Genomic DNA, 56,838 nt, shown 5'->3' with positions numbered 1-56,838 from the left:
GCCTTATTCATGATGAGACGCTCGAGCACGCCAGCAGCCGCCGGATGCTTGACGTCCAGCGTCAAGCTCTCCTTCGAACGATTGGTCCAAACGAAATGCGACGCCAGGCCGCGCACGCGTTCGTCGTATCCGCGAGCGAAGTCGCCCACGCCCGGCCTTTCGATCTTGATGACACGGGCGCCCAGATCGGCTAGCTGACGGGTCGCGAACGGCGCCGCGATAGCATGTTCAAACGTAACGACGGTGATGTCTTTAAGTGGTTGCATCGTGAGAATCCGGGAGGCAAATCAGCGCAAGACGGCAGTGGCGTCCATGGTCAGCCATCCTTCATGGTCCGACGCCCAAAGATGAATGGTCTTGCCGTCAGCCTGAGGCTGCCCATTGACGTGGAAGGGGTGCAGGTCGAATGTCGGACGCACTGCGCGAAAGCGGAAGCTCACCACGTCAGCTTGCGGCAGCTCGCGCCGAAGCAGGTCCAGCAGCAGCGTCGCGATAAGCGGTCCGTGTACGATGAGGCCTGGGTATCCTTCTACTTCCGTCACATAGCGGCGGTCATAGTGAATGCGGTGGCCATTGAATGTCAGCGCCGAATAGCGGAACAGCAGTACATCGTCCGGCACGATTTGGCGCCGCCAGGCCGCTTCAGAAGGCGCCGCCTGGGGCGTGGCGGCAACATCACCCGGTTGCTGTGCCTCGCGATAGACGATGTCATGAAACTCCACGAGCGAGGGCTCAAGGAGCCCTTCGACGCACACCTCATGACGGACCTTGACGAAGACCAATTTGCCGGTCCTGCCCTCCTTGGTCGAGACGTCATCGATGGTCGAGGTGCGCACAACGCGGTCGCCCACCCGAAGCGGAGCACGAAATTCAAACTGGCCACCAGCCCACATGCGACGTGGCAGTGGCACGGGAGGCAGGAAGCCACCACGCTTTGCATGACCATCCGCACCAATCTCGCTCTGTCGGTGCATGGGAAGAAAGTAAAGCCAATGCCACAGCGGCGGCAATGGCGTACCAGTCGGCTGCGGTGCCACCGGATAGTCCAGCGTGGCCCGCAAAGCAGTCACCGGCACCGCGGTAATCGTATCTTCGTGCTGCTCCCTGCGTCCGATCCATGTCCGCGGGTCCATTGCCTGTTCGTTCACTGCTCTCTCCTTGCTGTCCGTGCCAGAGCGGCACATGCACGCGAATTGATTTTGGTCTCCCCGCTGAAGGGAGGGAAATGCATAGTTCCGATGGATTGATCCGCCAACTGCATCAATCACGAGCCCGTGTAGCAGGTCCGGGTCGCAAGCCGATACCGCCACCGGCCTTGCTGCCCTTGACGCCCATGAAGGAAGGGAGCGCGTAACCGCCATGGATTCGATTGAAGTCAACCTCAGCGTAGACATCGGTGCGCTTCGACAGGTTGTAGTCAGCAACACCCGTGACCATACTTCGGCTGCCATCGGCGTTGCGTTGGCGGTCGTAGTGTGACGTCACCGATAGTGTTTAGGGTTGGGTCGCAGATACCGCGATGCCGCCTAAACGGACCATTGCCGTCAGTCAGAAGACGGAGGACATAGCCGTCCGGCGATTGCAAGGATCGGCGCTTCGAGCGATGTCATGGCTCGGCGGCCCAGCGGCCCATCGGCTTGGCAAGGGAGCGAGGTACGGGAAACGCACTGCTTGAATGGGCGGACGACGTCGCCCAGCGGCGGATGGTCCGCCACACAGCGCGGGAATGCTCCCAGCGTGACACTCAGTTGGTGTATGACATTTCCACCGGCATCGGGACGCACATCCCGTCTTCGCGTTCGAGACGGCGACCCGGGATGGCTATTTCACTTCGGAAGCTGCCGTAGCGCGTGCTTCAGGCCGAAGGGCAGGTGTGGGTCGGCTACAGCCCGCTCACGAGCAAAACCAGTAAAAGGCCGCGGTAAGGTCTGCTTTGCCCCGCAACGGACGAGCAATGCATCGATCCGGTCCAATGCGCAGACAGGAAGGTCCTGCGCAATCAGAATGCGAGCCTCACTGGTCCAGCTTCGACACACCGGCTCATCTGGGAAAGAGCGTTCCAACAGATCGATAAATCGGGTGATTTCGGCTAGCAGGCTCTTTCGTTCGATAGAACCGGGATCGTCGGCCAAATTTTGAAGGGTGGCGGCCAGCACGGAAAAATCGCTGATCGCTGTCGTCATTCCGAAGCCATCCATTGCAGCACCTCTCCCTGACCCTGCCCCACTTTACTGCACTGCCGCCGAGGGTAAGCTGTCCAAAAAGCAAGAGTTTTGAGAACCGATGGATGGTGCGGGCATAAGGTGTACTTCGGGGGGATACCTGAAAGGCAAAGCTTTATTGGGACCGATCGCGGCGCTGACAGAAACGAAGTAGTGCCCCAACGGGTGTTTGCTTCTCATCATCCGCCGTTCGCTAAAGCGACAACGGATGACGGGTGAGGGTCGATCAGCGACCACTGGCAGAGGCGCAGACTGGTTTCCCTTCAACCGAAAGGAGACCATCATGGAAGTCACTACCCCTCTCGACCAAACGCGTCACGCTCCATGGAACAAAGGGAGGCGACGGGCCCAGAAGTTGAACGAGATATGGGCGATACGAACTCGGCTTCAGCTTACGACGAACGTTCGCGAACTGGCGATGTTCAACCTTGCCATTGACAGCAAGCTTCGAGCGTGCGATCTGACCCGCCTGCGCGTGCAGGACATCTGCGTGGGCAGCCAGGTTGGCACCCGCGCAACGGTCATGCAGCAGAAAACTCAGCGGCCGGTGCAGTTCGAGATTACCGAACAAACTCGTCAAAGCGTACAGTGTTGGATTCATGCTCGCGCGCTCAAGCTGTACGACTATCTCATTCCGAGTCGTTTGCACGCATCCTCTCACCTGTCGACACGACAGTACGCGAGGATTGTCCATGGCTGGGTCGCCTCCATCGGCCTTGATGATTCAGCCTACGGAACGCATTCCATCCGACGCACCAAAGCATCGCTGATCTATCGACGGACCAAGAATCTGCGTGCCCTTCAACTGCTTCTCGGGGACACCAAGCTTGAGAGCACAGTGCGTTACCTTGGCATTGAAGTGGACGACGCGCTCGAAATGGCAGAGCAGACCGAAGTGTAGTTAGGGGCGTGGCCGGCTTGCGGTCGCTTGCCGGCCAAGAGCAGTCCTTCAGGTCCGCTGGCTGGTTGACCGTTTCAGGCTGAACAGAGTCACTCGTTTTTGGCGGCCGCGGTGACTGCGCCGATCATGATCGTACATCCAACCGTCAGCGACTAACGACCGATGTACCGAGACAGGACCAGTCACTCGATTTTCCGTGCCTCAGACTTTCACCAATTCTCAAATTTTCGGCATTTTTTTGGATTGTGGTGTTGGCGTGCGACCAAATTGGCCCAGAGCCTCCAGCTCTTCGAAGGTGTACGACCCCGGAATATGCTTCTTGCCCCACTGAACAAACGCGTTCAGTATTTCGCCCAGGTCCTGGCCTTTGTCCGTGAGCGCATAGGCATACCGCGCGGGGCGCTCCTGGTACGCTTCGCGCGTCACGATTCCCGCTTCCTCAAGGCGGCGCAGGCGATCGGCCAGGATGTTCGTCGGTATCCCTTCGGGGGAGGCCGCAAATTCCCCGTAGGTGCGCTTGCCTTCGCGCATATCACGCACGATCAGCAGCGACCACTTGTCGCCAACGACATCTAGCGAGCTGGCCACTGGGCAAACGGACCGCCGCGCAACCTCCGCCGCACTTTTCCTCGATTTCATAGCCATTGTCCTTGCTACAAGAAAGTTACTTGCATTTTGCAAGCATCATGCTACAGTTCAATTTACTTGCAAAATGCAAGTGACTATTCAAGGATAACAGACGTGAATGAATCACTGTTGACCGGCCCGATCACCCCGCGTCTTCTGCGAATGGCGTGGCCAATTCTTGTAGTCCTTGCGGTGCAAACGCTCGTCGGTGTCGCAGAGACCTATTTCGTCGGATTTTTGGGGACCGACGCCATTACAGGGGTCGCACTGGTCTTCCCCCTGCTGATGCTGATGACCATGATGTCCAACGGTGGCCTGGGCGGCGGCGTCTCTTCGGCCATAGCCCGAGCCATGGGTGCGGGCCGACGCAATGACGCAGACGCCCTCGTCTGGCATGCCGTGGTGGTAGCCATCGCATTTGGAGCGCTATTTACCGCCGCCGCAGCACTTGGTGGACCGGCGCTGTATAGGGCGCTGGGAGGAAAGGGGCCGGCGCTGGCCGCTGCGCTTGAGTACTCCAACCTCGTGTTTGGCGCAGCAATACCCATCTGGATCGCAAACCTGCTTGCATCGGCGTTGCGCGGGGCTGGCAATGTCAAAGTGCCAGCAACACTGACGGCCGTCGGCGCCGCCCTCACGCTTGCGCTGTCACCGCCTCTGATCCTTGGATGGGGGCCCATTCCTCGCCTGGGCATCGCGGGGGCTGGCTACGCCATGATTGTTTACTACCTGGTCGCAACTATTGCGTTCGTCATATTCATGCTGACCCCGCGCTCACCGGTTCGTCTGCGAATCGTACGGATCGAGTGGCGTTTGATGAAAGCGATTTTGGGTGTAGGACTACTTTCCGCCGTGGGTACTCTGCTAACGAACGCAACGGTGGTCGTATGTACTGGGCTCGTTGGCAAGTTCGGTGTGAGCGCGATCGCCGGCTACGGCATGGCATCACGCCTCGATTACCTGCTCATCCCACTGTTGTTCGCCGTGGGAACTGCGACTGTGACGATGGTTGGGGTAAACGTCGGTGCAGGAAAAATTGAGCGCGCCCGCCATATCGCTTGGACTGCCGCCACTCTCTCTGCGGCAGTAACGGGCCTGATCGGCATCGCTGCCGCGCTGGTACCCGAGCTCTGGATGGGACTCTTCAGCAATGACGCCCAAGTGATAGAAGCCGGAGCGAGCTATCTCCGGCGCGCAGGGCCGATGTACGTCTTCTTTGGACTCGGCATGTCGCTGTACTTCGCCAGCCAAGGGGCCGGAAAAGTCCTCTGGCCAGTCGTCGCCAGCCTGACACGTCTGCTTGTGGCCACGCTGGGAGGTTGGTATCTCCTGGCTGAAGCCAACGGTGCCGTCACAGAACTCTACTGGGTGATGGCAGGAACACTCGGGATCTTCGGCGCCATCAATGCCATCGCTTTCGCCAAGGGGGATCCGTTTGGGCAAAAGAAGTCTGACCTAGCCAGACACCTGACCCGCCGTGCAGACGCCAATTCCAACCCTGTTTCTCCCCTGTCAGTACGTTAACTCTCGACCCCTATCAAAGGAAATCATCATGAAACTTTCAAAATTTCTTAGCCCTTTCGTCGCGTTCACCGTGGGCGCCGCAGCTTTTACCGCATCGGCAGGTGAGGCCACCGAGCTTCGCATCCAGAAAGCAGGTCAGTCCATCTACGTGAAAGACTATCCCGGTGCGGAGCCGGCAATGGTCATGGTTCATGGCTTTCCAGACAACCATCGAATTTATGACGAGTTGGCGCCCATCCTTTCCGAGCGCGGCCAACGTGTCATCACGTTTGACTTCCTCGGCTTTGGAGATTCGGAAAAATCAGGCACCTTCCAGTATTCATTTGACCAGCAGGAATCCGATCTTGCGGCGGTCGCCGACGCATTGCACCTGAAGTCCTTCATTCCAGTGGCACATGACGCAGGTGGCCCGGCGGTGATCAACTACGCACGCAAGCACCAAGACCGTGTCAGCGCGATCGTCTTGCTCAACACCTACTACACCGATACGCCGACCTTGAAGCTGCCGCAGTTGATCCGACTGAGCTCTACCGGATGGCTCAAGCCCGCCGCCGAAGCAGTCATGAGCAGCACGACTCTACGGAACTGGCTGTTGAGCTACCAGGCCAACCAATTCGTGGCCGATGCGCCTGAAAAAATCCGAACAAAAGTCAAGAGCAGTCTGCTACCGATAATCGAAGACAACTTCGAAAAACTCGATTCGATCCGTGGATTTAACTTGATGACCGGAGACCTGAACAAGAACGTTGAGGAGAACCGCAAAGCAGTGGACCAACTGGCAAGCCTCGAAATGCCCGTGACCCTGATTTGGGGTGAAGGCGATCCGTTCCTAAATGTAGGTGTTGCCAAAGACCTAGCCAAACAGTTCAAGCACGCCGAACTTCACCTTCTGCCGCTTAACCACTGGCCTCAAGTTGATGACCCGAAAGCAGTTGCCGACATTCTTTCGCCTGTGGCAGCGGTCAGCCATTAAACCCAGACAAATTTAGCCCATCAGATTGGAGTTTCAAAATGTCCAAGCCACTCGTTGCTTTCGTCACAGGGGTTTCCTCAGGGATTGGCCGAGCCACAGCGAAGCAATTCGCCGACCGCGAGCATATCGTCTTTGGCTGTGTACCGCAGGTCTACGCGAACCAGACTCCAGGTGCCTGGAGAGTTTGGATATTTCATGCAACGACATCGAGGACCTCTCGCCGCTGGCAGTCTGCAAATCGCTCAAGGACCTCACGTTAAGTGGAACTACACTTTGGCGAAACGGCGTACCCACGCGTTCAAGCAATCCCATCGCTATTGCATCGGGGTTGGCGGATACGGAAGTCGTTTTCATGGGATGCCGTGACCGAGTTTGAGGCGATCCGAATATCAGTCATCTTCAGCAAGCTCACGTGAGCAGCAACGGAAGACCCATGTGCAGGTGATGGAACTGCCGCCGGGCTTGGTGCCGTGAACAGATAGGCCGTGAGCACGCGGCTCCCCAACGTGACCGACGGGAATCCGCCGGCAGTCCGCGACCGTGTATGACTGTTGGCCCCTTCAAAGCTGCCGTTGACATGGGGCTGCGCCGAAAGGCAGAGACGGTCGGCAAGAGCCACTCCTGCGAATTCTGGTTCCTCACAATGCTGTGGGCGATGAGGATGGGTAAAGCGGTCCTCGTAGAGAATCGCAAATTGGTTCGAGACCTCGCTCTGCATCAACATCGTGTCGGCTTGCTCCTCAAGTGAGAGATCGGGATCGTCGGCTTCGTCGCCTCGGACGCCGGCTGGTTAGGTATGCATTGACACGGCGCCAAATCGAACTAAATCGCTTTGGCGCCGCGACTGATGCCCCAGCCCGGAAAGCAACGTCCTAGATCGAATCTATCTCATGGGATTTGCAAGGGATGACGGCCATACTATCCCTACACTCGCTCTCACGGTTGCTGCTGCGGCTTCGTCTTGTTGACTCCAGCAGCCAGCGCTTCATATATCGGACGCTCATGCGTGACGAAGTCGTTGAACTCCTTCGTCGACATGTAATGGATGGTGAGGCCACGGCTATTCATGAAATCGACGAAGGACTTCTCCCGAACTCCCTTAGCGAACGCGTCATGAAGAGTCTTAACGATTTCGTCCGGTGTTCCCGCTGGCACGCCGATACCTCGCCACGTGCCGATCGACAGGTCGATCCCCTTTTCCTTCAGTGTCGGCACGTCGGGAAACGCGGCACTGCGCTTGTCGGCCATCACTGCGATGATCTTCAGCTTACCTGCCTGAACATAGGTAGCGACCTCCGGCGGGCTGGCGACGAAGGCATCGATGTGTCCGCCGAGAACAGCCTGCAATGCAGGTGACGCGCCATTGTATGGGACGTGCAGCAGCTCGATGTTCGCCTTCTTCTCGAACGCCGCAGCGGATAGGTGCCAGATGTTGCCAAAGCCGGAGTTGCCCACGGTTACCTTGCCCCGCCTGGCCTTGGCCTCTGCGATGAACGCATCGATGGAGTCAAGCTTCGTGTTGGCCGGCACCACCAGGCACGCGGGGTCTTCATTCACAAGAATGACGGGCCGGAAGTCATTGGCTGAGAATTTCACCGGCTGAAAGATGGGAAGCGTAAAAATCTCAGAAGTGTACGAACTGAGGTTCAGTCCGTTGGCGGGCTTGCTAGCGGCTTGGATCAGCCCAACTGCGTTGCCTGCGCCTGGCACGTTGAGAACTACGATGGTGCGACCGAGGTGCGGCTTGGTCGCTTCCGCAAGCGCCCTGAATGTAAGGTCGGTTCCTCCGCCCGCAGCGACGGGCACAATGAAGTTGACATGGCCGTCCGGCAACACTGCGGAGGTCTTGCCCTGTGCGCTCGCATCCCTGGCCGGGCTGATAGCAATCAGCATTGCCGTTATCAGCGAGGCGAGCAGCGGCGACTCGATGCGCCTGCTCGTAGCTCTGCGCTGCAGTGGCTGGCAGCGGCGTCGGGCCAATGACATACACAGGGAGGTGAGGTTTTGGGGGAAGTTGTTCATGGTTGTCTCCTACGAATATTGTCGCCTACGCTACGCGAGCAGGGCCAGGTGACGAGTAAGTTCTCGCATCAACAAAGGCGGGCTGGAAAGCACGGGGCAGTCCAATTCAGCGGCCAGGCTGTCCCGCAAAGGGGCTAGAGACGCTTGGGCCAGCACCAGGACGTCGACATCCTGGGATAGCCTGACGGCGGCATCATGCACTAAGACATCGTGCGTGGCACGGTCGCCCGCCATGAGCGCCCTGTACGCATCGGCATTGACGTGCGGATGAATCGCGACCGTTCGGCCCTGCAGTTCGGCATGTGCAAGTAGCAGTGAGGTGCTAGGGGCCACCGTACTCGTTGCCGTACAGAGCAGGCCGATACGCGGGCCGCAGTTGACGGCTTCGGCGGCCATTGGATCGTCGATCTTGAGTATCGGCCGATTCGCCGTCTGACGCGCGATATCAATAGCGGGTGAGGTAGAGGAACAGGTCATCACAACCAGATCAGCGCCGGCGTCGATTGCCAGATGCACTTGGCTGACGACACGGCGGTGAATCAAAGTAGGCTCACTGCCGCGCAGCAAGTCCTGCAATAAGCTCTCATTGAGGATATGAAAGCAATCAATGTCAGGCAGTTGCGCCCGCATCAAGCGCTTGAACTCGTCAACGAGAAAGCCAACGGTGTGGACAAAGGCGATCCGTGCAGCCATCGCGCCTCACTGCTTAGTCATGCGCTTGACCAGAGCGGTCGCGGCGCGCGTGATGATCGAGGTGTCGGTGGCCACGCCAACGAAGTCCACGCCATCGGCGATGCGGCGCTCAGCTTCGCTTTCGTTCAGGGTAAGGTAGCCGGCCGGCTTTTCTATCGCGCGTAGGCGCCGGAAAGCATCATCGACGGCTGCTTGTACTATCGGGTGCTGGCCATTACCCAGATGCCCCATCGAGGCCGCGAGATCGGCTGGTCCGATGAATACGGCATCGACGCCGTCGACCGCAGCAATGGCTTCCAGGTTCTCGAGCCCCTCGACAGTTTCGATCTGCACGATGACACACAACTCTTCTTCGGCGCTGCGCAGGTAGTCGGGATTTAGCCCATAAGCTGCGGCGCGCGTGCTGCCTGACACTCCACGCACACCGCGTGGCGGATAGCGCGTATAGCCCACCGCAGTGGCGGCTTCTGCCGCGGACTGGATGCAAGGAAAGAGCAGCGTTTGCGCTCCCGCATCGAGATAGCGCTTCACCAGCACCATATCCGACCACGCGGGACGCACGATGGGACTAACTTCGAAAGCCGACATCGCCTGTAATTGCGCGATCACTTCCGGCATATCGTTGGGCGAATGCTCAGTGTCAAGCAAGATCCAGTCGAACCCGCAGCCCCCTAGCAATTCAGCGAGCATGGAGCTGCCGAGCGTTGAGAACATGCCGATCTGCTGACGTTGGCGTAATAGTCGCTTAAATCGATTGGAAGGTGTCTTCATGGTAAATTTAATTTGATCGGAATACGAACATTTGTTGTCGTTTGTGCAGGTATTGTTCGATGATGTACACGACCAAGTCAAGGCGAAGTACGGACGGGGTTTACCCGGGGCAGACGGCGAGCCGCGCTGCGACGATCATTGTCTTGTTCACAACAAATGTTCGCATTCCGATTTCGCGCAGCCGCAGTCAGTTGGCGTCGGAGTTGAAACGGGATGCACAACCGCGCAATGGATTCTGCATTTGAAGGACTGGTGGCTGTGGTCACAGGCGGCGGCGCCGGCATAGGCCGCGCGGTGGCCGAAGCTTTGTTGGCACGCGCTGCGCGCGTCGCCATACTGGACCGCGATACCGGTGAAGTTCCACACGGAGTGACCGCTCTTTCCGCCGATGTGACGGACGACGCAGCGGTAGCGCAAGCCATAGGCGGTTTCGGCGCGTCCCACGGCCGCATCGACATCCTTGTCAACAACGCCGGAGTTAGCTACCCGGCTACTGTCGAGGACGGGCCGCTTTCCGACTGGCAGCGGCTGTTCGACCTCAACGTGCTCGGCTACGTGCGCACCACACGCGCAGCCCTTCCCTTCCTGCGCCGGTCACGCCACGCGTCAATTGTCAATATGTCGTCATGCACAGCTAGCACCGGACTGCGCAGGCGCGTCGCGTACTCCGCCACCAAGGGCGCAATTGAGTCGATGACGCGTGCCATGGCGGCCGATCTCCTCCATGAAGGCATCCGTGTCAATGCCGTGAGCCCGGGCACCGTGGACACACCGTTCATCCGGACGCTGATCGCCCAGGCGCCCGACCCGGCCGCACAAGAGCAGATCTACCACCATCGACAGCCGACAGGTTTCATGCTGAGCGCCGAGGAAGTGGCCGAGGCGGTTCTCTACCTTGCCCATCCGGGCGCTCGATCCACAGTGGGCACGGTGTTGACGCTCGACGGTGGTCTGTCCTCCCTGAGGCTTTTCAGCTCGTGAAAGCATTGCCCATGAATAAAGCCAGCGAAGTGCGCAAAACTGCGACAAAGAGGACTGTTGCCAAGGCAACCGCGACGCGGGACCACACTGCTGCGCCGTCGCCGGCAAGCAATCCGAAGAACGTCGTCAACTCGGTGATGAAGGCATTCAGCGTGCTACACGCCTTTACACCAGAGATGCCAGCCATGACGGTGAGTGAACTTGCCTCCGCCACCGGGATGGACCGCGGCACAACATTCCGCCTGATCCACACCTTGCTCGCGCTTGGGTACCTAGTGCCGGTCGATGTGCGCCGCTTTCGCCTCGGGCTGAAGTGCCTGGAGCTAGGCTACCAGACCCTGTCGTCGCAGGACCTCTGGTCGCACGCGGCGCCATTGCTCCAGGCATGCGTGCCCGACGCCGCGGACGCCGCTTCGCTTGGCATGCTTGACGGAGCAGACGTCGTCTTCCTGCAACGCGCCGACAACGGCCTCGCCCGCCGCAACGTAGACCGCCGGCCGGGTAGCCGCGTTCGCGCCTATGGTGCGGCGCTGGGGCATGCCATGCTCGCTTGGCTACCCGAGCACGAGCAAGTGCAACTACTGGAAAGTACGGAGCGCGTCAAGCTGTCCGAGCGGACGCTGACGGACGTCGATGCTCTGCTCAAACGCTTGCACCAAGTGCGCAAGCAAGGGTATGCCGTCTCGGATGGCGAGAACGCCTACGGCTTGCGCACGGTTGCCGTACCGGTGTTCGACGCACAGGGCGCGCCGGTGGCCGGCGTAAGCCTCACCGTCGACGCCGATCGCATGTCGGTTGCCGAACTTGTAGCCTCCGGGGTGCCGCGTGCCCGAGCCATCGCTGACGAACTTGCTCAATTTGTCCGCTTCTGCGCCGCCCCGCTACAGCGCTGATTTTTCGCGAGGAGAAACACTCTCATGTGGGAACCCCATGTCGGCTATCCCGATCCTGCAGTACAGGTGCTGCACCCGAGCTTCGAACGCTATCGCATAGTGCTGGCAGCAGTAGAGCGCCTGGCCACCGGCTTTCGCTTCACCGAGGGGCCGGTCTGGTTTGGTGACCATCGCTGCCTATTGTTCAGCGATATCCCAAACAACCGGATCATGCGCTGGGATGAGCAGTCTGACGCAGTCAGCGTCTTTCGCTCCCCATCAAACTTCGCAAATGGCAACGCGCGCGACCGCCAGGGCCGCCTGGTAAGTTGCGAGCACGGCACGCGGCGCGTCACGCGCACCGAACACAACGGCTCGATCACGGTATTGGCCGATTCCTATGAAGGAAAGCCGCTCAACTCGCCCAATGATGTAGTGGTGAAGTCCGACGGCACGATCTGGTTCACCGACCCCGCTTTCGGTATTTCGAGCGACTACGAAGGCAACCGCGCCGAGCCCGAATTGCCAACGTACCTTTACCGCCTAGATACACGCTCAGGCCGGCTTTCTGTAGCCGCCGACGACCTTCTCTCACCAAACGGTTTGGCGTTTTCCCCCGATGAGAAGCAACTCTACGTCGTGCAAAGTCGCGCAACGCCCTATCGCAACATCGTTGTTTACGACGTGGTTGACGACGGCTCGCGCCTAAACCACCAGCGAGCGCTGATTGACTGTGGCCCGGGCATCCCCGATGGGCTGCGCTGCGACGAAGATGGCAATCTCTGGTGCGGCTGGGGCATGGGCGATCCCGAGCTAGACGGCGTAATGGTCTTCTCGCCGCAAGGGGAGCGCATCGGCCGCATCCGACTACCCGAACGTTGCGCGAACCTTTGCTTCGGCGGTCGGCATCGCAACAGACTGTTCATGGCTGGCAGCCAGTCACTCTATTCGCTGTATGTGAACACCCGTGGTGCCCTCTGATTGGCAGCGGCATACGCCCAGCGTTCGTGCTGCGGCTCAGCCCCCCGCGGGCCATAGATGTGACGACATCGCCCAAGGTGCACTGGGACCGTGCGTCGGCTGGCGGCTTGACGGGTAGGCTATCCGGATGGGCGCCGGATTTCTACTGGGGCCTCTGGCAACGCCTTCTCCCCCCTTCCTCGGTGCCCGGAGCAATCCGTCTGCAATTCAATAAACTAACGCGCCGCGCTATGACAGACACACTGGCGTACGCAACGCTAGGCGTCATTCTTCCGAACCATGACGACAGCGCCACCAAGGCCCGTACCGTCAACAAGGGATGCGAGAGGCCTGCGCGTCTGGCCCAGACCCGCCCCCATCACGCATTCCGCCCGGCATCTCGTGATAGGACATTGAATGTGCCTTTGCTGCATGCCTGTCGCGATAGAGCCCAATTCGGACGGAAAGCCAGCGACGTTAACAGCGGGACGGCGTCGACGGCAACGTACGCGCGACACGTCCGGCGCGAAAGCCTAGCGACTCGCCCGGCGACAGGGATCGGCTATGCTGGAACCTTTGGGCTCAGTGGAACCGGTCCGGAACGCCTGCTACCGCTGCCGCCCACCCTACTCCGCTTCCCGCCTGCCAGAATTGCCCGCAGATTGCCCGCCGGCGCTAGGCCGTGCGCGCGCCAAGCTAGCACACGCCCGCAAACCCTTGATTGGATTGGCGCGTCCTAGAGGATTCGAACCTCTGACCGCTCGCTTAGAAGGCGAGTGCTCTATCCAACTGAGCTAAGGACGCGAAGGGCAGCATTCTACCGCAGTGCGATGCCGCCTGGCGGATCAGAATGCCGCGCGTCGCCAATGCGCGGACTCGCCCGTGCCGGCGCCATGCTGCGGCTTGCCGGTGCGGTGCAGCGACACGCAACTGCGGCCGGCGTGCTTGGCGTCGTAGAGCCCCTGGTCGGCACGGCGCATCAAATTCTCCACCGCCTCCGTGGGCTCGCGCTGCGCGATGCCGATGCTGACGGTATAGGCAATCGCGTCCGGCTCAGAGGGGCACGGCGTGTTTCTCACGGTCGTGCTCAGGCGCAGGCTCGTCGCGCGTCCCCGCTCGAGCGTCGTCTCAGGCATGGCAATGGCGAATTCCTCGCCGCCGAGCCGGCCAATAATGTCTTGCGGACCTACCGTCTTGCGCAGCAAACCCGCGAAATGCCTGAGCACGCTATCACCGGCCATGTGCCCGTACACATCGTTGATGGCCTTGAAGTGATCCAGATCCACGAACGCGACCGTCAACGGCTTGCCGCTCCGATCCGCTTGCACGCTCGCCGCTTCCAGCTGCTGCCAGAAGGCACCCCGCGCCAGCAGGCCGGTCAGGTCATCGTGGTTGGCCTTGCGCTCGAGCATCCGGCGCAGGCGGTCGTGCGCCATCAAGGCAAAGCTGACCGACAGCCCTACCACGGCAAAAACGTTCAGCACGACCAGCGAACCGTCCTGCGCCAGCGGACCAGGCACGTCCGGCTGGGCGATGGATCCGGAGAGATTCCAGGCATTCAGCCCGGCACACCCCGCCGCAATCAGCACCAGCGACAGAGCAGCGAACCGTCCCGTGCCTCGCTTGTGCACGAGCAACGGTACAGCATTCCGAACCAGGTCCAGCAGCAGCAGCGTCTGCCCGAGACCCAGCGCCGCTGGCATCCAGGGGCGCAGCGCCTGCAGCCAGCCGATATGCGGCAACCAGATGCCGCCCGCCATCGCTGCCGCGAGGACCAGATTCACAACCACCAGCATGGAGGCCCGGCCGGGCTTTCCGGCGAAATGCCGCGTGCCCACCACCATCAGCGAAATGCCAGAGAACAGAGCCATGTCGACAGCATCGGCGGCCAGCCAATACCCCGCGAACTCCGCAACGGCTGGCATGGCGGCCCCTGACGCGGCCACGAGGCCGCCGAGCGCCCACGAAGTCAGGCCGCTCAGCTCCATTCCCTGCGAGCGGCGCAACACGGCACAAACCACCGCCATTTGCAGGGCTAACAGGCCTGCAATGAGCACAATCATGTGCGACTGAAACATCTTCATTCCCGTCCAGCGACAAGCAGCGACCCGCACGTCGCCACTCTCGCCTTTCTGTGTCGGTCCTGCTTTGGGACCGTCGTTTTCAATGTGCCGCCAGACCGGTCCCCGACCGCCGGCCGCCAACGCAAGCGCGAACGGACTGGCACGGCCGGCACGCTCTCCGCGGACGGGAGCGCACTTCATATTTTGATGGTCTGGAAAGTCCGCACAAGGGATGCATCACCGTCGATTGCCGGCAGCGACGGGGCGGACTGCGGCGGTCTGGCGATTATCGCCGGGCCCGAATCCAAGTCAAGCTGCAGTTGGCCCGCCCGAAGCGGGGTGCGTACGCTCGGGCGCTTTCGGCGCGCCGCGGACGACACCTTTCAAGATGGATTGACCACGCCACGCAGAGCCGGCTACAATAGCCGGCTTCGGAGCGTAGCGCAGCCTGGTAGCGCATCTGATTTGGGATCAGAGGGTCGTAGGTTCGAATCCTATCGCTCCGACCAGTACAAAAAAACGGCTTATGTCGCAGGACATAAGCCGTTTTTTCTTTCCACGCCCTTAGTCATCACGGGGGCGAACCGGGTTGCGGCGCTCTCGCCACGGCATTGCGCCGCTCGAAATGGCAATAGGCGTCGGCGGCAACCAGTCCGAACAGCGCATGCGCAAACAGGCTTTCCCAGCCTCGCGCGTCATGGAACCAGTTGAAATAACGCCCCAGCGCGTAGAAGTTCACCAGGTAAGCCGCGACACCAAAGACAATGCCGACGACGGATGCCAGGCCCATGCTCGAATCCAGGCGAAACGAGCCCAGGATCAGCGCCAGCGCCGAGGCCAGGATGATCGCCAGTGCATAGTGAACCGTCCCCGCAGCTAGCACAATGGTCCAGTTGAAAGTATCCGGCGAAGCCAACACGTCCCGACCCAGGATGATGGCCGCCACCATCTTCACCGTGTCCCAGGCACCCAGGTAGAGCAGGAAGCGCGCCGATAACAGTTCGAGCACCATGTATGCCGTGCCGGCGATCAGACCAGCCACCACCGCTGCCCGCCAGTCAGGCCGGCAGCGTACATAGTGATGCGATTGCATGTGGAGTTCCATGCCCACCTCCGTTTGCAAAGATACGCCCGTGAGTTAGTTCTAGCTCATCCCGGGCAAATGCCAAGGGCCGCGGTCTGATCAAAAGATGTTCAAGAATCACTTTAGGGAGCTCAATACCGCCTTCCAGGCCCAGGCTCCCGCCCGCGCCACGGAGTTTCGTCCGCCTCATTGAAAACCCGCTCCCGTGGTACAATATATCGTTAGCCCCGGGATGTTCCGCGCATCCCTGTCACCGGGCGTTCTCTCCAGCGTGAAGGCCGGCCCTTCAGATCCTTCCGCAACGTTACAACCATGGCGAGCGACCGGTAACACGTTGCCCGCGCACCCCGCGACTCGCACGGCCGAGGTTCTGCGGCCGTATCGGCAAGACAGATCGGCCGGGCAGACAGCGCCCCCTGGACGATTCCCTAACTGGACCGGATGGCACGCGGTTTGCGGCGTCATCAGGACCGTGTCAGCTTGCCGGGGACAACCCAAGGCGCGCCCCGCCGCCATGCGGCAAGCCCGTGCACATGCGCCGGACCGGCAAGCCCGCGCGTCGCGTCACATCGAATGTAAAACGTAACCATTGCAGCCCGCAGGTTGCAGAAAAGGAAGATAGATTGGCTAAGGAAGAACTCATTGAATTTGGCGGTGTGGTGTCGGAAGCCCTGCCCGACAATCGTTACCGAGTCCTGCTGGAGAATGGCGTCGAGATCTGGGCCTATGCATCGGGCAAGATGCAGAAGCACCGCATCCGCATTCTGGCAGGCGATCGCGTCACCCTGGAAATGTCGCCGTACGACCTGACCAAGGGCCGCATCAACTTCCGCCACAAGTCCTGAGTCTTTACCAGGTCCGGGTTCAGGTACGCTTTTCCGGCCCGGCCTCAGCGCAATGATTGCGCGCCAGCGTGTGTCACGCGCCTGACACCACGCTCGGAGACACTTGCGGGCTGCCTGACAGGCAGCCCGTATTGTTTGGGCGGGCCGCCATCGCGCTGGCGGGCCTCGCTTGCGCCTGTCGGACGGCTTCACCATACTCGAAGCACGCTTCCTGTCCCGCTCCGACATGAACCTGATCCTCTGGCGTCACGCCGAAGCCGAAGAGCTCCCTGATCCGCTGAGCCTGAGCCGGCACGCGGACCTGCAGCGCCCGCTGACGCGCCGCGGGCGCAAGCAGGCGGACAGTTCCGCGGCCTGGCTGCGCGCCCAGTTGCCAGCCGGCACCCGTGTGCTGTGCAGTCCTGCCCTGCGCACGCGAGAGACCGCATCAGCGCTTAGCAGCCATCCTGAAGTTGTGGAGGCCCTCGCGCCCGGCGCGGATGTCAGCGCCGTTCTCGGCGCGATAGGCTGGCCTCAGGGCGACGAAAACGTCGTGGTGGTGGGTCATCAGCCCTGGATCGGAAGACTGGCCAGTCTGCTGCTGGCCGGCACGGAGATGAACTGGAGCGTGCGCAAGAGCGGCATCTGGTGGCTGGCCAGCCGCACCCGCGAAAGCGAGGCGCAAACGGTGCTGCGCGCGGTCATGAATCCAGAATTCCTCTGACATGCCTCGATAAGAAATCTCTGATTCTCCGACCTGCTGGGGCACGGGCACGCCATCTGCAAGCAGCCAGCCGGACGCCACCGAAAAATTCAGCAAAGAGCGATAGCCCCCTGTTTCTCCATTCAATAGAGTCGCGTGGTTCGCCGGCAGGTCCGGCGCTGGTGACCCGGAGAACCAGGCATGTCTCGCAGCCCCACCCCGCTTTCCCATCCTGCCCAGGGCATGCCGTCATCGGTCGCCCCCGGCACCCACACCGCGCCGGCGCGCGTCATGGAAGCGTCATCGCCGGGTCACGGTACTGTCACCGCGGCTCACTACATTGCTTCGCAGCAGTTTCGTCACCCAAAGGACACTCTGATGCGAGACCTCCCGACGCCTACCCAGCCGCTTTTCGACTCCCTGCCCAATGGCCTCGGTGGCCAGTCGGCGCGGAGGCGTCTTCATCGCCCGTCGGATACACCGGCAAATGAATCGCCTGTTCTCAGCGTGGCGTGGGCGCGCCACCAGGACGAAGTAGTCGAGGCCCAGCGCCTGCGTTACAAGGTATTCGCCGACGAGATGGGCGCGCGCCTGGCGTCGAAGGTGCCCGAGCTGGATGTCGACATGTTCGACGCCTACTGCGACCACCTGATCGTACGGGACATGGCCACGCTCAAGGTAGTTGGCACCTACCGCGTGCTGCCGCCGCACCAGGCCAAACGTATCGGCTGCCTGTATGCGGAATCGGAATTCGACCTGGTGCGCCTTTCGCACCTGCGACCGAAGATGCTCGAACTCGGCCGTTCCTGCGTGCACCGCGACTACCGCTCGGGCAGTGTCATCATGGCCCTGTGGGGTGGCCTGGGCGAGTATCTGCAGCGCTGGGGCATCGAATCGATGCTCGGCTGCGCCAGCGTGCCCATGAGCGACGGCGGCCACTATGCGGCCAGCTTGCACCGGCTGTTCAGCGAGCGTTCGCTGGCGCCGATCGAGTACCATGCCTTCCCGCGCCTGCCGCTGCCCGTCGAAGACCTCAACCAGCAACTCGACGTCGAACCGCCGGCACTGATCAAGGGCTACCTGCGCCTGGGCGCCCGCATCTGCGGCCTGCCCGCCTGGGATCCGGACTTCAATGTGGCCGACTTCCTGACGCTGCTGCGGGTGAATGACATGAACCCGCGCTATGCCCGCCACTTCCTCGGCCTGAACCGCCCAGCCTGAAGCGCGCCGGCGCAAGGAAAACGGCGGCCACTGGCCGCCGTTTTTGTTTGGTGCCCGGCGCCGCCCGGGCGCTCAGGCGCTCAGGCGTACACCACCTTGTACCGCTTGCCGACGCGCTGCCACTCGTCGGCCTCCTGCGCCAGGCTGTATTCGACCAGAGGATTGGCTTCGATCCAGGTCTTGGGCACCCGAACCTCGAAACCCTCGTCAAGCGCGTCCGAACGCTGCGACACACGGATATCCGGTAGCGGCGCATCCGAACGCCGGCGACAGAGTACGAATGCCAGCCGCAAGCTGAAGAGCATGCGCCAGTCGAGGAACTTGCCGCTGCCCGAGAGTTTGCCGAGCTTGCCGGCATGACCAAGCAGCAAGGCCGCCAGGCGCGCCTGGTCGGTCTTGGAGAAGCCCGGCATGTCCGCGTGCGTGGCGATATAGGCCGAATGCTTGTGGTAGCCGCTGTGGGAGATCGACATGCCGACCTCGTGCAGGCTGGCGGCCCAGCCCAGCAACCCGAGGTTATCCTCGCGGCGCTCATGGGTCGGCTCCGGAAACTGCGACAGCAATGTGGTCGCGGCGCGTCGCACACGGATTGCCTGGGCGCGGTCCACGCCGTAGCGGCGCATGAACTGGTCCACGGTCACTGTGCGCATGTCCTCGTGATGACTGCGCCCGAGCAGGTCGTAGAGCACGCCGAGGCGCAACGCGCCATCGGTCACGTCCATGCGATCGATGTCGAGTTCAGCGAACACGCCAAGCATGATCGAGAGCCCGCCTGGCAGCACCGGGATGCGGTCCGCCTTCAGGCCGGTCAGCTTGACCCGGTTGGTGTTCTCGGCCTTGACCAGCGCACGCTTGAGCCGCTCCAGCCCTTCTCGCGTGATGCCATGCTCGGCCGGGTTGTCATTCATGCCATTGAGTTCGATCAGTTCGGCCAGCGCACGCGCCGTCCCCGATGAACCGACTGCCTGCTCCCACCCTGCGGCGCGGTACTGGCGCACCAGCACCTGGATCTCGCGCCGCGCGGCCAGTTCAGCCTGCTTCATCGCGTACTCGTCGACGTTGCCGCTCGGAAAGAACTGGCGGCTGTGCGACACACACCCGATGTAGAGGCTCTCCATCAGCTTCGACTGATAACCGCTGCCAATGATGAATTCGGTCGAGCCGCCGCCGATGTCGACCACCAGCCGGTTGCCCTGGCAGACCGGCGCGTCGTGCGATGCCCCCAGGTAGATCAGGCGCGCTTCCTCGCGTCCCGCGATGACTTCGATCGGGAAGCCCAGCGCGGCCTCGGCCTCGATCAGGAACTCCGATGCGTTCTTGGCCACGCGCAGTGTATTGGTCGCCACGGCACGCACCTGCTCCGGCGCGAAATCGCGCAGCCGGTCGCCAAAGCGGCGCAAGGCGTCAATGCCGCGCCGGCGTGCCGGCTGGTCGAGGTACTTGTCCGGTGTCAGCCCGGCTGCCAGCCGCACCGGCTCGCGCAGGGCGTCGACCTGGAAGATCTGGCTGGCCGGGCCGTTGACTGTGGGGGTCTCGTCCACTCGCCCGATCATCAGGCGGAAGCTGTTCGAGCCCATGTCGACGGCGGCCAGCAGGCGTGGGGTGTTGTTCATTCGGTGTCTGGAAAGCTGATACACATGGGGTACAGGTTACCGCGCCGCAGGAGACTTGTGGTCCGCCCGGACAGTATGCTGACAACCCCAGAAAATTATGTCCCCGCCATGTCAACATCATGACAAAATCAAAGTGTCATAAAAGTGACATGAATGTATGAAAAAGTCGCCACATTACCAAAAGAAGGTCATGACCATGTCGACGACACCGTCCAGCACGCTGCTCAATCGCGAGCTGGGCATTCTGGAATTCAACGCGCGCGTTCTGGCCCAGGCTGCCGATCCCAAGGTGCCGCTGCTCGAAAGACTCAAGTTCATCTGCATCGTGTCCAGCAATCTGGACGAGTTCTTTGAAATCCGCATGGCAGGACTCAAGGAACAGATGCGTGACAACGCCTCCGGCCTTACGCCTGACGGCCTTTCCTTTCAGCAGACCTATCAGTTGGTCACGGCGCGCACGCAGCAGCTCGTGGCTTCGCAGTATGACATGCTGCAGAACGTCATTTTTCCCCTTCTCGAGAAGGAAGGCATTTTTTTTCACCTGACGACCACCTGGACCGATGCGCAACGCGAGTGGGCCCGGGATTTCTTTGTACGCGAACTGGGTCCGGTACTCACGCCGATCGCGCTCGACCCGGCCCACCCGTTCCCGCGCGTACTGAACAAGAGCCTGAATTTCGTGGTCGAGCTGTCAGGCAAGGATGCTTTCGGCCGTGAGGCTGACCTGGCCATCGTGCAGGCACCCCGCGCGCTGCCGCGCGTGGTGAAGATGCCCGAGAAGCTGTCGGGCTACCCGTTCGGCTTTGTCATGCTGTCCTCCTTCATGCAGGGATTCGTGCATGAACTGTTCCCGTCGATCGAAGTCCTGGGCTGCTACCAGTTCCGCGTCACGCGCAATTCCGACCTGTTCGTGTCCGAAGACGAAATCACCGACCTGCGCGAAGCGCTGCAGGGCGAACTTCCAACGCGGCACTTCGGCGACACCGTACGGCTGGAAGTCTCCTCGGACACACCGTCGGCGCTGGCGCGCCGGCTGTTGCTGGAATCCGGCCTCGGCGAGCAGGACCTGTACCGCGTCTCTGGGCCCGTGAACCTCGTTCGACTGATGCAGATCCCGGACATGGTGGATCGCCCGGCGCTGAAGTTTCCGCCGCACGTGCCGGCACCGGCCAAGCCCTTCACGACTGCCGCACCGATCTTTGATGTCATCCGGCAGCAGGACGTGCTGCTGCACCATCCGTTCGAGAGCTTCAACTCCGTGCTCGACCTGCTGCAGCAGGCCGCGACCGACCCGAACGTGGTAGCCATCAAGCAGACGGTCTACCGCACCGGCAATGAATCGCTGGTCATGGAAGCGCTGATGACCGCCGCGCGCAACGGCAAGGAAGTCACGGTGGTCGTGGAACTCCTGGCCCGCTTCGACGAGGAAACCAACATCAACTGGGCCGAGCGGCTGGAATCGGCCGGCGCCCATGTCATCTACGGCGTGGTCGGTCACAAGTGCCACGCCAAGATGCTGCTGATCGTGCGGCGCGAGGCGTCCGGCGCCAAGGCCAAGCAGGTCAAGCTGCGCCGTTACGCCCACCTCGGCACCGGCAACTACCATCCGCGCACCGCCCGCCTGTACACGGACTTCGGCCTGCTGACCGCCAACGAGGCCATCTGCGAGGACGTGCATCACGTCTTCCAACTGCTGACGGGAACCGCCGGCACGATCCGGCTGAACCACCTGTGGCAGTCGCCCTTCAGCATGCAAAGCAATCTGGTCGAGCATATCCGCGCCGAGGCGCGCAATGCGCGTGCCGGCAAGCCAGCCCGAATCGTCGCCAAGATGAATGCGCTGCTGGAGCCGTCCATCATCGACGAGCTGTACAAGGCGTCGCGCGCAGGCGTGAAGATCGACCTGATCGTCCGCGGCGTCTGCGCGCTGATGCCGGGCGTGCCGGGCATGTCCGAGAACATCTCGGTGCGCTCGATCGTGGGGCGCTTCCTGGAGCATCATCGCGTCTACTACTTCCTGGCGGGCGGCGACGAGGTGCTTTACCTGTCGAGCGCCGACTGGATGGACCGCAACCTCTTCCGCCGTGTCGAGGTGGCTTTCCCCGTGCTGGACAAAGCGCTCAAGGCACGCGTCATCAGGGAGAGCCTGCAGGTGCATCTTCGTGACAATGCGTCGGCGTGGATCATGCAGCCCGACGGCTCCTATGTGCGCAAGGAGACGCGCGCCAAGCACCCGCACGTCAGCCAGAACGACCTGCTTGCCATGTTCGGCGGCGCATGACCCGAGCAGGTTGAAATGAATCGGCCCGCATAAGCGGGCCATTTTTCTTGCGTCGGACTTGCGTCGCCGATGGCTGAAGTCAGGCAGCTCGGCGCGAAGGGTCGGCCGCGCCAGCTTCGCGCACGCTGCGCTCCAGCGGGAAGATGATGCGGAACACACTGCCCCGCCCCACTTCGCTGCTCACGCGCAGCTCGGCATGGTGGCGCGAGACCACATGCTTGACGATGGCCAGGCCCAGGCCGGTGCCGCCGGTGTCGCGCGAGCGGCTGCGGTCGACACGGTAGAAGCGCTCGGTCAGGCGGGGAATATGCTCGGGGGCAATGCCCAGACCGGTATCCGACACCGAGAACACGGCATGTCCGTCGTCCCAGCCGAGCCGGATGGTGATACGGCCGCCGGCCGGCGTATAGCGCACAGCGTTTGACACAAGGTTGCCCAGCGCCGACAGCAACTCCATCTCGGTGCCGCGCAGCCCCACGGTGGGATCGATCTCGGCAACGATGTGGTGGCGCTCCTGCGACAACGCTTGCGCGTCGTGCACGAGGTGCTCCACCAATGCGCGGACCGGCACGAGTTCCTGGCCCGGGGGCTGCTCATCGCTTTCCAGCTTGGCCAGGGCCAGCAGGTCTTCCACGATGCTCTGCATCCGCATGGACTGCACCAGCATCATGTCGACGTAGCGCCGCCGGTCTTCCTCGGACACCGGCAAGTCGCGCACGGTCTCGAGAAAGCCGGTCAGCACCGTCAGCGGCGTTTTCAGCTCGTGCGACACATTGGCCACGAAGTCGCGCCGCATGGCCTCGGTATTCTCGAGCTTGGTGATGTCCTGCGTGATGACCAGCTTGCGGTTGTCGCCATACGGCAGCACCTGTACCGAGATCACGCCCTGCTTGTGCTCGCCCATGTCGCGCATCGCCAGCGGCTCGTCGAAGCGCTGGCGCGTCAGGTAGTGGACGAACTCGGGACGGCGGATCAGGTGGGTGATGCGCTGGCGCACATCGCGCCGCGCGTTCAGGCCGAAGTGCTGTTCGGCCACATCATTGCACCACTCGATCTGGTCGGCGTCGTCGAGCATCAGCACGCCATTCGGCGAGGCCTGGATTGCCTGGATAAAGCGCGTGTGCTGCTGCTCCACCTGCAGGACCTGCAGGCGCCAGCGCTTCACCAGCCGGTGCAGGCGATAGTAGACTTCGCCCCAAAGGCCGAGCGCGCTGGGGATTTCGCCATATGCCGGCGCATCCAGGACCTTCCACAGCCGGTTGATCTGGTAGAGATGGAACGCCAGCAGGGATACCGTTGAAACACTCATCACGGCCAGCGCGAGTACCGCGCCCGCCACGAAATAGGTCCCGACGGCAACCACCACCAGGCTGATCAGGATGGCCACGGAGCGGGCCCAGATGACATTCATGCGCGCAAAAGAAACTCGGAAGCCCGGACTGCGGGCAGATGGCGGCAGCGCCGCCGTTTTGCGGCAGAGTTTGCCACGAATTCGTGACGACTGGTCATGCAGCGCTGGCCAGGCCCAGGCCCAGGCCCAGGCTCAGTTGCCCGGCGTACGGGCCAGCCGGTAGCCGCTGCCGCGCACGGTTTCGATCATATTGCTATAGCCGCCAGGCGTCAGCGCCGCGCGCAGCCGCTTGATATGCACGTCGACGGTACGCTCTTCGACGAAGACATGGTCGCCCCAGACCTGGTCCAGCAGTTGCGAGCGGCTGTGCACGCGTTCCGGATGCGTCATCAGGAAGTGCAACAAACGAAACTCGGTCGGCCCGAGGTCCAGCTTGATCGGGCCTGCATTGTCTTCGCCGGTCACGCGGTGCGTGGCCGGATCCAGGCGCAGGCCGTTGATCGCCACCACGTCATCCGTGAGCTGCGGCGCACGACGGCGCAGCACCGCCTTGATGCGGGCAAGGAGTTCCTTCGGCGAGAACGGCTTGGTGACGTAGTCGTCCGCGCCGGCCTCGAGGCCCATCACCTTGTCCTGCTCCTCGCTGCGGGCAGTGAGCATGATGATGGGAATCTGCTTGGTGCGGTCGTTGGCACGCAGTTCCTTGGCGAAGGTTGCGCCTGACTTGCCCGGAAGCATCCAGTCCAGCAGCACCAGGTCTGGCAGCACGTCGCTCATCAGCGACAGCGCCTGCTCGGCGTTATAGGCCCGGATCGGATAGTGCCCCGCGTGCTGCAGGTTGACGGCGATCAGCTCAGCGATCGCCGGTTCGTCTTCGACAACGAGAATGCTGCTTGGCATGTGTGTGTTTCTCCGGAGGTGACGCCGCTCAGCTCAGGGCTTCGCGCTCCATGTCCTCGCGCGAGGCGTGGCGGACATCGGTCCCCTTGACGATGTAGATGATGAACTCCGCAATGTTCTTGGCATGGTCGCCGATGCGCTCGATCGCCTTGGCCACGAACAGGAAGTCCAGCGCGACCGAGATCGTACGCGGATCTTCCATCATGTAGGTGATCAGCTTGCGCACGAAGCCGCGGAATTCCTCATCGATGGCTTTGTCGTCCTTGACGATGCGCGCAGCGGCCACCGTGTCCAGGCGGGCAAAAGCGTCCAGCGCCTGGCGCAGCAGCGAAATGGCCATCTCGCCTGACAGCTTCACTTCGGCGTAGTTGATATTATGCGCCGCCGCGTCTTCCATGATGTGCTTGGTGCGCTTGGCGATCTTCTCGGCCTCGTCGCCCGCGCGCTCCAGGTTCGTGATGGTCTTGGAAATCGCCATCACCAGGCGCAGGTCGCGCGCGGTAGGCTGGCGGCGCGCGATGATATTGCCGCAGTCGGCGTCGATCTCGACTTCCAGCGCATTGAGCTGCTGTTCGCGCGCGATGACCTGGTCGGCCAGCGAGCTGTCGAAGTCGGCCAGCGACCGCATGGCGAGCTCGATCTGCGACTCGACCAGGCCACCCATCTGCAGCAGCTTGGTGTTGATGGCATTGAGGTCGGCATCGAATTGAGTGGAAAGGTGCTTGTCGGGCATGGGATTCTCCAGACCGCTATGGGTTTCCGGTGCGTTGGCGTGGCACGGCGACCGGTATCAGCCGAACCGGCCAGTGATGTAGTCTTCCGTTTCCTTGCGGTGCGGCTTGATGAAGATCTTCTCGGTCTCGCCGAACTCGATCAGTTCGCCCAGGTACATGTAGGCGGTGTAGTCCGAGCAACGCGCAGCCTGCTGCATGTTGTGGGTCACGATCACCACCGTATATTCGTCTTTCAGCTCGGCGATCAGTTCCTCGATGCGGCCCGTGGAAATGGGGTCCAGCGCCGAGCACGGCTCGTCGAGCAGCAGCACTTCAGGGCGGATGGCAATGCCACGAGCGATGCACAGGCGCTGCTGCTGGCCACCCGACAGGCCATAACCCGACTGGTGCAGCTTGTCCTTGGCCTCGTTCCACAGCGCGGCCTTGGACAGCGCCCACTCCACGCGATCATCCATTTCCGAGCGCGACAGCTTCTCGAACAGGCGCACGCCAAAGGCAATGTTGTCGTAGATCGACATCGGGAACGGCGTCGGCTTCTGGAACACCATGCCCACCTTGGCACGCAGCAGCGCGATGTCCTGGCGGCTGGTCAGCAGGTTCTCGCCGTCCATGTTGATCTCGCCCTCGGCACGCTGCTCGGGGTAGAGGCCGTACATCTTGTTGAATGTGCGCAGCAGCGTGGACTTGCCGCAGCCCGACGGGCCGATAAAGGCCGTCACCTTGCGATCGGGGATCGACATGTTGATGTTCTTCAGGGCATGGAACTGGCCGTAGAAGAAGTTCAGGTTGCGCACGTCGATCTTGGCGCGCACGGAGTCGGCAATATCGATGACAGTCGAAGTCATGCTGGTTCTCGCTTGGTATTCAGGTTCCGGTCCGATTCCTGGAATCGCGCGCCGGTCATTATTTCTTGAACAGGATGCGCGCGAGGATATTGAGTGCGAGCACGCCGATCGTGATCAGGAACACGCCTGCCCAGGCCAGTTGCTGCCATTCCGTGAACGGGCTCATGGCAAAGCGGAAGATGGTGACGGGCAGGTTCGCCATGGGCTTGTTCAGGTCGCTGGTCCAGAACTGGTTGGACAGCGCGGTGAACAGCAGCGGCGCGGTTTCGCCGGCGATACGCGCCACGGCCAGCAGCACACCGGTAATGATGCCGGCGTAGGAAGACTTGACCGTGATCGACAACACCATCTTCCACTTCGGCGTGCCGAGCGCGAAGGCGGCTTCACGCAGGGCATTCGGCACCAGGTTCAGCATGTTCTCGGTCGTGCGCACCACGATCGGAATCTGCAGCAGCGCCAGCGCGCATACGCCCGCCCAGCCGGAGAAGTGGCCCATGCGAGTCACCACCAGTGCGTAGACGAACAGGCCGATCACGATCGAGGGCGCCGACAGCAGGATGTCGTTGATGAAGCGAATCAGGCTGGCCAGAGGCGACGACTTGCCGTACTCGGCCAGGTAGATGCCCGCCAGGACGCCCAGCGGCGTGCCGCACAGCGTGGCCAGCGCCACCATCACGAAGCTGCCGTAGATCGCGTTGGCCAGGCCGCCACCCGCGGTGTTCGGCGCCGGCGTCATCTGCGTGAACAGGTCCAGCGACAGGCCGCCCACGCCCAACGTGACAGTAGTGAACAGGATCCAGGCCAGCCAGAACAGGCCGAAGCCCATGGCACCCAGCGAGGCGGTTAGCGCAAACAGGTTGGTGCGGCGACGGCGCGCTTGCAGGCGCGCGCGCACGGCATCGGCGTCGGGCCGTACGGCCGGGATCGAAGCGGAAGACACAGCGTGGCTCGCCTGGTTCATTTTGCGCCCTCATTCTTTGCCAGTCGCAGCAGCAGCAGCTTGGACAGCGCCAGTACCACGAACGTGATGAAGAACAGGATCAGGCCAAGCTCCATCAGCGCGGCGGTGTGCAGGCCAGCCCCCGCTTCGGCAAACTCGTTGGCCAGAGCGGACGTGATGCTGTTGCCCGGCGAGAACAGCGATGCGTTGTCGAGCAGGTTGGTATTGCCGATCACGAAGGTGACGGCCATGGTTTCGCCCAGCGCGCGGCCGAGACCGAGCATGACGCCGCCAATCACGCCGGCGCGGGTGTAGGGCAGCACCACGTTCCACATCACTTCCCAGGTGGTGCAGCCCACGCCGTACGCCGACTCCTTGAGCAGCACCGGGGTGACTTCAAACACGTCGCGCATCACCGAGGCGATGTACGGAATGATCATGATGGCCAGGATGACACCGGCGCACAGCAGGCCGATGCCCAGCGGAGCGCCCTGGAACAGCTTTCCGATCACCGGCAGCTGGCCGACAGTCGCAGCCAGCGGCTTCTGGAAGTACTCGCCGAACAGCGGCGCGAACACCAGCAGGCCCCACATGCCGTAGACGATCGACGGCACGGCGGCCAGCAGTTCGATTGCGGTGCCGAGCGGGCGGCGCAGCCAGGCCGGCGAAAGCTCGGTCAGGAACAGCGCGATGCCGAAGCTGACCGGCACGGCAATGATGAGTGCGATCAGCGAAGTCACGAGCGTGCCGTAGATGGGCACGAGCGCACCATAGACGTCTGCGGGAGGGTCCCATTCCGCAGTCCAGAGGAAGCGGGCGCCGAATGTCTGGATCGAAGGCCAGGCGCTGATCGCCAGCGACACGATGATGCCCCCCAGCAAGAGCAGCGTCACGATGGCGGCCCCGCGTGTCAGGCCGCCGAACAGGATGTCGCCGAGGCGGCTGGGCGGCCGTACGGCTGGGAGATCGGACGAAATCGCCATGGTGCAGAGAATGCGGTCGATGATTTGGCAGGCGCCGGCGGCAAGCCGCCGGGCCACTCAGCCGGCTGCGGCACACACGCCGCGGCCGGCTGCCATACAGGCAGACAGTGCCTTAGTAGAGTGCCTTGCCCGAAGCGTCCTTGACGCTGGTCTTCCAGGTAGTGCGGATCTGGTTCACGACCGCTTCCGGCAGCGGCACGTAGTCCAGGTCAGCGGCCATGTTGCCGCCGCTCTTGTAGGCCCAGTCGAAGAATTTCAGCACTTCTGCTCCCTGCGCAGCCTTCTCCTGGTTCTTGTGAACCAGGATGAAGGTGGCACCCGCGATCGGCCACGCAGTCTTGCCCGGCTGGTTGGTCAGGATCTGGTAGTAGCTCTTGCTCCAGTCCGCGCCGGCCGCAGCGGCCTTGAAGGCATCGTCACCCGGCTGGACCACGGCACCCGACGCGTTCTTCATGTTCAGGTGGGTCATCTTGTTCTGCTTGGCGTAAGCGTACTCGACGTAGCCGATCGCGCCGTTCAGGCGCTGCACGAAAGCTGCCACGCCTTCGTTGCCCTTGCCGCCGGTGCCGCCGCCCGGCCAGTTGACCGTGGTGCCCTCGCCCACCGATTTCTGCCACTCGGGGCTGACCTTCGACAGGTAGTTGGTGAAGATGAAGGTCGTGCCCGAACCGTCGGCGCGGCGCACCGGCAGGATGTCCTGGTTCGGCAGCTTGGCATGCGGGTTCAGCGCCTTGATGGCCGGATCGTCCCATTTCTTGATCTTGCCAAGATAGATATTGGCCAGCACCTCGCCGGTGATGGTCAGCTCGCCCGGCTTCACGCCTTGCAGGTTGATGACCGGCACCACGCCGCCAATCACGGTCGGGAACTGGACCAGGCCCTGCTTGTTCAGGTCTTCGTCCTTCAGGGGTGCGTCGGAAGCGCCGAAATCGACCGTCTTGGCGCCAATCTGCTTGATGCCGCCCGACGAACCGATGGATTGATAGTTGACCTTGTTGCCCGTTGCTTTTTGGTATGCGTCGGCCCACTTGGAATACACGGGCGCCGGGAAGGAAGCGCCTGCACCGGTAATTTCCGCCGCGAACGCAGTACCCGCTACGACCATCGAAACGATGCCTGCCACGGCAGTCTTGACCAGCTTCATATGTCCTCCAGAGAACATTGGTTGGGAATGACAAATTTTTGACAAGACGAACTCTATGCTCCGCATATGACAATTCCATGACATCTTCAAATCTTCCTGGAAGCCAGAGTGGACGCGGATAACGCTTGCCTTTCCAGCCCTGATCGGTGCTCGGAGAGGTTATCGGTTAATTGCGTTATCGGGCAAAAAAAACGCCGGGACATGCCCGGCGCGTTGATATGACTGGATTCGGCTAGCGAGGCTCAGGCACGCAAGGCCTCTGCCAGTGTCTGCGCGGCGCGCTCGGCGGTCTCGGCCTGCTCGGCCTCGACCATCACGCGCACCACGGGCTCGGTACCGGATGCACGGATCAGCACGCGGCCGCGCCCTGCCAGTTCGGGCTCCACCACCGCGCGCGCCGCCTTCAGGCCGGCATGCGACTGCCAGTCGAACCCCTTCTCGACACGGACGTTGATGAGCTTTTGCGGGAACAGGCTGACGCCCTCGAGCAGGCCGGCAAGTGTCTTGCCGCTGCGGCGCAACGCTGCCAGCACCTGAAGCGCCGAGACGATGCCGTCGCCGGTGCTGTGCCGATCCAGGCACAGCAGGTGGCCGGAGCCCTCGCCGCCCAACGTCCAGCGGCGCTTGTTCAACTCTTCGAGCACGTAGCGGTCGCCCACCTTGGCCCGAACGAACTCCACGCCAATGCGCTTGAGCGCAAGCTCGACGGCCATATTGGTCATGAGCGTGCCAACAGCGCCTTCGACTGCCTGCCCTTCGGCCATGCGGTCCCGCACGATCAGGTACAGCAGTTCGTCGCCGTTGTACAGGCGACCTTCGCCGTCCACGACCTGCAACCGGTCTGCGTCCCCGTCGAACGCCAGGCCCAGGTCGGCACCGTGCTCCCGGACTGCCTCGACCAGCTTGCCGGGCGCAGTGGCTCCGTAGCCGTCGTTGATGTTGCGGCCATCAGGCTGGTTGCCGATCGCAATCACATCAGCGCCGAGTTCATGGAAAACATGCGGAGCAATGTGATATGCAGCACCGTGCGCGCAGTCCACGACCAGCTTGAGGCCGCGGAGATCCTGGCTGTTCGGGAACGTGCTCTTGCAGAACTCAATATAGCGTCCGGGAGCGTCGTTGATGCGCCGGGCACGGCCCAGGTCATCGGACGGCGCACAGATCATCGGCTCTTCGATGGCCGCCTCGATCTGGGACTCGACTTCGTCGGGAAGCTTGTCGCCATCGGCCGAGAAGAACTTGATGCCATTGTCGTAATACGGATTGTGGCTGGCCGAGATGACCACGCCCGCCGACAGCCGCAACGCACGCGTCAGGTAAGCGATGCCGGGCGTCGGCAGCGGCCCGGTCAGCAATACATGCACGCCCGCCGACGTAAAGCCGGCCTCAAGTGCCGCCTCAAGCATATAGCCGGAGATTCGCGTGTCCTTGCCAATCAGCACGGTCGGCCGCCCCTGCACCGTGCCGGCGCCGTGGGCAAGCACCTTGCCGGCAGCATGTCCCAGCCGCATCACGAAATCCGGCGTGATCGGCGATTCGCCAACCTTGCCTCGTACGCCATCCGTCCCGAAATACTTGCGCGTCATTTCCTTAATCCTTTCTTGCTTGCTCTGTCTGGCAACTATTGCTGTGCTCACTGCGATGGCTGCTGGACCGCTGCCACAGCCTCATTCCGGACTGCCCACCACGTTTTGAGGGCATCCACCGTATCCTGCACATCATGCACGCGCACGATATAGGTTCCGCGCTCTGCCGCACATACCGCCGCGGCAATGCTCGCCGCCACACGCTGCAGCGGCGGCCGGCCGCCAAGGATCGCGCCAAGCGTCGACTTGCGTGACAAGCCCACCAGCAGCGGCAGGCCGGATTTCGCCAGCGCGGGCAACTGCCCCAGCAGGCGCAGATTATGATCCGGAGTCTTGCCGAAGCCAAATCCAGGGTCCAGCGTGATGCGGGCCGGGTCGACACCAGCCTGACGCAATATGGCCACGCGCTCTTCGAGGAAGTCACCCACCTCGGTCACCACGTCCGCGTATTGCGGGTCTTCTTGCATGGTCTGCGGGTCCCGCTGCATGTGCATCACGCACAGCCCAGCCTGTCCGCCGGCGACGGCCTCGACCGCGCCGGGCATGCGGAAGCCCCAGATATCGTTGATCAGGTCGGCACCAGCCGCAAGCGCCTCACGCATCACTTCTGGCTTATAAGTATCGATTGACAGCGGCTTGCCGCAATCGCGCAAGGCCTCGACGATCGGAAGCACGCGAGCCAGTTCTTCGTCCAGCGGCAACGCCGCGGAACCCGGTCGGCTCGACTCTCCGCCGATATCGAGAATGTCCGCGCCTTCCGCGATGAGCTGCTCGGCATGCCGCAGCGCCGCGTCCCGGGTGGCGTGCTTGCCGCCATCCGAAAACGAATCGGGCGTGACGTTGAGAATGCCCATGACGAGCGGGCGACGATCGAGTGCGAAGCGATAGCGGCCGCACTGGAAATAACGGGATGGCGAGGTCTGCTGCAAGGTAGGGAAACGGAATCGAAATGAAAAGATTCTGCGGGCGTACCACACAGAAACAAGAAAGCCGGTGCGAAGGCACCGGCTCTCGGAACTACCAGGCGATCACGGTCCTGCGGACCTTGATCCGTGCCGTCAGGCCGTGGCGGGCGCGTTCGAAGGCGCCACCGGCGTGCCGCCGGACGGGGCATTGCCGCCACCATTCGGGCCCGACACACCGCGCGGCGGACGCGGCGGCTTGCCAGCCATGATGTCGTTGACCTGGTCCGCGTCGATCGTTTCCCATTCCATCAGCGCATTGGTCATGGCCTCGACCTTGTCGCGGTTCTCTTCGAGCAGGCGCTTGGCCAGCGCGTACTGCTCGTCGATGATGCGGCGGATCTCGGCGTCGACCTTCTGCTGCGTGGCTTCCGACACGGTCTTCGACGACAGCTTGCCGAACATGCCGTCCTGCTCGGTATCCACGTAGACCATGGCGCCGAGCTCATCGCTCATGCCAAAGCGGGTCACCATGTCGCGGGCGATCTTGGTCGCGCGCTCGAAGTCATTGGACGCACCGGTGCTCATGGCATTGAGGAAGACCTCTTCCGCCGCCCGCCCGCCGAAGAGGATGGCGACCTCTTCCAGCATGTTGTCCTTGTACTTCGAATACTTGTCATGCTCCGGCAACTGCCAGGTCACCCCCAATGCCCAGCCACGCGGCATGATGGTGACCTTGTGCACCGGATCGGCCTTCGGCAGCAGCTTCGCCACCACCGCATGACCGGACTCGTGGTAAGCCGTGGCCTTGCGCTCTTCCTCGCGCATGACCGTCGACTTGCGCTCCGGACCCATGTAGATCTTGTCCTTGGCGTCCTCGAAGTCCTGCATGTCGACCACCCGCTTGTTGCGGCGGGCGGCAAACAGCGCGGCCTCGTTCACCAGGTTGGCCAGGTCGGCGCCCGAGAAGCCCGGGGTGCCACGCGCGATCACCGAGGCGTCCACGTCGTTGCCGATCGGCACTTTGCGCATATGGACCTTCAGGATCTGCTCGCGGCCGCGGATATCGGGCAGGCCCACGTAGACCTGGCGGTCGAAGCGACCCGGACGCAGCAGCGCCTTGTCGAGGACGTCGGCACGGTTGGTCGCGGCGATCACGATCACACCGGAGTTGGCCTCGAAGCCGTCCATCTCGACCAGCATCTGGTTCAGGGTCTGCTCGCGTTCGTCGTTGCCGCCGCCCATGCCGGCGCCACGATGGCGACCGACCGCGTCGATTTCATCGATGAACACGATGCACGGCGCCTGCTTCTTGGCGTTCTCGAACATGTCGCGCACACGGGCCGCGCCCACGCCGACGAACATTTCAACGAAGTCCGAACCCGAGATACTGAAGAAAGGTACCTTGGCCTCGCCGGCGATGGCGCGCGCCAGCAGCGTCTTGCCGGTACCCGGAGGGCCAACCAGCAGCACGCCGCGCGGAATGCGGCCGCCCAGCTTCTGGAACTTCTGCGGATCCTTCAGGAAGTCGACCAGTTCGACCACTTCCTCCTTGGACTCGTCGCAGCCGGCCACGTCCTGGAACGTGACGGCGTTCTGGTTTTCATCGATCAGGCGCGCACGGGACTTGCCGAACGAGAAGGCACCGCCTTTCCCGCCGCCCTGCATCTGCCGCATCATGTAGAACCAGAAGACGATGATCAGCAGGGTCGGCCCGAGGTAATACAGGGCCTGTACCAGCACGTTGGGTTCGTCGTCAGCCTTGCCAGTCACCTGAACGCCGTACTTCATCAGGTCGCCGACCATCCAGATATCACCGGGCGAGATGATGGTGTACTTGGCGCCCTCTTTCGGCGACACCACGAGGTTGCGGCCCTGCACGTCGACACGCGACACCTTGCCGTTCTTGGCGTCATCCATGAACTGCGAGTAGGTGACGCCGTCCTGCGCACGGGGCTTGTCGAACTGCTTGAAGACGGTAAACAACACCAGCGCGATCACGAGCCAGATTGCCGCCTTTTGAAACAGGTTGTTATTCAAGGCCGAACTCCTTTGCGATTGCCTTGCCAACGGATAGCTGCATTGTAATGCAGCCCCCGCCCCGAAGGGGTAACAGCGAAAACTATGGTGCCGATAGCCCCCGGGGCCCAGACTGCCCCGGCTTTTGCCGGACCCATCAATTCATCACTTTGAGGTGACGCCCAAGGATAAACGTTTCGGAGGATTTGTCGCGCGACGCCTTGGGCTTGCGCGGGGCGACTACCTTGAACTGCCGTTTGAACTTCTCGACGATCTGGCTGTAGCCACTGCCGTGGAAGCACTTTACCAGCAACGCGCCGTCCGCCTTGAGATGGGCTTGGGCAAAATCCAATGCCAGATCACACAGATACTCAATACGCGCGGCGTCAGCAGACGCCACACCCGACAAGTTGGGGGCCATGTCAGACAATACAAGATCGATTTTCGCGCCACCGGAAGCGGCCATGACCACTTCCTCCAGCTGGCGAAATACCTCTTCCTCACGAAAATCGCCCTGAATAAACGTGACGTCGGCGACCGGCTCCATGGGCAGGATATCGATGGCCACGACCGCTCCGTCCGGCTTGCCACCGGTCGCCCGGGGCGAGGCAGCCAGCTTGTTGCGGGCGTACTGGCTCCAGCTTCCCGGCGCAGCGCCGAGGTCGACAATGACCTGGCCCGGCCGGATCAGGTTGTCCTGCTCGTCGATTTCCTTGAGCTTGTAGGCCGCGCGCGCACGATACCCGTCGCGCTGCGCCATCTTCACGTACGGGTCGTTGATATGGTCGTGCAGCCACGACTGGTTGAACTTGTTCTTCGACTTGCCTTTGGCCATTCTGATTACGCCTGTTTCCTGTCTGCCAGCACCGCCGATCGCGCGCGCCGCAATTTCTTGCCTGTTTTGCCGTTTTTTGCCGCCGACCTGCACTGATTTGGCGGATAATACGCGCCAATCGCATGCCAGCGGTGGTCAATTCGGGCCGCCATTGCCCGTTCGGGCCGTTGGCAGCACTTATTCCTGCGCAGTCCGCGCCAATTTATGTCCGCACTTCAACTTATTCCAGCCCAGCGCTCCGAACTCCGCTCCCGTGCCCATGGCCTCAATCCGGTCGTGATGATCGGCGCGGAAGGCCTCACGCGCGCGGTGCTGGCCGAAATCGACCGCAGCCTGGCGGCCCACGACCTGATCAAGATTCGCGTATTCGGTGATGATCGCGAAGCTCGCGTCGCCATCTATGAATCCATCTGCGATGAACTGAGCGCCGCACCGATCCAGCATATCGGCAAGCTGCTGGTCGTCTGGCGCCCGGGCGAGGCCCGCCTCAAGGAAAACCAGCCCCAGGATCTCGGCCGCCACGCACCGGCCCGCCGCGGTGGCGCCGCGCCTCGCACCGTGACGGTGAAGAAGCCCAGCGGCGCGCCCAACCGCCGTCCCACCCGCAAGGAAGTCACGGTGCTGGGCAATGAACGCGTCACGGCCGGCGGCAACGTCAAGCGCTCGCGCGCCCGGCCCTCCAGCCAGAAAAAGAAGGCTCTGGCCTGATCGACGGCCCGGGTGCGGGTTAAGGGCCGCCCTGCTCCGGCTGGCTACTCGCCAGCCGACCGCGGCGCCGAAGCGCGCCACACCAGCGCCAGCGCCAGCAGGCTCTGCACCAGATAGAAGGCGCTGGAGACGCCGTGCAGCATGCCAAACTCAGCCCGGAACGGCGACTCCGACACGCCGACACCGAGTACCGCCGCCTTTTCCTTGAGGTTGCTCATGAACGGCTGGGTGCCGAAATAGCCCACCAGCACGCAAACCAGCATGGCCAGCACCAGCCAGCGCAGACCCCGGTAGCGGTTGGCGCCGCGCCGGATCAGCACATTACATAGCACCAGCTGCAATACGCCGACGGTCACGCCGAGGATCGCCTCGGTCTGGAACAAGTGTCCGGCGATCATGCCCGCCGTCTCGCGGCTGGGCAGCACGGCAAACAAGGTCGGGGCCACCATATAGCCCACCGTCCACAGGCTGCCGGCCCAGATGACCGTCAGAAGCAAGAAGATGCGGTGGGGCAGCGGCGGCAGGCTTGAATAGGAAGAAGAGAACACGATCCGCTTGGTCCAGTCGGCCGGCGTACCGGCTTCAGATGTAGCGGACGGTGATGACTTCGTACTCGCGTTCGCCGCCCGGAGCCAGGACGGTTGCAACGTCGCCTTCGAACTTGCCGATCAGCGCACGCGCGATGGGCGAGCTGACGGAAATCTTGCCGCTATCGAGGTCGGCCTCGTCATCGCCAACGATCTGGTAGCTCACCGGGCTGCCCGATTCCAGGTCTTCGAGGTCGACCGTGGCACCGAAAACGATGCGGCCATCGGTGTCGAGTTGAGTCGGGTCGATAACCTGCGCTGCCGACAGCTTGGATTCGACCTCCAGGATGCGCCCCTCAATAAATGCCTGCTTTTCCTTGGCAGCGTCGTACTCGGCATTCTCGGACAGATCGCCCTGCGCGCGGGCTTCGGCGATGGCATTGATCACCGCTGGGCGTTCAACGGCCTTCAGGCGTTGCAGCTCTTCCTTCAGGAGCTCGGCGCCACGCTTGGTAATCGGAATGGTGCTCATGTGTTCGATCAACAAAAAAACGAGCCGCAGCGGAGCTGGAACCATGCCCGGCACATAGGCCCGGGGCACTTCCGCTCGACCGCGGCTTTCGGATGGGAAAGGCGCCCGGGGAAACCGGGCGCCGATCAATGAATTCGACGTAGTTTAGGCCAAGATGCCCGCAGGCAGCAACACCGGCAGGCCGATGGCCCTTGACGGGGCGTAACCGCCCCGCCAGTCCGTAATGTTACGCGAGCGACGCATGCAGGCCCTGCAGGTCATAGACCTCCAGGCTTTGCATGTGCTTCAGGCCCTCCACCGCGGCGCTGGCGCCGGCGATGGTGGTGTAGTAAGGCACGCGGTTGGCCAGCGCCGAGATACGGATCGAGCGCGAATCGGCAATCGCGCCGCGGGTCTCGTCCACCGTGGTGAACACCAGCGCCAGTTCGCCGTTCTTGATCATATCCACGATGTGCGGACGGCCGTCCTTGACCTTGTTGACCACCTTGACCGGGATGCCGGCGGCTTCGATGGCCGAGGCCGTGCCGCGCGTGGCCACGATCGGGTAGCCCATGTCGTGCAGCATGCGGGCCACGGCGACGGCGCGCACCTTGTCGCTGTCCTTCACGGTGATCAGCACGGCACCTTTCTCGGGCAGGCGCGAGCCGGCGGCGAGCTGGCTCTTGAACAGCGCCTCGCCGAAGGTCTTGCCCACGCCCATCACTTCGCCGGTCGAACGCATTTCAGGTCCGAGGACCGGATCGACGCCCGGGAACTTGTTGAACGGGAACACCGCTTCCTTGACGCTGTAGTACGGCGGCACCACCTCGTCGACAACGCCCTGCGAGTCCAGCGACTGGCCGGCCATGCAGCGCGCGGCAATCTTGGCGAGCTGCATGCCGGTCGCCTTCGACACGTACGGCACGGTACGCGATGCGCGCGGGTTCACTTCCAGCACGTAGACGGTGTCGACACCGTTGTTCTGCTGGATCGCGAACTGCACGTTCATCAGGCCGACCACGTTCAGGGCGCGGGCCATGGCAGCAGTCTGGCGCTTGAGTTCCGCCACGGTTTCAGCCGACAGCGAGTACGGCGGCAGCGAGCACGCCGAGTCGCCCGAGTGCACGCCAGCCTGCTCGATGTGCTCCATCACGCCGCCGATGAACACGCGCTTGCCGTCCGACAGCGCGTCGACGTCGCATTCGATCGCGTCGTTCAGGAAGCGGTCCAGCAGCACCGGGGAATCGTTGGACACCTTGACGGCCTCGCGCATGTAGCGCTCGAGGTCGCGCGGCTCGTGCACGATTTCCATCGCGCGGCCGCCCAGCACGTACGACGGGCGCACCACCAGCGGGTAGCCGATTTCCTCGGCCAGGCGCAGCGCTTCGTCCTCGGCACGCGCGGTGCGGTTGGGCGGCTGGCGCAGGCCCAGGTCCTGCAGCAGCTTCTGGAAGCGCTCGCGGTCTTCCGCGGCGTCGATCATGTCCGGAGTCGTGCCGATGATGGGCACGCCGTTGCGCTCCAGGTCCAGCGCGAGCTTCAGCGGGGTCTGGCCGCCGTACTGCACGATCACTCCGACCGGCTTCTCGATCGCGACGATCTCCAGCACGTCTTCCAGCGTCACCGGCTCGAAGTACAGGCGGTCCGAGGTGTCATAGTCGGTCGACACGGTTTCCGGGTTGCAGTTGACCATGATGGTCTCGTACCCGTCCTCGCGCAGTGCCAGCGCGGCATGCACGCAGCAGTAGTCGAACTCGATGCCCTGGCCGATCCGGTTCGGGCCGCCGCCCAGCACCATGATCTTCTTCTTGTCGGTCGGGCTGGCCTCGCACTCGCCATGCTCGGCCTCGTAGGTCGAGTACATGTAGGCGGTGTTGGTGCCGAACTCGGCCGCGCAGGTGTCCACGCGCTTGTACACCGGACGCACGTTCTGGGCGATGCGCGCCTCGCGCACGGCCTTGGCGTCGGTCTTCAGCAGCCTGGCCAGGCGGCGGTCCGAGAAGCCCTTCTGCTTCACGTAGCGCAACTCGGCCGTCGACAGGCTTTCCAGCGTGCGTGCCTTGATCTGGCTTTCGGTCTTGACGATGTCCTCGATCTGGGCCAGGAACCACGGATCGATGGCGGTCTCGGCGTGCACCTCTTCCAGCGACATGCCGATACGGAACGCATCGCCCACGTACCAGATACGGTCCGGACCGGCCTCGCCGATCTCCTCGACGATCTCGTCGCGGTCGGTGGTCTTCTCGTCCAGGCCATCCACGCCGACTTCCAGGCCACGCAGGGCCTTCTGGAACGACTCCTGGAAGGTACGGCCCATGGCCATCACCTCGCCCACCGACTTCATCTGGGTGGTCAGGTGGCTGTCGGCCTGCGGGAATTTTTCGAATGCGAAACGCGGCACCTTGGTGACCACGTAGTCGATCGACGGCTCGAACGAAGCCGGGGTCGCGCCGCCGGTGATCTCGTTCTTCAGCTCGTCCAGCGTGTAACCGACGGCCAGCTTGGCCGCGACCTTGGCGATCGGGAAGCCCGTGGCCTTCGAGGCCAGCGCCGACGAACGCGACACGCGCGGGTTCATCTCGATGACGATCATGCGACCGTCCTTCGGGTTGATCGAGAACTGCACGTTCGAACCGCCGGTGTCCACGCCGATCTCGCGCAGCACGGAAAGCGAGGCGTTGCGCAGGATCTGGTATTCCTTGTCGGTCAGGGTCTGGGCCGGGGCCACGGTGATCGAGTCGCCGGTGTGGATGCCCATCGGGTCCAGGTTCTCGATCGAGCAGATGATGATGCAGTTGTCCGCCTTGTCGCGGACCACTTCCATCTCGTATTCCTTCCAGCCCAGCAGCGATTCCTCGATCAGCAGTTCGCGCGTCGGCGACAGGTCCAGGCCACGCTTGCAGATCTCTTCGAATTCTTCGCGGTTGTAGGCAATGCCGCCGCCCGTGCCGCCCAGCGTGAACGACGGACGGATCACGATCGGGTAGCCGGTGGTGCCGGTTTCCTGCGCAATGCGCGTCTGCACGGCAAGCGCTTCATCCATCGAGTGCGCGATGCCGGACTTGGCCGAGCCCAGGCCGATCTTGGTCATCGCGTCCTTGAACTTCTGGCGGTCCTCGGCCTTGTCGATGGCTTCCGGCGATGCGCCGATCAATTCCACCTTGTACTTGTCCAGCACGCCGTGACGATGCAGGTCCAGCGCGCAGTTCAGCGCAGTCTGGCCGCCCATGGTTGGCAGGATGGCGTCCGGACGCTCTTTCTCGATGATGCGCTCGACCACTTCCCACGTGATCGGCTCGATGTAGGTCACGTCGGCAGTGGCCGGGTCGGTCATGATGGTCGCCGGGTTCGAATTGACCAGGATGACCTTGAAGCCTTCTTCGCGCAGCGCCTTGCAGGCCTGGGCGCCGGAATAGTCGAACTCGCACGCCTGGCCGATGATGATGGGGCCGGCGCCGATGATCAGGATGCTCTTGATGTCTGTGCGTTTTGGCATTGCACTATCTCTTTTTTGGCCGGCCGCCCGTTCGGGACGGCCGCACCGGAATATCAGGAATCCCGCGGGATTCGGAAAGTCAGCTCAGGGTGGCAGTCGCCAGCTTCGCGCCGAAGCCGATGAACATGGCGCCTACGCCACTCGACACGCCTGCCGACAAGCGGCGGCGGCGGCGGAACGCGGCAGCCAGTTTCACGCCGACGAAGATCAGCGTCGTCAGGTACAGGAAGCTGAAGATCTGCACGACCACGCCCAGTGCGAGGAACGCCAGCGCCGGATAGCCGAAGCCCGGGTCGACGAACTGGATGAAGAACGAGATGAAGAACAGGATCGCCTTGGGGTTCATCAGGCTGATGACCAGCGCCTTGCGGAACGGGTTGGACTGGTCGACGGGCATGGCCGCGGCGGCATTGATGGCCTGCCCCGCCTGACCCGCCTTGGTCCAGTTGCGCACCGCCCCACGCAGCATGTTGAACCCGATCCAGCCCAGATAGGCCGCGCCGATGTACTTCACCACGTAGAACAACGCCGGGCTGGCCTTCAGCAGCGAGGCCACGCCCGCCGCCGACAGCACCATCAGCACGGCATCGCCGAGGAACACACCGCATGCGCCCTTGTAGCCCGCGCGCACGCCACGCTGCGCCGCCACGGACAGCACATACATCGAGTTCGGCCCCGGCAGCAGCACGATGAAGATCGTGCCCAGCACATAGGTCCAGAAATCGGTGATGCCGAAGGCGGTATGCATGAAGGTGTTCATGGCGTGTCCTGGTTCCCTGCTCGTCCCTGTTTCTCGAATGGCCTCGCGCTTACTTGCGCGCGTCCGCCATCATCTTCGTGAAGCGGTCGAACAGGTAAGCCACGTCGTTCGGGCCCGGCGACGCTTCCGGGTGGCCCTGGAAGCAGAAGGCCGGCTTGTCGGTCAGCGCGAAGCCCTGCAGCGTGCCGTCGAACAGCGACACGTGAGTCACGCGCGCATTGGCCGGCAGGGTTTCCGCATCCACCGCGAAACCGTGGTTCTGCGACGTGATCATCACACGGCCATCGTCCAGGTCCTTGACCGGATGGTTGGCGCCGTGATGACCGGCCTTCATCTTCAGCGTCTTGGCACCGATGGCCAGGGCCATGATCTGGTGGCCCAGGCAGATGCCGAAGGTCGGGATGCCACGGGCGATGAACTCGCGCGTCGCGGCAATGGCGTAATCGCACGGCTCCGGGTCGCCGGGGCCGTTCGACAGGAATATGCCGTCCGGATTCAGCGCCAGGGCATCGGCCGCGCTGGCCTGGGCCGGCAGCACCGTCACCTTGCAGCCGCGCTCGGCCAGCATGCGCAGGATGTTGTACTTCACGCCATAGTCATAGGCGACCACGTGGAACTGCGGCTTGTCCTGCTTGCCGTAGCCCTCGCCGAGCGCCCATTCCGACTGGGTCCACTCGTACGGTTCCTTGACCGACACCACCTTGGCCAGGTCCATGCCGGCCAGGCCGGGGAACGAACGGGCCAGGTCGATGGCCTTCTGGACGTTGTCCTCGCCGGCCAGGATGCAGCCGTTCTGGGCGCCCTTCTCGCGCAGGATGCGGGTCAGCTTGCGGGTATCGATGCCCGCGATGGCGACGACCTTTTCCTGCTTCAGGTAATGGCCGAGCGTGTGTTCCTTGCGGAAATTCGATGCCAGGATCGGCAGGTCCTTGATGATCAGGCCGGCGGCATGGACTTTCGTGGCTTCAATATCCTCACGGTTGACGCCGTAATTCCCGATGTGCGGATACGTCAGCGTGACGATCTGCCGGGAATAGCTCGGGTCGGTGAGGATTTCCTGGTAACCGGTGATGGCGGTGTTGAACACCACTTCGCCGATGGTATGGCCGGATGCGCCAATGGAATAGCCACGAAAGACCGTGCCGTCTGCAAGCGCGAGAATGGCGGACGGGAAAGACGGTAACACGGGTAGGCTCCTGCTGGACTCACCCCGTGACCGACCTGATCAACGCCTCGTGCCCCTTGGAGATGTCCGGTACGGCTGCATTGGCAGGTTGCCATTTGCGGCGCGACTCGGTCACAGCATGCACTTTGCATCACAAACTTCAATGCTGGCAAAGCTGCGCGGACGGGGGGCGGCGGAAGGTGGAAAGCGGTAGGCGCTAGGGTGAAGGGTTCTGAAAGCGAAACTTTCGAATTATATCTCGCACCCGGCAATTTCTCAAGTTTTCAAGGACTTGCGAGCGGCACGGGCGATGCCCGCGCCGCGCTGTCAAGCCGCTGCCACCCCGGACACAGCGCCTTATGCAGCCGGCGGCACCACCGCCGTCACCTCGATCTCCACCTTGGCGCGCGGCTCCACGAGGTCCGCGACCTCCACCGCGGTCATCGCCGGGAAATGCCGGCCGATGGTGTCCCGGTAATGCTGGCCGATGACCGGGTAGGCCGCCACGTATTCCGCCTTGTCCTTCACATACCACGTCATGCGCGTGATGTGCTCCGGCTTCGCGCCGCCCTCGGCAAGAACGGCGACGATATTGCGCAGGGTCTGGGCCACCTGCAGGCCGAAGTCGTCTGTCTCGAATTCGCACTGGCTGTTCCAGCCGATCTGGCCTCCGACGAAGATGAGCCGGCTGCCGGCCTGCACCTCCGTCATGATGCCGTTGGAATATCCGCGCGGTGCGGCCCAGTCGGGCGGCTGCAGAATCTTCATGATTGCTTCCTGATGTCTCGGTTGTTCGAATGGCTTTGATGCTTCAGATACCCCGGCCACCGGGCGCGGCCGGTCTGGCATCCAGATACTGCTCCATGGCCTGCCGCACGGGGCCTGGCAACGGCCTTGGCGCGATATTTCCCGTATCGACGCAAACCAGCCGCTGCGTCACTTCCAGCCGCAGCCCGCCGTCGGGGCCCACGAATCGCACCTGCACCGTGAAGCTCGATTGCCCCAGCTTGAGCACGCGCAACTCACGCGTGAGCGATTCCCCCAGGCGGCTGGGCGCGACGAAACGGCAGTGCAGCTCGGCAGTCGGCACGCCGGCATGCCCGGCGCCGTGCATGGCACCGAAAGGCCAGTCCAGCGCCTGGGCAAACCAGTCTTCAATGAAGTCATTGAGCATCTCGAAGTAGCGCGGATAGAACACGATGCCGGCGGCATCGCAATGCCCGAAGCGCACCAGCACCGTATTGCGGAATACCGTGCTCATGGCTTCCCCGCAGCGGGCGCGTCGCCGTTGGCCTGTTCCGCCATCTGGCGCAGCCGGAAGCGCTGCAGCTTGCCGGTTTCCGTGCGCGGCAGCGCCGGAACGAAAACGATGCGCCGCGGGTACTTGTAAGGCGCGATCTGGCGCTTCACGTAATCCTGCAGCGCGGCGCGCGTGGCGTCGCTGGCCTCCACGCCTTCGCGCAGCACGACGTAGGCCGTCACCACGTGGCCGCGCTCCGCGTCCGGCGCCCCGACCACGCCGCATTCGGCCACGTCCTTGTGCTGCATCAGCGTGCTCTCCACCTCCGGGCCGGCAATGTTATAGCCGGCGGAGATGATCATGTCGTCGGAACGGGCCTGGTAGAAGTAGTAGCCGTCCTCGTCCATGTAGAAGGTGTCCCCGGGCAGGTTCCAGCCGGCCTTCACGTAGTTGGCCTGGCGCGGGTCGTCCAGGTAGCGGCAGCCCGTCGGGCCGCGCACCGCTAGCTTGCCCACCGTCCCCGGAGGCACCGGCTGCATGTCCTCGTCGACGATCTGCGCGACATAGCCTGGCACGACCTTGCCGATGGCGCCCGGCTTCACCTCGGCGCCCGCGCTCGAAATGAAGATATGCATCATCTCCGTGCCGCCGATGCCATCGGTCATCTCGATGCCCGTCGCCGCCTTCCACGCCTGGCGCGTAGCGTCGGGCAGCGCCTCGCCGGCCGACACGCTCTTCTTCAGGCTGCTCAGGTCGTAGCGCGAAGCCAGCGCGGCCATCTGGCGGTAGAAGGTCGGCGCGGTGCACACGATGGTCGCGCGGAAGTCCGCAATCAGTTCCAGCAGTCCGTCCGGCGTGAGCTTCTCGGCGAGCACGGTGCTCGCGCCGATGCGCCACGGGAAGCACAGGATGCCGCCAAGACCGAACGTGAAGGCGATTGGCGGCGTGCCGCAGAAGATGTCGTCCGGCTCGGGCCGCAGCACGTGGCGCGGGAACAGGTCGCACATCGCGAGCACGTCACGGTGGAAGTGGACGGTGCCCTTGGGCTGGCCGGTCGTGCCGCTCGTGAATGCGATCAGGCAGATGTCGTCGGCCGCGGTGTCGCAGGCATCGAAGGTGTCGGGCTTGCCCTCCATGGCGGCCTCGAGCGAGCCCTCGCCTTCGCCGTTGAAGTACAGCGCCTGGGTCAGGCTCGCGCAGTGGAATTCGCCACCTTGCTGCCGGTTGGCCTCCAGATCCTCGCGCAGCCGCACATCGCACAGCGCCGCGGTGACTTGGGCCTTGTCGAGGATCTGCTTGAGTTCCTTCGCGCGCAGCAGCGGCATGGTCGGCACCGCGATCAGGCCTGCCTTGATGGTCGCGAGCCAGCTCGCGGCCATCATCAGGTTGTTGGGCCCGCGCAGCAGCACGCGGTTGCCCGGCACCAGCCCCATATCCTCGGTCAGCACATGGGCGATGCGGTTGCTCAGCGCCGCCAGCTGGGCATAGGTGACGGTCTCGATGCCGCCATCGCGCCGGTGACGGATGGCCACGCGCTCGCCGCGGCCTTCGCGCACATGCCGGTCAACCAGTTCCACGGCGCAGTTCAGGCGCTCGGGGTAGTCGGTGTCCGCATTGAAGCAGAACTCTGGCCATGCCTGCGGCGGCGGCAGCCGGTCGCGGGCGAAGGTATCGAGGTGGGCGGTGGTCGCCATGACTTGCCTCCTGTCTGCTGTGTCGCTGACTTGGTGATGGTGCGATGCCGGGTTGCTGCCGCGCAGGTTCAGCCTGCCTGCGCCGCGAGCGTTTCGCGTGCGATGATCAGCTTCTGCACCTCGGTCGCGCCTTCGTAGATGCGCAGCGAGCGGATCTCGCGATAGAGCCCTTCCACGCGTGTGCCGACCTTGACGCCAAGGCCGCCGAACATCTGCACCGCGCGGTCGATCACCTGCTGCGCGTTTTCGGTGGCCACCATCTTGGCCATGGCCGCCTCGCGCGTGGTGCGCACGCCCTTCACGTCGCGCAGCCAGGCCGCGCGATAGGTCAGCAGCGCCGCTGCGTCGATCGCGGTTGCCATGTCGCCGATGGCCGCCTGCGTGAGCTGCAGATCGGCCAGCACGCCGCCGAACATCGGCCGCGCACGGGCTCGCGCCAGCGCTTCGTCGAGCGCGGCACGGCCAAAGCCGAGCGCCGCCGCCGCGACCGAGGCGCGGAAGATGTCCAGCGTCATCATCGCCACCTTGAAGCCCTGCCCGGGCTCGCCCAGGCGGTTGGCCATCGGCACGCGGCAGTTGTCAAAGCGCAGCGTGGCCAGCGGGTGCGGCGCCATCACGTCGATCCGTTCGGCAATGCTCAGGCCCGGCGTGTCAGCGTCCACCACGAAGGCTGAAATGCCGCGCGCTCCCGGCGCTTCGCCGGTGCGCACGAACACGCAGTAGAAATCAGCGATGCCGCCGTTGGAGATCCAGGTCTTGGCGCCATCGATCACATAGTGGCTGCCGTCGGCATCGAGCCGCGCGCTGCATTGCATTGCCGCCACGTCGGAACCAGCGTCCGGCTCCGACAAGGCAAAGGCCGCGATGGCCTCGCCGCGCGCCACGCGCGGCAGGTAGCGCTCGCGCACCTCGGCGCTGCCGGCGAGCGAAATCGCGCCGGAGCCGAGGCCCTGCATGGCGAACGCGAAATCGGCCAGGCCATCATGACGGGCCAGCGTTTCACGCAGCAGGCACAGCGAGCGCGAATCGAGCTTCGGCAAGGCGCCGCCGTGCGCTTGCGGCACGCAGTAGCGCAGCCAGCCGGCCTCGCCAAGCTGGCGCACCAGCGCGCGGCAGGCGGCGTCGGTATCGCTGTGGTCCACCTTCAGGCTGGCCGCGCACCACGCGTCGAGGTCGCGCTCCAGCGCGCGGTGCGAGTCGTCGAACAACGGCAGTTCGAGATAGGTCTTGTCGGACATCGGGAATCCCTTTGGGTTCGTGCCTTGGATAGCGGTCAGTCGCCTTCGAACACAGGCTTGCCCTTGGCGACGAAGGCCTCGTAGGCACGACGGAAGTCGCGCGTCTGCATGCAGATGGCCTGGGCTTCGGCTTCCGCCTCGATGGCTTCGTCGAGCCCCATGTTCCACTCCTGGTGCAGCAGCTTCTTGGTCACGCCGTGCGCGAAGGTCGGGCCCGCTGCAAGCTGCGCGGCGAGCGCGTGCGCCTCGGCCAGTACCTTGTCCGACGCATGCAGCGCGTTGAAGAAGCCCCACTGCAGGCCCTCTTCGGCCGTCATCACGCGGCCGGTGTACAGCAGTTCGCTGGCCCGGCCCTGCCCGATCACGCGCGGCAGCAGCGAGCACGCGCCCATGTCGGCGCCGGCCAGGCCCACGCGCACGAACAGGAATGCGGTCTTGGCCTGCGCCGTGCCCACGCGCATGTCGGAGGCCAGCGCCATCATCGCGCCAGCGCCCGCGCAGATGCCGTCGATCGCGCTGATGACGGGCTGCGGGCAGGCGCGCATGGCCTTGACGAGATCGCCGGTCATGCGCGTGAAGTCCAGCAGTTCAGGCATGCTCATCTTCGTGAGCGGGCCGATGATCTCGTGCACGTCGCCACCTGAACAGAAATTGCCGCCTGCGCCCGTGACCACCACGGTCTTGATGTCGCTGGCATAGCACAGCGCGCGGAACAGGTCGCGCAGCTCGGCATAGGAATCGAACGTCAGCGGGTTCTTGCGTTCCGGGCGGTTCAGCGTGATGGTGCCCACCTTGCCGTCGTCCGAGACGGACCACAGGAAGTGTTTCGGCGAATAGTCCGCGAAGCTGCGCTTGTGGTGGCGCATGTCGAGTGCGATGTCGGTCATGTTCTCTCTCTGTCTGGTTCTGTCAGCAGCGCCATCCGCTGCCGTGTTCGCTGGCGCTGCGCGCTTACCCTGTCATGACTTCCCCGCCCGCCACGGCGATCGCCTGGCCCGTCACCGCGCTGGCCGATGGGCGGCACAGCCACGCGACGGCGTCCGCCACTTCGTCGGGCTGCACCAGGCGCCGCTGCGGATTGCGCGAGGCCAGTTCGGCGCGCGCCTCGGCTTCGCTGCGACCGGTCTTGTCCACGATATTGGCCACGGCGTCGCGCACGATATCGGTCTCCGTATAGCCCGGGCAAACCGCGTTGACCGTAATGCCGCTGCGCGCGGTCTCCAGCGCCAGCGCGCGCGTCAGTCCGATCACGCCGTGCTTGGCCGCGCAATAGGCGCTGACGTAGCCATAACCGACCAACCCCGCGGTGCTGGCCACGTTGACGATACGTCCCCAACCCGCCGCCATCATGGCGGGCAGCGCGGCCTGCGTGCACAGGAAGGTGCCGGTCAGGTTGACGTCCAGCATGCGCTGCCACAGCGCCAGGCTGGTCTTGCCGAAGGGCGCGCTGTATGCCTGCCCGGCGTTGTTCACGAGCACGCCGACCGGGCCGGCCTTGGCCTCGGCCGTGGCGAAGGCGGCGGCAACGCTGTCCGCATCGCTGATGTCCGCCGGCACCGCCGTCAGCACGGCGCCATCGGTCAGCAGCGGACGCAGCTCGCCGGCGGCACGTTCCAGCACCTGCACGTCGCGCCCCACCAGCGTGACGCTGGCGCCTTCGGCCAGCAGCCGGCGCGCAATGGCCGCGCCAATGCCGCGTCCGCCGCCGGTCACCAGCGCGTGCCGGCCTCGCAGGGAATCGACCGTCATCGTCAATGCTCCACCACGCCACGGGCCAGGGCCGCGGCGCGTTCGAGGTTGGTTTCGAGCTGGCGCTTGCCGGCTTCATACTGGCGCGGCCAGCTCACGTCGCGGTAGCCAAGCTTTGCCGCTTCATGCAGCGTCCAGGCCGGATCGGCCAGGTGCGGGCGCGCCACGGCACACAGGTCGGCGCGGCCGGCCGCGATGATGCTGTCGACATGGTCGGCCTCGAAGATCGCGCCCACCGCAATGGTCGGGATGCCCGCCTCGTTGCGGATGCGGTCGGCGAAAGGCGTCTGGTACATGCGGCCGTACACTGGCGCCTGGTCCGGACTGACCTGCCCCGAAGAGCAATCGATCATGTCCGCACCGGCTGCCTTGAACGCGCGCGCGATCTCCACCGCATCGTCGGGCGTGATGCCGCCTTCGACCCAGTCGTGCGCGGAAATGCGCACCGACATGGGCTTGTCCGCCGGCCATACCGCTCGGACCGCCGCGAACACTTCGAGCGGGTAGCGCAGGCGGTTGGCGAGCGCGCCGCCATACTCGTCGGTGCGCTGGTTGGTCAGCGGCGAAATGAAGCTCGACAACAGGTAGCCATGGGCGCAGTGCAGCTCGAGCCAGTCGAACCCGGCCTCAGCGGCGCGGCGTGCAGCGGCCACGAAATCATCGCGCACGCGCTCCATGTCGGCGTGCGTCATTTCGCGTGGCACCTGGGACTCATCAACGAGGTATGGAATCGGCGAGGCCGACAGCAACGGCCAGTTGCCCTGCGGCAGCGGATGGTCCATCGCCTCCCAGCCGAGCTGCGTCGAGCCCTTGCGCCCGGCATGGCCAAGCTGCATGGCGATGCGCGCATCGCTGTTGGCATGGACGAAATCGACGATGCGCTTCCAGGCATCGCGCTGCGTGTCGTTCCACAAACCCGGGCAGGCCGGCGTGATGCGCGCATCGGGCGACACGCAGGTCATCTCGGCCACCACCATGCCGGCACCGCCGAGCGCGCGCGAGCCGAGGTGCACGAGGTGGAAATCGCCCGGCACGCCATCCACGCTCGAATACATCGCCATGGGCGACACCACCACGCGGTTCTTCAGCGTCACGCCACGCACGCGGAATGGCGTGAACATGGGCGGCACCGGCTTGTCTTCACGCAGGCGCAGCGCCTCGGGCGGCACGCCAGCCTGGCCGGCCAGCCAGTGCTCGAACTTCTGCACGTAGCCAGCGTCGCGCACGCGCAGGTTCTCGTGCGAGATCCGCTGCGAACGCGTCAGCAGCGAATAAGCGAACTGCTCCGGTTCCAGCCCCGCATAGCGCTCGACGTTCTCGAACCACTCGGTGGAGTTGCGCGCGGCGTTCTGGATCTTCAGCACTTCCACGCTGCGGGTAGCCTCGTAGCGGGTCAGCGCCGCAGGCAGGGAGTCATGCGCGGACGGGCCCGAGCTGGCGATTTCGGTTGCCAGGTCAATCGCATCTTCCAGCGCCAGCTTGGTGCCCGAGCCGATCGAGAAGTGCGCTGTGTGCGCGGCATCGCCCATCAGCACCACCGGCACGCGGCGGCCATCGGGCAGCGTATTCCAGTGCACCCAGTGCTTGCAGATCACGCGCGGAAAGCGGATCCAGTTTGCCGAGCCGCGCAGGTGGGTGGCATTGCTGATCAGTCTGTTGCCGTCGAGGTACCTGGCGAAGAGCTTCTCGCAGTACGCTATGCCCTCTTCCTGGCTCATCTGCTCGATGCCGGCAGCGCGCCAGACCTCTTCCGGCGTCTCCACGATGAAGGTGGAGGTGTTATCGTCGAAGCGGTAGGCATGTGCCTGGAACCAGCCATGCTCGGTCTTCTCGAAGGCAAAGGTAAAGGCGTCGAACAGCTTGTGCGTGCCAAGCCAGACGAAGCGGCACTGGCGCGTATCGATATCGGGCTCGAAGGTGTTGGCGTAGCGCGTGCGAATGCGGCTGTTCAGGCCGTCCGAGGCGATGACGAGGTCGGCCTGGTATTGCATGGCCAGGGTCTGGTCGTCCGTTACATCGGTCTCGAACACGAGCTTCACGCCGAGCGCTTCGCAGCGCGCCTGCAGGATGTTGAGCAGCCGCTTGCGGCCAATGCCGATGAAGCCATGCCCGCCGGAGCGGATGGTGCGCCCGCCGATATGGATATCGATGTCGTCCCAGTGATTGAAGGCTTCGTTGATCTCGACGGCGCTGACCGGGTCGGCCTGCTTCAGGTTATCCATGGTGGCGTCTGAGAACACCACGCCCCAGCCAAAGGTGTCGTAGGGCCGATTGCGCTCCACCACGATGACTTCGTTGGCCGGATCCTGCAGCTTCATCAACAGGCCGAAGTACAAGCCTGCCGGCCCGCCACCAATACAAAGCACTCGCATCTGTCGTCTCCTGCCCGGGCTGCCCGCCAGCGGCGGGAGCGCATCTAAATCATGTCTAAATATTTTATGCTTCAAATATTAGCCCGCAAGCGTGGGCGGTGCAAGTCGAATCTGCGATGTGCCCCGAACGGCGCACATCGCAGGTTCGTCAGCCCTTCAGGGCCGACAGCAGTTGTTCCAGCGCAGTGGGATCTTCGATCGTGGTGAGGTCGCCCGGATCGCGCCCTTCCGCCACCGCCTGGATGGCGCGCCGCAGCAATTTCCCGGAACGGGTCTTAGGCAGTGCATTCACAAAGAATACGCGCGCCGGCCGCGCCACGGCCCCAAGCTGCTGCTCCACCGTCTTCATGAGTTCGCCCTCGAATGCGAGCCGCGCCTCGGGTGTCGCGGTGCGCGTGGCGTCGCGGGCAATGCAGAAGCCCATCGCCACCTGCCCTTTGAGCGCGTCCTGCACGCCCACGACCGCGACTTCGGCCACGCCCGCGTGGGACGACAGGCTCTCCTCGATCTCGCGCGTGCCCAGGCGGTGGCCGGCCACGTTGATGACGTCGTCGGTACGGCCCAGGATGAACACGTAGCCGTCTTCATCGCGCACGCCCCAGTCGAAGGTCGAATAGCACAACCGGTTCGGCACCGCCGACCAGTACGTCCGCACGAAGCGTTCGTCGTCACCCCACACCGTGCTCATGCAGCCGGGCGGCAACGGGCCGTCGATGGCCACCACGCCCTTCTGACCGGGGGCGCATTCCTCGCCCGTGTTCTCGTCGACGATGCGCAGGTCATAGCCATAGGCCGGCACGCCCGGCGAGCCGAGCTTGGGCGGCAGCACGGCAATGCCGCGCTGGATGGCGATGATCGGCCAGCCCGATTCCGTCTGCCAGTAGTTGTCGACCACGGGCTTGCCGATGCCATCCTGGATCCATCGCGCGGTAGGCTCGTCGAGCGGCTCGCCGGCCAGGAACAGCAGCCGCAGGCTTGAGAGGTCGTATTTCGTCAGGAAGGCGGGGTCCTGTTTCTTCAGCACGCGGATCGCGGTGGGCGCGCTGAACATCAGGTTGACCTTGTACTGCTCCACGAGCCGCCACAGGATGCCGCCGTCCGGGCGGATCGGCGTGCCTTCGTACATCAGCGTGGTCATGCCCGCCAGCAGCGGACCGTAGACGATGTAGCTGTGCCCGACGACCCAGCCGATGTCCGACGCCGTGAACATGGTGTCGCCGGCCTTGCCGCAGAAGATGTACTCCATCGAGGTAGCCAGCGCCACCGCATAGCCGCCGGTGTCGCGCTGCACGCCCTTGGGCTTGCCGGTGGTGCCCGACGTGTAGAGCACGTAGGACGGCTCGGACGATTCCAGCCAGGTGCATGGCACCTCGGTACCGGCCACGCGTTCGCGCCAGGCCGCATAGTCTTCATCGCGGCCCTGCACGCGCGGCATGTCGGCGAGCTGGCGGTCGACCAGCAGCACCTTTTCGGGCTTGTGGCCGGAAAGCCGGATGGCCTCGTCGAGCAGCGGCTTGTATGGCACCACCTTGCCGGCCCGCGAACCGGCGTCGGCGCTGACAATCACGCGCGGCTGCGCGTCGTCGATGCGCGCCGCCAGGCTGACCGAGGCAAAGCCGCCGAACACGACCGAGTGGATCGCGCCGATGCGCGCGCACGCCAGCATGGCAAACGCCGCCTCGGGAATCATCGGCATGTAGACCAGCACGCGGTGGCCCTTGCGTACGCCAAGCCCTAGCAGGATGGCCGCCATGCGGCTGACCTCGTCGTGCAGCTGGGCGTAGGTGTAGGTGCGCTCCTGCTCCGTTTCGGTGGACACCCAGACCAGCGCCGGCTGCTGCGCGCGCGTGGCCAGGTGGCGATCCACGGCGTTGTGGCACAGGTTCGTGCGCCCGCCGACGAACCAGCGCGTAAATGGCGCGCGGCTGTTGTCGAGTACTTGTCCGAACGGGGTTTCCCAGTCAATGCGCTGCGCCTGTTCGGCCCAGAACCCCTCGGGGTCGGCCAGCGAACGGGCATGCACGGCATGGCTTGCCATCATGGCAGGTCTCCTCCGCGTCTTGCGGGTAGTTATTGTCGTGCTAGTTTGCCACCGGCACGGCGTCCTGTGCGCCCCCCGTCCGTTGTGCTTGGCAGGCGCCGCTGTTTAGCCGGCGGCGCCGGCGAAACAGCGGCGCCCGCGAAGAACGACACCCCAATCCCAACCACCTTCCTCCCCGCCTACCGTGCCTTACCTGCCTTAGACGCCCCCTTGGCCGAGGCCTTCACCGCCGGCGCCGACTTGGCCGCCGCCGAACGCGAAGCCCCGGAGCCCTTGCTGACCGCCTGGCGCGGCGCGGCTTCCACCGTGATGCGCTTGCGCCCTTCGGCCTTGCCCCTGGCGGGCGCCGATACGCGCACCACTTCGGGCTTCTCGGTGGCCGGCTCCGCGCGCGCCGTGCGCGCGGCCCTGGTCGCTCCACCAGCGCGGACCGGCACCATCAGCACCAGGCTTTGTCCCGCAACCAGCTTGGTGCCGGAAAGCTTGTTCCACGATTGCACCTGGCTCGGCGACACGCCATAGCGGTGCGCCACCGTGGCCACCGTGTCCCGGCGGCTGGCGCGCACCACCACGCGGCGCGCATCGGGCAGGTCAGGTTCCATGGCCAGCATGGCGCTGTCCGCCAGCGTCGCACTGATGTCCTGATCATGGTGGCCCGAACGCGGGATCATCACCGTCGAGCCGGCCTTCAGCCGCATGCCGCGCGGAATGCTGTTGATCTCGCGCAGCGTATCCGGATCAATGTTCAGGCGTGCCGCGAGCGATTCCACGCGCTCGCGGTTATCCACCGTCACCGCTGTCCAGCTCGACAACCCGCCCCGGTAGGTGTTCAGGTTGTACTGGAAGCGTTCGGCGTTATCGAACGGCAGCAGGATTTGCGGGTTCGACGCGCCCAGGATCACTGGCTGGTTGAACGACGGGTTCAGCGCCTTGAACTCTTCGAGGGACATATTGGCCAGCTTGGCCGCCAGCGTGACGTCGATATCGCGGCTCGTGGTGACCGTGACGAAATATGGATGATCCGGGATATCGGGCAACCTGACGCCATACGCGGCCGGGTTGGCGATGATGTTCTTCACCGCCTGCAGCTTCGGCACGTAGTAGCGCGTCTCGTTCGGCATCGTCAGGCTGGCGTAGTCGGTGGGCAGGCCACGCGCCTGGTTGCGCGCGATCGCGCGCGAAACCGCCCCCTCGCCCCAGTTGTACGCCGCCAGCGCCAGGTGCCAGTCGCCGAACATGTCGTAGAGGCGCGCCAGGTAGTCGAGCGCGGCATCGGTCGAGGCCAGCACATCGCGGCGCTCGTCCCGGAACATGTTCTGCTTGAGGTTGTAGGTCTTGCCTGTACTCGGGATGAACTGCCACATGCCCGCCGCCTTGGCACTCGATTGCGCCTGCGGATTGAACGCGCTCTCGACGAACGGCAGCAGCGCCAGCTCGGTCGGCATATTGCGCCGCTCCAGTTCCTCCACGATGTGATACAGGTAGCGGCTCGACCGCGCCACCATGCGCTCCATGTATTCCGGGCGCTGCGCGTACCACTGGGTGCGGTCGTCCACCAGCGTCCCCTCCAGGTCCTGCATGGCGAAGCCACGGCGGATGCGGTCCCAGATATCGGAGGACGGGCCGCGCAGCCAGTCCAGGCCAGGCTGATCGGCGTTGATTTTGGCGGCGCCAGGTGCGAGCGTCTTGTCGACGCTGAGCGTGTTCAGCGGATCCTTGCCGCTGCGCGTGGAAGTCAGGGCGGTCGGGGCGCCGGACGCATCGGCGCCGGGCGGTGTGGGCGTGCTGGCGCAGGCTGCGAGCAGCACCACGCTTGCAAACACCGCCAGTAATCGACCAAATTTCATTAAGTTCTCGAATTGTGACGCTAAAAGGTTGCGTGATGCTAAAAAAAACGGGCTTTCGCGTCAATGAGATTTTCCAAGCGACAAATATGCCGGCGCGCGCCCTGTCGCCGCCGCACTCGCGCCGATGCGGTTCAGCGGAAATTGTCCTTCCAGCCCCGCAGTGCGCCAAACGCCTCGGCATCGCCCGCCACATTGCCACCCTGCGCCTGCACCGCCGCACGCACGGCCGGCTCGCGTGAACGCAGGAAGGGATTGACCTCGCGCTCGAGCGCGATGGTGGACGGCACGGTCGGCTGGCCCTGCCCGCGCAACGCCTCGACGCGCGCATCCCAGGCAGCCAGCGCGGCATTGCCGGGCTCCACCGCGCGCGCAAATCGTACATTGCTGCGCGTGTATTCATGCGCGCAGTACACGCGCGTGTCTCCTGGCAGCGATGCAAGCTTGTCCAGCGACGCCAGCATCTGCGCGGGCGTGCCTTCGAACAGTCGGCCGCAGCCCGTGGCAAACAGCGTATCGCCGCAGAACACGGCCGGCCCCGCTCCCTGCAGTTCGCCGACATAGGCGACATGGCCTGCAGTATGGCCCGGCACATCGAGCACGCGCAGTTGCAGCGCGGGCGCCTGCAGCGTCACCGTATCGCCTTCGCGCACGGCCTGGGTACGGCCGCCAATGCGCTCCGCGGCCGGGCCGATCACGGGCATAGGCGAGCCGTCGGCCGTGGCCGGGTGCGCGGCAAGCAACTCGGCCACACCACCCTGGTGATCACCATGGTGATGGGTGATTACAATAGCGCCCAGAGCCAGGCCCTTGTCCACCAGGAACCGCTCCACCGGCGCCGCCTCGCCGGGATCGACCACGGCAGCATTGCGGCCGTCGTGGATGGCCCAGATATAGTTATCCTGAAATGCGGGGATCGGCTCCACTTTCAACATGCGTGTACTCCTATGGCTGACCGTCCGATTGTAAGCTGGGAAGACTGGCTGGCTTCGCCTCCCGGGCAATACATGCTCCGGTGGGAGGCGCAGCAATACGACCGGACCGTGACGGACATCTTCGGCTATCACGCGGTCCAGATGGGCCTGCCCGTCATCGATACCCTGCGCGAGAACCGGATGCCGTTCTCGGCGCTCGCACTCGATCCCGCCAGCGGCCCCCACGGGCCGCGCGCCGCGCACCCCGACGCGCGCCAGTTGCTGTGCCGTTTCGACGAACTGCCGTTCGATACGCAGAGCATCGACCTTGCCACCCTGCCCCATGTGCTCGAGTTCGCCGAGGACCCGCACGAAGTGCTGCGCGAAGTGTCGCGCGTGCTGATGCCCGAAGGCCGCGTGGTGGTGACCTGCTTCAACCCAATGAGCCTGTGGGGCGCGCGCCAGGGACTGAACCGGCTGGGCGCCATGCCGTTCCTGCCCACTGACGCACAGTCGATCGGCTTTGTGCGCATCAAGGACTGGCTCAAGCTGCTGGGCTTTGACATCATCCGTGGCCGCTTCGGCTGCTACTGCCCGCCGTACCGCACCGACCGCTGGCTGCAGCGTGCCGCATTCATGGAAAAGGCCGGCGACCGCTGGTGGCCGATCTTTGGCGCGGTATACATGATTTCCGCGGTCAAGCGCGTGCGCAATATCCGCCTGGTCGGCCCGGCCTGGAAGACCGCCAAGGCAGCGCTCACACCCGTAGCCAGCCCGGTGGCGACACCGACCGGCACACACGGCAAAACCCCCGGCGACGACAACTGACCCCGCCGGGGCGCACCTATCAACCCTGCGGCGGCCCAAGCGGGCTGCCCTGACGAACGACTCATGCAAGAAGTTACGATCTATTCCGATGGCGCCTGCAAGGGCAATCCCGGCCGTGGCGGCTGGGGCGCGGTGCTGGTCGCCGGCACCAGCGAGAAGGAGCTGTTCGGCGGCGAAGCCAACACCACCAACAACCGCATGGAGATGACCGCGGTCATCGAAGCGCTGCGCGCGCTCAAGCGCCCTTGCATCGTGCGCGTCTACACCGACTCGCAATATGTGCAGAAGGGCATCAGCGAATGGCTGCCCGGCTGGAAGGCACGCGGCTGGAAGACCGCCGACAAGAAGCCGGTGAAGAACGCCGACCTGTGGCAGGTCCTCGACGGGCTGGTGCAGCGGCACCAGATCAGCTGGCACTGGGTACGCGGCCACAATGGCCACCCGGGCAATGAACGCGCCGACGCGCTGGCCAACCGCGGCGTCGAATCGCTCAGCGGCTGAGCCGGCCCGAGCGTCCGCTAGAATGCCCGCCATGCGACAAATCGTTCTCGACACCGAAACCACCGGCCTGAATGCCGCCAGCGGCGACCGCCTGATTGAAATCGGGTGTGTCGAACTGGTCAACCGGCGACTCACCGGCCGCCACCTGCACTTCTATGTCAACCCCGAGCGCGACATCGACGAAGGCGCCGTCGCCGTCCACGGCATCACCATCGAATTCCTGGCCGACAAACCGAAGTTCGCCGAGGTTGTCAACGAGGTTCGCGACTTCGTGCAGGACGCCGAGCTGATCATCCACAACGCCCAGTTCGACCTTGGCTTCCTGGACATGGAGTTCCGCCTGCTGGGACTGCCGCCGTTCCGCAGCCACGTCGGCAGCGTGATCGATACCCTGCTCGAGGCGCGCCAGATGTTCCCTGGCAAGCGCAATTCACTCGATGCGCTGTGCGACCGGCTCGGCGTGAGCAACGCCCACCGCACGCTGCACGGCGCCCTGCTCGATGCCGAACTGCTGGCCGAGGTCTACCTGGCCATGACGCGCGGCCAGAACTCGCTGGTCATCGACATGCTGGACGGCGCGGAAACCACGGATGGCTCCGTCACGGCCATAGACCTGTCCAGCATCGTCCTGCCCGTCTTGCGCGCCAGCGAAGCCGAGGCAGCCGCACACCTCGGT

51 protein-coding genes, 2 tRNA genes and 1 pseudogene (2 of these 54 only partly in view) are annotated in these 56,838 nt (G+C 63.7%); 16 read left to right on the top strand and 38 right to left on the bottom strand.

What is annotated here, in order from left to right; translation table 11 throughout:
• From CupriaWKF_RS05630 to CupriaWKF_RS05620, 3 genes are all read right to left on the bottom strand, one after another.
• Positions 1-266: the 5' end (the start) of a CaiB/BaiF CoA-transferase family protein gene (locus CupriaWKF_RS05630; RefSeq protein WP_276100018.1), read on the bottom strand. 925 nt of this gene lie to the left of the window's left edge; the window shows 266 of its 1,191 coding nt (coding positions 1-266); its start codon is at positions 264-266; the stop codon falls past the left edge of the window.
• A 21-nt stretch (positions 267-287) separates the two neighbouring features.
• Positions 288-1,133 carry a MaoC family dehydratase N-terminal domain-containing protein gene (locus CupriaWKF_RS05625; RefSeq protein ID WP_276100681.1) on the bottom strand — a complete coding sequence of 282 codons (846 nt, stop codon included), beginning with the start codon at positions 1,131-1,133 and terminating at the stop codon, positions 288-290.
• Between the two features lie 693 nt (positions 1,134-1,826).
• Entirely contained in the window at positions 1,827-2,198 is a 372-nt protein-coding gene (locus tag CupriaWKF_RS05620) for a hypothetical protein (RefSeq protein ID WP_276100017.1), read from the bottom strand.
• Between the two features lie 307 nt (positions 2,199-2,505).
• Here CupriaWKF_RS05620 and CupriaWKF_RS05615 point away from each other — a divergent pair, with 307 nt between their 5' ends.
• Entirely contained in the window at positions 2,506-3,123 is a 618-nt protein-coding gene (locus tag CupriaWKF_RS05615; RefSeq protein WP_276100016.1) for a tyrosine-type recombinase/integrase, read from the top strand.
• 219 nt (positions 3,124-3,342) lie between these two features.
• Here the strand turns inward: CupriaWKF_RS05615 and CupriaWKF_RS05610 are convergent, their stop codons facing one another.
• Positions 3,343-3,762 (bottom strand): helix-turn-helix domain-containing protein, encoded by a 420-nt coding sequence (locus CupriaWKF_RS05610; protein ID WP_051648996.1) that lies wholly within the window; start codon positions 3,760-3,762, stop codon positions 3,343-3,345.
• Positions 3,763-3,864: 102 nt separating this feature from the next.
• On the opposite strand from CupriaWKF_RS05610, the gene CupriaWKF_RS05605 reads away from it, so the two are divergent.
• The 3 genes and pseudogenes from CupriaWKF_RS05605 to CupriaWKF_RS05595 form a co-directional block, all read left to right on the top strand.
• Positions 3,865-5,274: an MATE family efflux transporter gene (locus CupriaWKF_RS05605; RefSeq protein ID WP_276100015.1), complete on the top strand. Its 1,410-nt coding sequence runs from the start codon at positions 3,865-3,867 to the stop codon at positions 5,272-5,274.
• Positions 5,275-5,302: 28 nt separating this feature from the next.
• Complete coding sequence (locus CupriaWKF_RS05600) at positions 5,303-6,247, top strand: alpha/beta hydrolase (protein WP_276100014.1); 945 nt, start codon at positions 5,303-5,305, stop codon at positions 6,245-6,247.
• Positions 6,248-6,285: 38 nt separating this feature from the next.
• A pseudogene (locus CupriaWKF_RS05595) lies at positions 6,286-6,390 on the top strand (short-chain dehydrogenase/reductase); the annotation flags it as partial.
• A gap of 155 nt (positions 6,391-6,545) precedes the next feature.
• Here the strand turns inward: CupriaWKF_RS05595 and CupriaWKF_RS05590 are convergent.
• The 4 genes from CupriaWKF_RS05590 to CupriaWKF_RS05575 all read right to left on the bottom strand — a co-directional run bounded on the left by CupriaWKF_RS05590 (position 6,546) and on the right by CupriaWKF_RS05575 (position 9,676).
• A complete protein-coding gene (locus CupriaWKF_RS05590; protein ID WP_276100013.1) occupies positions 6,546-6,971 on the bottom strand; it encodes a hypothetical protein in 426 nt (141 codons plus the stop codon).
• Between the two features lie 212 nt (positions 6,972-7,183).
• Entirely contained in the window at positions 7,184-8,269 is a 1,086-nt protein-coding gene (locus CupriaWKF_RS05585) for a tripartite tricarboxylate transporter substrate binding protein (protein ID WP_276100012.1), read from the bottom strand.
• Positions 8,270-8,299: 30 nt separating this feature from the next.
• Positions 8,300-8,962 carry an aspartate/glutamate racemase family protein gene (locus CupriaWKF_RS05580; protein WP_276100011.1) on the bottom strand — a complete coding sequence of 221 codons (663 nt, stop codon included), beginning with the start codon at positions 8,960-8,962 and terminating at the stop codon, positions 8,300-8,302.
• Positions 8,963-8,968: 6 nt separating this feature from the next.
• A complete protein-coding gene (locus tag CupriaWKF_RS05575) occupies positions 8,969-9,676 on the bottom strand; it encodes an aldolase/citrate lyase family protein (protein ID WP_276100010.1) in 708 nt (235 codons plus the stop codon).
• 270 nt (positions 9,677-9,946) lie between these two features.
• Between CupriaWKF_RS05575 and CupriaWKF_RS05570 the strand changes: the two genes are divergently transcribed.
• From CupriaWKF_RS05570 to CupriaWKF_RS05560, 3 genes are read left to right on the top strand one after another with little or no spacing between them, the layout of a single operon-like run.
• Positions 9,947-10,714 carry an SDR family oxidoreductase gene (locus CupriaWKF_RS05570; RefSeq protein WP_276100009.1) on the top strand — a complete coding sequence of 256 codons (768 nt, stop codon included), beginning with the start codon at positions 9,947-9,949 and terminating at the stop codon, positions 10,712-10,714.
• An 11-nt stretch (positions 10,715-10,725) separates the two neighbouring features.
• Positions 10,726-11,607 (top strand): IclR family transcriptional regulator, encoded by an 882-nt coding sequence (locus CupriaWKF_RS05565; protein WP_276100008.1) that lies wholly within the window; start codon positions 10,726-10,728, stop codon positions 11,605-11,607.
• 24 nt (positions 11,608-11,631) lie between these two features.
• Positions 11,632-12,567 carry an SMP-30/gluconolactonase/LRE family protein gene (locus CupriaWKF_RS05560; RefSeq protein WP_276100007.1) on the top strand — a complete coding sequence of 312 codons (936 nt, stop codon included), beginning with the start codon at positions 11,632-11,634 and terminating at the stop codon, positions 12,565-12,567.
• 706 nt (positions 12,568-13,273) lie between these two features.
• Here the strand turns inward: CupriaWKF_RS05560 and CupriaWKF_RS05555 are convergent.
• Together CupriaWKF_RS05555 and CupriaWKF_RS05550 are read right to left on the bottom strand one after the other, a co-directional pair.
• Positions 13,274-13,350: transfer RNA gene (locus CupriaWKF_RS05555), tRNA-Arg, on the bottom strand.
• A 41-nt stretch (positions 13,351-13,391) separates the two neighbouring features.
• The gene (locus tag CupriaWKF_RS05550; RefSeq protein WP_346348602.1) at positions 13,392-14,810 is read right to left on the bottom strand and encodes a GGDEF domain-containing protein; all 1,419 of its coding nucleotides are present in this window, start codon (positions 14,808-14,810) and stop codon (positions 13,392-13,394) included.
• Between the two features lie 231 nt (positions 14,811-15,041).
• On the opposite strand from CupriaWKF_RS05550, the gene CupriaWKF_RS05545 reads away from it, so the two are divergent.
• Positions 15,042-15,118 (top strand) — tRNA-Pro (locus tag CupriaWKF_RS05545).
• Between the two features lie 62 nt (positions 15,119-15,180).
• Here CupriaWKF_RS05545 and CupriaWKF_RS05540 read toward each other — a convergent pair.
• A complete protein-coding gene (locus CupriaWKF_RS05540; RefSeq protein ID WP_276100006.1) occupies positions 15,181-15,714 on the bottom strand; it encodes a hypothetical protein in 534 nt (177 codons plus the stop codon).
• Positions 15,715-16,316: 602 nt separating this feature from the next.
• Here CupriaWKF_RS05540 and infA point away from each other — a divergent pair.
• The 3 genes from infA (at position 16,317) to CupriaWKF_RS05525 (ending at position 18,441) form a co-directional block, all read left to right on the top strand.
• Complete coding sequence (infA, locus tag CupriaWKF_RS05535) at positions 16,317-16,538, top strand: translation initiation factor IF-1 (RefSeq protein WP_006578938.1); 222 nt, start codon at positions 16,317-16,319, stop codon at positions 16,536-16,538.
• Between the two features lie 226 nt (positions 16,539-16,764).
• Positions 16,765-17,241: a histidine phosphatase family protein gene (locus CupriaWKF_RS05530; protein WP_276100677.1), complete on the top strand. Its 477-nt coding sequence runs from the start codon at positions 16,765-16,767 to the stop codon at positions 17,239-17,241.
• 357 nt (positions 17,242-17,598) lie between these two features.
• Positions 17,599-18,441, top strand: a complete 843-nt coding sequence (locus CupriaWKF_RS05525; RefSeq protein ID WP_276100005.1) for a GNAT family N-acetyltransferase — start codon at positions 17,599-17,601, stop codon at positions 18,439-18,441.
• 80 nt (positions 18,442-18,521) lie between these two features.
• On the opposite strand, the gene ppx is transcribed toward CupriaWKF_RS05525, so the two are convergent.
• Entirely contained in the window at positions 18,522-20,054 is a 1,533-nt protein-coding gene (gene ppx, locus CupriaWKF_RS05520) for an exopolyphosphatase (protein ID WP_276100004.1), read from the bottom strand.
• Between the two features lie 196 nt (positions 20,055-20,250).
• Between ppx and ppk1 the strand changes: the two genes are divergently transcribed.
• Entirely contained in the window at positions 20,251-22,335 is a 2,085-nt protein-coding gene (gene ppk1 / locus CupriaWKF_RS05515; protein ID WP_276100003.1) for a polyphosphate kinase 1, read from the top strand.
• A gap of 79 nt (positions 22,336-22,414) precedes the next feature.
• Here ppk1 and phoR read toward each other — a convergent pair whose 3' ends face one another.
• From phoR to CupriaWKF_RS05460, 11 genes are all read right to left on the bottom strand, one after another.
• Positions 22,415-23,746 (bottom strand): phosphate regulon sensor histidine kinase PhoR, encoded by a 1,332-nt coding sequence (gene phoR, locus CupriaWKF_RS05510; protein WP_276100002.1) that lies wholly within the window; start codon positions 23,744-23,746, stop codon positions 22,415-22,417.
• A 132-nt stretch (positions 23,747-23,878) separates the two neighbouring features.
• Positions 23,879-24,586 carry a phosphate regulon transcriptional regulator PhoB gene (gene phoB, locus CupriaWKF_RS05505; RefSeq protein ID WP_011298320.1) on the bottom strand — a complete coding sequence of 236 codons (708 nt, stop codon included), beginning with the start codon at positions 24,584-24,586 and terminating at the stop codon, positions 23,879-23,881.
• 28 nt (positions 24,587-24,614) lie between these two features.
• Positions 24,615-25,319, bottom strand: a complete 705-nt coding sequence (phoU, locus tag CupriaWKF_RS05500; protein ID WP_276100001.1) for a phosphate signaling complex protein PhoU — start codon at positions 25,317-25,319, stop codon at positions 24,615-24,617.
• Between the two features lie 57 nt (positions 25,320-25,376).
• On the bottom strand, positions 25,377-26,165 hold the full coding sequence (gene pstB, locus CupriaWKF_RS05495; RefSeq protein ID WP_276100000.1) for a phosphate ABC transporter ATP-binding protein PstB: 789 nt from the start codon (positions 26,163-26,165) through the stop codon (positions 25,377-25,379).
• A 58-nt stretch (positions 26,166-26,223) separates the two neighbouring features.
• A complete protein-coding gene (pstA, locus tag CupriaWKF_RS05490) occupies positions 26,224-27,126 on the bottom strand; it encodes a phosphate ABC transporter permease PstA (RefSeq protein WP_276099999.1) in 903 nt (300 codons plus the stop codon).
• Complete coding sequence (gene pstC / locus CupriaWKF_RS05485) at positions 27,123-28,088, bottom strand: phosphate ABC transporter permease PstC (RefSeq protein ID WP_276099998.1); 966 nt, start codon at positions 28,086-28,088, stop codon at positions 27,123-27,125. The genes pstA and pstC overlap by 4 nt, the downstream gene beginning before the upstream one ends.
• 112 nt (positions 28,089-28,200) lie before the next feature.
• Complete coding sequence (gene pstS, locus CupriaWKF_RS05480) at positions 28,201-29,232, bottom strand: phosphate ABC transporter substrate-binding protein PstS (protein WP_276099997.1); 1,032 nt, start codon at positions 29,230-29,232, stop codon at positions 28,201-28,203.
• A gap of 242 nt (positions 29,233-29,474) precedes the next feature.
• Positions 29,475-30,818, bottom strand: coding sequence for a phosphoglucosamine mutase (glmM, locus tag CupriaWKF_RS05475; RefSeq protein WP_276099996.1), 1,344 nt, complete (start codon positions 30,816-30,818; stop codon positions 29,475-29,477).
• A 47-nt stretch (positions 30,819-30,865) separates the two neighbouring features.
• A complete protein-coding gene (folP, locus tag CupriaWKF_RS05470; RefSeq protein ID WP_276100675.1) occupies positions 30,866-31,672 on the bottom strand; it encodes a dihydropteroate synthase in 807 nt (268 codons plus the stop codon).
• A gap of 204 nt (positions 31,673-31,876) precedes the next feature.
• The gene (ftsH, locus tag CupriaWKF_RS05465; RefSeq protein WP_276099995.1) at positions 31,877-33,760 is read right to left on the bottom strand and encodes an ATP-dependent zinc metalloprotease FtsH; all 1,884 of its coding nucleotides are present in this window, start codon (positions 33,758-33,760) and stop codon (positions 31,877-31,879) included.
• Between the two features lie 136 nt (positions 33,761-33,896).
• Complete coding sequence (locus CupriaWKF_RS05460; RefSeq protein WP_276099994.1) at positions 33,897-34,574, bottom strand: RlmE family RNA methyltransferase; 678 nt, start codon at positions 34,572-34,574, stop codon at positions 33,897-33,899.
• Between the two features lie 204 nt (positions 34,575-34,778).
• On the opposite strand from CupriaWKF_RS05460, the gene CupriaWKF_RS05455 reads away from it, so the two are divergent.
• Positions 34,779-35,282: a YhbY family RNA-binding protein gene (locus CupriaWKF_RS05455; RefSeq protein WP_276099993.1), complete on the top strand. Its 504-nt coding sequence runs from the start codon at positions 34,779-34,781 to the stop codon at positions 35,280-35,282.
• A 44-nt stretch (positions 35,283-35,326) separates the two neighbouring features.
• On the opposite strand, the gene CupriaWKF_RS05450 is transcribed toward CupriaWKF_RS05455, so the two are convergent.
• The 15 genes from CupriaWKF_RS05450 to gloB form a co-directional block, all read right to left on the bottom strand.
• The gene (locus tag CupriaWKF_RS05450; RefSeq protein WP_276099992.1) at positions 35,327-35,830 is read right to left on the bottom strand and encodes a DUF4149 domain-containing protein; all 504 of its coding nucleotides are present in this window, start codon (positions 35,828-35,830) and stop codon (positions 35,327-35,329) included.
• A gap of 34 nt (positions 35,831-35,864) precedes the next feature.
• Positions 35,865-36,341: a transcription elongation factor GreA gene (greA, locus tag CupriaWKF_RS05445; RefSeq protein WP_276099991.1), complete on the bottom strand. Its 477-nt coding sequence runs from the start codon at positions 36,339-36,341 to the stop codon at positions 35,865-35,867.
• A gap of 226 nt (positions 36,342-36,567) precedes the next feature.
• The gene (carB, locus tag CupriaWKF_RS05440; RefSeq protein ID WP_276099990.1) at positions 36,568-39,816 is read right to left on the bottom strand and encodes a carbamoyl-phosphate synthase large subunit; all 3,249 of its coding nucleotides are present in this window, start codon (positions 39,814-39,816) and stop codon (positions 36,568-36,570) included.
• 79 nt (positions 39,817-39,895) lie between these two features.
• Positions 39,896-40,576: a leucine efflux protein LeuE gene (gene leuE / locus CupriaWKF_RS05435; RefSeq protein WP_276099989.1), complete on the bottom strand. Its 681-nt coding sequence runs from the start codon at positions 40,574-40,576 to the stop codon at positions 39,896-39,898.
• A 49-nt stretch (positions 40,577-40,625) separates the two neighbouring features.
• Positions 40,626-41,762 (bottom strand): glutamine-hydrolyzing carbamoyl-phosphate synthase small subunit, encoded by a 1,137-nt coding sequence (carA, locus tag CupriaWKF_RS05430; RefSeq protein ID WP_276099988.1) that lies wholly within the window; start codon positions 41,760-41,762, stop codon positions 40,626-40,628.
• Between the two features lie 336 nt (positions 41,763-42,098).
• Entirely contained in the window at positions 42,099-42,509 is a 411-nt protein-coding gene (locus CupriaWKF_RS05425; RefSeq protein ID WP_276099987.1) for a RidA family protein, read from the bottom strand.
• A 43-nt stretch (positions 42,510-42,552) separates the two neighbouring features.
• A complete protein-coding gene (locus CupriaWKF_RS05420) occupies positions 42,553-43,002 on the bottom strand; it encodes an acyl-CoA thioesterase (RefSeq protein WP_276099986.1) in 450 nt (149 codons plus the stop codon).
• Positions 42,999-44,675, bottom strand: coding sequence for an AMP-binding protein (locus CupriaWKF_RS05415; RefSeq protein WP_276099985.1), 1,677 nt, complete (start codon positions 44,673-44,675; stop codon positions 42,999-43,001). Before CupriaWKF_RS05415 ends, CupriaWKF_RS05420 begins: the two co-directional genes overlap by 4 nt.
• Before the next feature lie 68 nt (positions 44,676-44,743).
• Complete coding sequence (locus CupriaWKF_RS05410) at positions 44,744-45,913, bottom strand: acyl-CoA dehydrogenase family protein (RefSeq protein ID WP_276099984.1); 1,170 nt, start codon at positions 45,911-45,913, stop codon at positions 44,744-44,746.
• Positions 45,914-45,948: 35 nt separating this feature from the next.
• On the bottom strand, positions 45,949-46,800 hold the full coding sequence (locus tag CupriaWKF_RS05405) for an enoyl-CoA hydratase family protein (RefSeq protein ID WP_276099983.1): 852 nt from the start codon (positions 46,798-46,800) through the stop codon (positions 45,949-45,951).
• Positions 46,801-46,864: 64 nt separating this feature from the next.
• The gene (locus tag CupriaWKF_RS05400; protein WP_276099982.1) at positions 46,865-47,668 is read right to left on the bottom strand and encodes an SDR family NAD(P)-dependent oxidoreductase; all 804 of its coding nucleotides are present in this window, start codon (positions 47,666-47,668) and stop codon (positions 46,865-46,867) included.
• Positions 47,665-50,034 (bottom strand): bifunctional salicylyl-CoA 5-hydroxylase/oxidoreductase, encoded by a 2,370-nt coding sequence (locus CupriaWKF_RS05395; RefSeq protein ID WP_276099981.1) that lies wholly within the window; start codon positions 50,032-50,034, stop codon positions 47,665-47,667. Before CupriaWKF_RS05395 ends, CupriaWKF_RS05400 begins: the two co-directional genes overlap by 4 nt.
• A 148-nt stretch (positions 50,035-50,182) precedes the next feature.
• Entirely contained in the window at positions 50,183-52,075 is a 1,893-nt protein-coding gene (locus tag CupriaWKF_RS05390) for a propionate--CoA ligase (RefSeq protein ID WP_276099980.1), read from the bottom strand.
• A gap of 179 nt (positions 52,076-52,254) precedes the next feature.
• Positions 52,255-53,922, bottom strand: coding sequence for a transglycosylase SLT domain-containing protein (locus tag CupriaWKF_RS05385; protein WP_276099979.1), 1,668 nt, complete (start codon positions 53,920-53,922; stop codon positions 52,255-52,257).
• Positions 53,923-54,053: 131 nt separating this feature from the next.
• Complete coding sequence (gene gloB, locus CupriaWKF_RS05380) at positions 54,054-54,854, bottom strand: hydroxyacylglutathione hydrolase (protein ID WP_276099978.1); 801 nt, start codon at positions 54,852-54,854, stop codon at positions 54,054-54,056.
• A gap of 12 nt (positions 54,855-54,866) precedes the next feature.
• On the opposite strand from gloB, the gene CupriaWKF_RS05375 reads away from it, so the two are divergent.
• The 3 genes from CupriaWKF_RS05375 to dnaQ form a co-directional block, all read left to right on the top strand.
• Complete coding sequence (locus CupriaWKF_RS05375) at positions 54,867-55,661, top strand: methyltransferase domain-containing protein (RefSeq protein WP_276099977.1); 795 nt, start codon at positions 54,867-54,869, stop codon at positions 55,659-55,661.
• A 63-nt stretch (positions 55,662-55,724) separates the two neighbouring features.
• A complete protein-coding gene (gene rnhA, locus CupriaWKF_RS05370; protein ID WP_276099976.1) occupies positions 55,725-56,162 on the top strand; it encodes a ribonuclease HI in 438 nt (145 codons plus the stop codon).
• A 31-nt stretch (positions 56,163-56,193) separates the two neighbouring features.
• Positions 56,194-56,838 carry the 5' portion of a DNA polymerase III subunit epsilon gene (gene dnaQ, locus CupriaWKF_RS05365; RefSeq protein WP_276099975.1) on the top strand. It continues 69 nt past the right edge of the window, so only the first 645 of its 714 coding nucleotides appear in the window; the start codon lies at positions 56,194-56,196; its stop codon lies off the right edge, out of view.

The sequence above is a fragment of the Cupriavidus sp. WKF15 genome (genome assembly GCF_029278605.1).
Classification (GTDB): Bacteria; Pseudomonadota; Gammaproteobacteria; order Burkholderiales; family Burkholderiaceae; genus Cupriavidus.
Note: the sequence above shows the minus strand (reverse complement) of the source record. Positions and strands in the feature narration are given on the sequence as shown.

What these genes read in the sequence shown, in the direction of transcription:
- CupriaWKF_RS05625 (WP_276100681.1), bottom strand. Translation starts at nt 1,133, where the DNA reads ATGGACCCGCGGACATGGATCGGACGCAGGGAGCAGCACGAAGATACG.
- CupriaWKF_RS05620 (WP_276100017.1), bottom strand. Translation starts at nt 2,198, where the DNA reads ATGGATGGCTTCGGAATGACGACAGCGATCAGCGATTTTTCCGTGCTG.
- CupriaWKF_RS05615 (WP_276100016.1), top strand. Translation starts at nt 2,506, where the DNA reads ATGGAAGTCACTACCCCTCTCGACCAAACGCGTCACGCTCCATGGAAC.
- CupriaWKF_RS05610 (WP_051648996.1), bottom strand. Translation starts at nt 3,762, where the DNA reads ATGAAATCGAGGAAAAGTGCGGCGGAGGTTGCGCGGCGGTCCGTTTGC.
- CupriaWKF_RS05600 (WP_276100014.1), top strand. Translation starts at nt 5,303, where the DNA reads ATGAAACTTTCAAAATTTCTTAGCCCTTTCGTCGCGTTCACCGTGGGC.
- CupriaWKF_RS05590 (WP_276100013.1), bottom strand. Translation starts at nt 6,971, where the DNA reads ATGTTGATGCAGAGCGAGGTCTCGAACCAATTTGCGATTCTCTACGAG.
- CupriaWKF_RS05585 (WP_276100012.1), bottom strand. Translation starts at nt 8,269, where the DNA reads ATGAACAACTTCCCCCAAAACCTCACCTCCCTGTGTATGTCATTGGCC.
- CupriaWKF_RS05580 (WP_276100011.1), bottom strand. Translation starts at nt 8,962, where the DNA reads ATGGCTGCACGGATCGCCTTTGTCCACACCGTTGGCTTTCTCGTTGAC.
- CupriaWKF_RS05575 (WP_276100010.1), bottom strand. Translation starts at nt 9,676, where the DNA reads ATGTTCTCAACGCTCGGCAGCTCCATGCTCGCTGAATTGCTAGGGGGC.
- CupriaWKF_RS05570 (WP_276100009.1), top strand. Translation starts at nt 9,947, where the DNA reads ATGCACAACCGCGCAATGGATTCTGCATTTGAAGGACTGGTGGCTGTG.
- CupriaWKF_RS05565 (WP_276100008.1), top strand. Translation starts at nt 10,726, where the DNA reads ATGAATAAAGCCAGCGAAGTGCGCAAAACTGCGACAAAGAGGACTGTT.
- CupriaWKF_RS05560 (WP_276100007.1), top strand. Translation starts at nt 11,632, where the DNA reads ATGTGGGAACCCCATGTCGGCTATCCCGATCCTGCAGTACAGGTGCTG.
- CupriaWKF_RS05550 (WP_346348602.1), bottom strand. Translation starts at nt 14,810, where the DNA reads ATGAAGTGCGCTCCCGTCCGCGGAGAGCGTGCCGGCCGTGCCAGTCCG.
- CupriaWKF_RS05540 (WP_276100006.1), bottom strand. Translation starts at nt 15,714, where the DNA reads ATGGAACTCCACATGCAATCGCATCACTATGTACGCTGCCGGCCTGAC.
- CupriaWKF_RS05530 (WP_276100677.1), top strand. Translation starts at nt 16,765, where the DNA reads ATGAACCTGATCCTCTGGCGTCACGCCGAAGCCGAAGAGCTCCCTGAT.
- CupriaWKF_RS05525 (WP_276100005.1), top strand. Translation starts at nt 17,599, where the DNA reads ATGCGAGACCTCCCGACGCCTACCCAGCCGCTTTTCGACTCCCTGCCC.
- ppx (WP_276100004.1), bottom strand. Translation starts at nt 20,054, where the DNA reads ATGAACAACACCCCACGCCTGCTGGCCGCCGTCGACATGGGCTCGAAC.
- ppk1 (WP_276100003.1), top strand. Translation starts at nt 20,251, where the DNA reads ATGTCGACGACACCGTCCAGCACGCTGCTCAATCGCGAGCTGGGCATT.
- phoR (WP_276100002.1), bottom strand. Translation starts at nt 23,746, where the DNA reads ATGAATGTCATCTGGGCCCGCTCCGTGGCCATCCTGATCAGCCTGGTG.
- phoB (WP_011298320.1), bottom strand. Translation starts at nt 24,586, where the DNA reads ATGCCAAGCAGCATTCTCGTTGTCGAAGACGAACCGGCGATCGCTGAG.
- phoU (WP_276100001.1), bottom strand. Translation starts at nt 25,319, where the DNA reads ATGCCCGACAAGCACCTTTCCACTCAATTCGATGCCGACCTCAATGCC.
- pstB (WP_276100000.1), bottom strand. Translation starts at nt 26,165, where the DNA reads ATGACTTCGACTGTCATCGATATTGCCGACTCCGTGCGCGCCAAGATC.
- pstA (WP_276099999.1), bottom strand. Translation starts at nt 27,126, where the DNA reads ATGAACCAGGCGAGCCACGCTGTGTCTTCCGCTTCGATCCCGGCCGTA.
- pstC (WP_276099998.1), bottom strand. Translation starts at nt 28,088, where the DNA reads ATGGCGATTTCGTCCGATCTCCCAGCCGTACGGCCGCCCAGCCGCCTC.
- pstS (WP_276099997.1), bottom strand. Translation starts at nt 29,232, where the DNA reads ATGAAGCTGGTCAAGACTGCCGTGGCAGGCATCGTTTCGATGGTCGTA.
- glmM (WP_276099996.1), bottom strand. Translation starts at nt 30,818, where the DNA reads ATGACGCGCAAGTATTTCGGGACGGATGGCGTACGAGGCAAGGTTGGC.
- folP (WP_276100675.1), bottom strand. Translation starts at nt 31,672, where the DNA reads ATGGGCATTCTCAACGTCACGCCCGATTCGTTTTCGGATGGCGGCAAG.
- CupriaWKF_RS05460 (WP_276099994.1), bottom strand. Translation starts at nt 34,574, where the DNA reads ATGGCCAAAGGCAAGTCGAAGAACAAGTTCAACCAGTCGTGGCTGCAC.
- CupriaWKF_RS05455 (WP_276099993.1), top strand. Translation starts at nt 34,779, where the DNA reads ATGTCCGCACTTCAACTTATTCCAGCCCAGCGCTCCGAACTCCGCTCC.
- greA (WP_276099991.1), bottom strand. Translation starts at nt 36,341, where the DNA reads ATGAGCACCATTCCGATTACCAAGCGTGGCGCCGAGCTCCTGAAGGAA.
- carB (WP_276099990.1), bottom strand. Translation starts at nt 39,816, where the DNA reads ATGCCAAAACGCACAGACATCAAGAGCATCCTGATCATCGGCGCCGGC.
- leuE (WP_276099989.1), bottom strand. Translation starts at nt 40,576, where the DNA reads ATGAACACCTTCATGCATACCGCCTTCGGCATCACCGATTTCTGGACC.
- CupriaWKF_RS05425 (WP_276099987.1), bottom strand. Translation starts at nt 42,509, where the DNA reads ATGAAGATTCTGCAGCCGCCCGACTGGGCCGCACCGCGCGGATATTCC.
- CupriaWKF_RS05420 (WP_276099986.1), bottom strand. Translation starts at nt 43,002, where the DNA reads ATGAGCACGGTATTCCGCAATACGGTGCTGGTGCGCTTCGGGCATTGC.
- CupriaWKF_RS05415 (WP_276099985.1), bottom strand. Translation starts at nt 44,675, where the DNA reads ATGGCGACCACCGCCCACCTCGATACCTTCGCCCGCGACCGGCTGCCG.
- CupriaWKF_RS05410 (WP_276099984.1), bottom strand. Translation starts at nt 45,913, where the DNA reads ATGTCCGACAAGACCTATCTCGAACTGCCGTTGTTCGACGACTCGCAC.
- CupriaWKF_RS05405 (WP_276099983.1), bottom strand. Translation starts at nt 46,800, where the DNA reads ATGACCGACATCGCACTCGACATGCGCCACCACAAGCGCAGCTTCGCG.
- CupriaWKF_RS05395 (WP_276099981.1), bottom strand. Translation starts at nt 50,034, where the DNA reads ATGCGAGTGCTTTGTATTGGTGGCGGGCCGGCAGGCTTGTACTTCGGC.
- CupriaWKF_RS05390 (WP_276099980.1), bottom strand. Translation starts at nt 52,075, where the DNA reads ATGATGGCAAGCCATGCCGTGCATGCCCGTTCGCTGGCCGACCCCGAG.
- CupriaWKF_RS05385 (WP_276099979.1), bottom strand. Translation starts at nt 53,922, where the DNA reads ATGAAATTTGGTCGATTACTGGCGGTGTTTGCAAGCGTGGTGCTGCTC.
- gloB (WP_276099978.1), bottom strand. Translation starts at nt 54,854, where the DNA reads ATGTTGAAAGTGGAGCCGATCCCCGCATTTCAGGATAACTATATCTGG.
- CupriaWKF_RS05375 (WP_276099977.1), top strand. Translation starts at nt 54,867, where the DNA reads ATGGCTGACCGTCCGATTGTAAGCTGGGAAGACTGGCTGGCTTCGCCT.
- rnhA (WP_276099976.1), top strand. Translation starts at nt 55,725, where the DNA reads ATGCAAGAAGTTACGATCTATTCCGATGGCGCCTGCAAGGGCAATCCC.